This is a genomic window from Salinigranum rubrum (genome assembly GCF_002906575.1).
GTDB classification, from domain to species: Archaea; Halobacteriota; Halobacteria; order Halobacteriales; family Haloferacaceae; genus Salinigranum; species Salinigranum rubrum.
The window spans coordinates 3,955,569-4,008,579 of the sequence record NZ_CP026309.1 but is presented as its reverse complement, the minus strand read 5'-3'; the positions used below and the strand labels follow the sequence as shown (position 1 = coordinate 4,008,579).

At 66.4% G+C, this 53,011-nt stretch carries 64 protein-coding genes, 1 tRNA gene and 1 pseudogene (2 of these 66 only partly in view); 38 read left to right on the top strand and 28 right to left on the bottom strand.

All coding sequences use genetic code 11. From position 1 onward, the window contains the following. Positions 1 to 529 carry the 5' portion of a tetratricopeptide repeat protein gene (locus tag C2R22_RS19810; protein WP_103427298.1) on the bottom strand. It extends 221 nt beyond the left edge of the window, so only the first 529 of its 750 coding nucleotides appear in the window; its start codon is at positions 527 to 529; its stop codon lies off the left edge, out of view. Between the two features lie 72 nt (positions 530 to 601). Between C2R22_RS19810 and thpR the strand changes: the two genes are divergently transcribed. The 9 genes from thpR to C2R22_RS19765 all read left to right on the top strand — a co-directional run bounded on the left by thpR (position 602) and on the right by C2R22_RS19765 (position 6,988). Beyond that, positions 602 to 1,156, top strand: a complete 555-nt coding sequence (thpR, locus tag C2R22_RS19805; protein WP_103427297.1) for an RNA 2',3'-cyclic phosphodiesterase — start codon at positions 602 to 604, stop codon at positions 1,154 to 1,156. Between the two features lie 638 nt (positions 1,157 to 1,794). Further along, entirely contained in the window at positions 1,795 to 2,376 is a 582-nt protein-coding gene (locus C2R22_RS19800; protein ID WP_103427296.1) for an LOG family protein, read from the top strand. 770 nt (positions 2,377 to 3,146) lie between these two features. Then, positions 3,147 to 3,299, top strand: a complete 153-nt coding sequence (locus C2R22_RS19795) for a 50S ribosomal protein L39e (RefSeq protein WP_103427295.1) — start codon at positions 3,147 to 3,149, stop codon at positions 3,297 to 3,299. A gap of 3 nt (positions 3,300 to 3,302) precedes the next feature. Next, positions 3,303 to 3,581, top strand: coding sequence for a 50S ribosomal protein L31e (locus C2R22_RS19790; RefSeq protein WP_103427294.1), 279 nt, complete (start codon positions 3,303 to 3,305; stop codon positions 3,579 to 3,581). Between the two features lie 5 nt (positions 3,582 to 3,586). Continuing rightward, complete coding sequence (locus tag C2R22_RS19785; RefSeq protein ID WP_103427293.1) at positions 3,587 to 4,252, top strand: translation initiation factor IF-6; 666 nt, start codon at positions 3,587 to 3,589, stop codon at positions 4,250 to 4,252. A 73-nt stretch (positions 4,253 to 4,325) separates the two neighbouring features. Beyond that, on the top strand, positions 4,326 to 4,502 hold the full coding sequence (gene rpl18a / locus C2R22_RS19780) for a 50S ribosomal protein L18Ae (RefSeq protein ID WP_103427292.1): 177 nt from the start codon (positions 4,326 to 4,328) through the stop codon (positions 4,500 to 4,502). Then, complete coding sequence (gene pfdA / locus C2R22_RS19775) at positions 4,502 to 4,975, top strand: prefoldin subunit alpha (RefSeq protein ID WP_103427291.1); 474 nt, start codon at positions 4,502 to 4,504, stop codon at positions 4,973 to 4,975. Before rpl18a ends, pfdA begins: the two co-directional genes overlap by 1 nt. 6 nt (positions 4,976 to 4,981) lie before the next feature. Continuing rightward, on the top strand, positions 4,982 to 6,388 hold the full coding sequence (ftsY, locus tag C2R22_RS19770; protein WP_103427290.1) for a signal recognition particle-docking protein FtsY: 1,407 nt from the start codon (positions 4,982 to 4,984) through the stop codon (positions 6,386 to 6,388). A 57-nt stretch (positions 6,389 to 6,445) separates the two neighbouring features. Continuing rightward, positions 6,446 to 6,988: an Ntn hydrolase family protein gene (locus tag C2R22_RS19765; protein WP_103427289.1), complete on the top strand. Its 543-nt coding sequence runs from the start codon at positions 6,446 to 6,448 to the stop codon at positions 6,986 to 6,988. Here the strand turns inward: C2R22_RS19765 and C2R22_RS19760 are convergent. Beyond that, positions 6,985 to 7,605, bottom strand: a complete 621-nt coding sequence (locus C2R22_RS19760) for a LysE family translocator (protein ID WP_103427288.1) — start codon at positions 7,603 to 7,605, stop codon at positions 6,985 to 6,987. The genes C2R22_RS19765 and C2R22_RS19760 overlap by 4 nt on opposite strands. A gap of 350 nt (positions 7,606 to 7,955) precedes the next feature. Between C2R22_RS19760 and C2R22_RS19755 the strand changes: the two genes are divergently transcribed. The 7 genes from C2R22_RS19755 to C2R22_RS19725 all read left to right on the top strand — a co-directional run bounded on the left by C2R22_RS19755 (position 7,956) and on the right by C2R22_RS19725 (position 12,834). Next, positions 7,956 to 9,356, top strand: coding sequence for a signal recognition particle protein Srp54 (locus C2R22_RS19755; RefSeq protein WP_103427287.1), 1,401 nt, complete (start codon positions 7,956 to 7,958; stop codon positions 9,354 to 9,356). 188 nt (positions 9,357 to 9,544) lie between these two features. Continuing rightward, positions 9,545 to 9,910, top strand: coding sequence for an SDR family oxidoreductase (locus C2R22_RS19750; RefSeq protein WP_103427286.1), 366 nt, complete (start codon positions 9,545 to 9,547; stop codon positions 9,908 to 9,910). A gap of 122 nt (positions 9,911 to 10,032) precedes the next feature. After that, positions 10,033 to 10,236, top strand: a complete 204-nt coding sequence (locus C2R22_RS25300) for a hypothetical protein (RefSeq protein WP_162562575.1) — start codon at positions 10,033 to 10,035, stop codon at positions 10,234 to 10,236. Between the two features lie 53 nt (positions 10,237 to 10,289). After that, complete coding sequence (locus tag C2R22_RS19740; protein WP_103427285.1) at positions 10,290 to 10,775, top strand: hypothetical protein; 486 nt, start codon at positions 10,290 to 10,292, stop codon at positions 10,773 to 10,775. A 131-nt stretch (positions 10,776 to 10,906) separates the two neighbouring features. Next, a complete protein-coding gene (locus C2R22_RS19735; RefSeq protein WP_103427284.1) occupies positions 10,907 to 11,494 on the top strand; it encodes a magnesium transporter in 588 nt (195 codons plus the stop codon). After that, a complete protein-coding gene (locus C2R22_RS19730; protein WP_103427283.1) occupies positions 11,494 to 12,051 on the top strand; it encodes a magnesium transporter in 558 nt (185 codons plus the stop codon). The genes C2R22_RS19735 and C2R22_RS19730 overlap by 1 nt, the downstream gene beginning before the upstream one ends. A 513-nt stretch (positions 12,052 to 12,564) precedes the next feature. Then, positions 12,565 to 12,834: a hypothetical protein gene (locus C2R22_RS19725; RefSeq protein WP_103427282.1), complete on the top strand. Its 270-nt coding sequence runs from the start codon at positions 12,565 to 12,567 to the stop codon at positions 12,832 to 12,834. Position 12,835: 1 nt separating this feature from the next. Here the strand turns inward: C2R22_RS19725 and C2R22_RS19720 are convergent, their stop codons facing one another. Continuing rightward, entirely contained in the window at positions 12,836 to 13,075 is a 240-nt protein-coding gene (locus tag C2R22_RS19720; RefSeq protein ID WP_245902828.1) for a hypothetical protein, read from the bottom strand. Between the two features lie 118 nt (positions 13,076 to 13,193). Here C2R22_RS19720 and C2R22_RS19715 point away from each other — a divergent pair, with 118 nt between their 5' ends. Then, positions 13,194 to 14,177, top strand: coding sequence for a nucleoside recognition protein (locus C2R22_RS19715; RefSeq protein WP_103427762.1), 984 nt, complete (start codon positions 13,194 to 13,196; stop codon positions 14,175 to 14,177). Between the two features lie 142 nt (positions 14,178 to 14,319). Here C2R22_RS19715 and C2R22_RS19710 read toward each other — a convergent pair whose 3' ends face one another. Both C2R22_RS19710 and C2R22_RS19705 read right to left on the bottom strand, forming a co-directional pair. Beyond that, on the bottom strand, positions 14,320 to 15,063 hold the full coding sequence (locus C2R22_RS19710) for a type I 3-dehydroquinate dehydratase (RefSeq protein WP_103427280.1): 744 nt from the start codon (positions 15,061 to 15,063) through the stop codon (positions 14,320 to 14,322). A gap of 686 nt (positions 15,064 to 15,749) precedes the next feature. After that, a complete protein-coding gene (locus C2R22_RS19705) occupies positions 15,750 to 16,181 on the bottom strand; it encodes a universal stress protein (RefSeq protein WP_103427279.1) in 432 nt (143 codons plus the stop codon). 236 nt (positions 16,182 to 16,417) lie between these two features. On the opposite strand from C2R22_RS19705, the gene C2R22_RS19700 reads away from it, so the two are divergent. Next, on the top strand, positions 16,418 to 17,377 hold the full coding sequence (locus tag C2R22_RS19700; RefSeq protein ID WP_103427278.1) for an AEC family transporter: 960 nt from the start codon (positions 16,418 to 16,420) through the stop codon (positions 17,375 to 17,377). 63 nt (positions 17,378 to 17,440) lie between these two features. Here C2R22_RS19700 and C2R22_RS19695 read toward each other — a convergent pair whose 3' ends face one another. After that, positions 17,441 to 18,739 carry a TRAP transporter large permease gene (locus C2R22_RS19695; protein ID WP_103427277.1) on the bottom strand — a complete coding sequence of 433 codons (1,299 nt, stop codon included), beginning with the start codon at positions 18,737 to 18,739 and terminating at the stop codon, positions 17,441 to 17,443. Continuing rightward, positions 18,732 to 19,211, bottom strand: coding sequence for a TRAP transporter small permease subunit (locus C2R22_RS19690; RefSeq protein WP_103427276.1), 480 nt, complete (start codon positions 19,209 to 19,211; stop codon positions 18,732 to 18,734). The genes C2R22_RS19695 and C2R22_RS19690 overlap by 8 nt, the downstream gene beginning before the upstream one ends. 249 nt (positions 19,212 to 19,460) lie before the next feature. Between C2R22_RS19690 and C2R22_RS19685 the strand changes: the two genes are divergently transcribed. Together C2R22_RS19685 and C2R22_RS19680 are read left to right on the top strand one after the other, a co-directional pair. Beyond that, positions 19,461 to 19,976, top strand: coding sequence for a VOC family protein (locus C2R22_RS19685; RefSeq protein ID WP_103427275.1), 516 nt, complete (start codon positions 19,461 to 19,463; stop codon positions 19,974 to 19,976). Between the two features lie 179 nt (positions 19,977 to 20,155). Further along, positions 20,156 to 21,103, top strand: coding sequence for an MBL fold metallo-hydrolase (locus C2R22_RS19680; protein WP_103427274.1), 948 nt, complete (start codon positions 20,156 to 20,158; stop codon positions 21,101 to 21,103). A 184-nt stretch (positions 21,104 to 21,287) separates the two neighbouring features. Here C2R22_RS19680 and C2R22_RS19675 read toward each other — a convergent pair whose 3' ends face one another. After that, entirely contained in the window at positions 21,288 to 22,349 is a 1,062-nt protein-coding gene (locus C2R22_RS19675; RefSeq protein ID WP_216824760.1) for a TRAP transporter substrate-binding protein, read from the bottom strand. 363 nt (positions 22,350 to 22,712) lie between these two features. Here C2R22_RS19675 and C2R22_RS19670 point away from each other — a divergent pair, with 363 nt between their 5' ends. The 6 genes from C2R22_RS19670 to C2R22_RS19645 all read left to right on the top strand — a co-directional run bounded on the left by C2R22_RS19670 (position 22,713) and on the right by C2R22_RS19645 (position 28,878). Beyond that, the gene (locus C2R22_RS19670; RefSeq protein ID WP_103427760.1) at positions 22,713 to 23,384 is read left to right on the top strand and encodes an MBL fold metallo-hydrolase; all 672 of its coding nucleotides are present in this window, start codon (positions 22,713 to 22,715) and stop codon (positions 23,382 to 23,384) included. 134 nt (positions 23,385 to 23,518) lie between these two features. After that, a complete protein-coding gene (locus tag C2R22_RS19665; protein WP_103427273.1) occupies positions 23,519 to 24,298 on the top strand; it encodes an IclR family transcriptional regulator in 780 nt (259 codons plus the stop codon). A 620-nt stretch (positions 24,299 to 24,918) separates the two neighbouring features. Further along, positions 24,919 to 25,917 carry an NAD-dependent epimerase/dehydratase family protein gene (locus C2R22_RS19660; protein ID WP_162562574.1) on the top strand — a complete coding sequence of 333 codons (999 nt, stop codon included), beginning with the start codon at positions 24,919 to 24,921 and terminating at the stop codon, positions 25,915 to 25,917. Between the two features lie 152 nt (positions 25,918 to 26,069). Beyond that, complete coding sequence (locus C2R22_RS19655; RefSeq protein WP_103427271.1) at positions 26,070 to 26,984, top strand: NAD-dependent epimerase/dehydratase family protein; 915 nt, start codon at positions 26,070 to 26,072, stop codon at positions 26,982 to 26,984. Between the two features lie 22 nt (positions 26,985 to 27,006). Further along, a complete protein-coding gene (locus C2R22_RS19650; RefSeq protein WP_103427270.1) occupies positions 27,007 to 28,032 on the top strand; it encodes a zinc-dependent alcohol dehydrogenase in 1,026 nt (341 codons plus the stop codon). Between the two features lie 156 nt (positions 28,033 to 28,188). Next, positions 28,189 to 28,878, top strand: a complete 690-nt coding sequence (locus C2R22_RS19645; RefSeq protein WP_103427269.1) for a 4-carboxy-4-hydroxy-2-oxoadipate aldolase/oxaloacetate decarboxylase — start codon at positions 28,189 to 28,191, stop codon at positions 28,876 to 28,878. A 494-nt stretch (positions 28,879 to 29,372) separates the two neighbouring features. On the opposite strand, the gene C2R22_RS27050 is transcribed toward C2R22_RS19645, so the two are convergent. The 4 genes from C2R22_RS27050 to C2R22_RS19625 form a co-directional block, all read right to left on the bottom strand. Further along, the gene (locus C2R22_RS27050; protein ID WP_103427268.1) at positions 29,373 to 29,555 is read right to left on the bottom strand and encodes a hypothetical protein; all 183 of its coding nucleotides are present in this window, start codon (positions 29,553 to 29,555) and stop codon (positions 29,373 to 29,375) included. Positions 29,556 to 29,618: 63 nt separating this feature from the next. Further along, positions 29,619 to 29,921 (bottom strand): hypothetical protein, encoded by a 303-nt coding sequence (locus C2R22_RS19635; protein ID WP_103427267.1) that lies wholly within the window; start codon positions 29,919 to 29,921, stop codon positions 29,619 to 29,621. Positions 29,922 to 29,959: 38 nt separating this feature from the next. Next, entirely contained in the window at positions 29,960 to 30,496 is a 537-nt protein-coding gene (locus tag C2R22_RS19630; protein ID WP_103427266.1) for an amino acid-binding protein, read from the bottom strand. Between the two features lie 131 nt (positions 30,497 to 30,627). After that, positions 30,628 to 30,948, bottom strand: a complete 321-nt coding sequence (locus C2R22_RS19625; protein ID WP_103427265.1) for a tRNA-binding protein — start codon at positions 30,946 to 30,948, stop codon at positions 30,628 to 30,630. 72 nt (positions 30,949 to 31,020) lie between these two features. Between C2R22_RS19625 and C2R22_RS19620 the strand changes: the two genes are divergently transcribed. Next, the gene (locus C2R22_RS19620) at positions 31,021 to 31,536 is read left to right on the top strand and encodes a gamma carbonic anhydrase family protein (protein ID WP_103427264.1); all 516 of its coding nucleotides are present in this window, start codon (positions 31,021 to 31,023) and stop codon (positions 31,534 to 31,536) included. Between the two features lie 48 nt (positions 31,537 to 31,584). Here C2R22_RS19620 and C2R22_RS19615 read toward each other — a convergent pair whose 3' ends face one another. Both C2R22_RS19615 and C2R22_RS19610 read right to left on the bottom strand, forming a co-directional pair. Then, positions 31,585 to 32,004 carry an RNA-binding domain-containing protein gene (locus C2R22_RS19615; protein WP_103427263.1) on the bottom strand — a complete coding sequence of 140 codons (420 nt, stop codon included), beginning with the start codon at positions 32,002 to 32,004 and terminating at the stop codon, positions 31,585 to 31,587. Further along, positions 32,001 to 32,570 (bottom strand): AAA family ATPase, encoded by a 570-nt coding sequence (locus C2R22_RS19610; protein ID WP_103427262.1) that lies wholly within the window; start codon positions 32,568 to 32,570, stop codon positions 32,001 to 32,003. Before C2R22_RS19610 ends, C2R22_RS19615 begins: the two co-directional genes overlap by 4 nt. Positions 32,571 to 32,749: 179 nt before the next feature. On the opposite strand from C2R22_RS19610, the gene C2R22_RS19605 reads away from it, so the two are divergent. Beyond that, positions 32,750 to 33,130, top strand: coding sequence for a YccF domain-containing protein (locus C2R22_RS19605; RefSeq protein ID WP_103427261.1), 381 nt, complete (start codon positions 32,750 to 32,752; stop codon positions 33,128 to 33,130). A 325-nt stretch (positions 33,131 to 33,455) separates the two neighbouring features. Continuing rightward, a tRNA-Arg gene (locus C2R22_RS19600) sits at positions 33,456 to 33,560 on the top strand. 65 nt (positions 33,561 to 33,625) lie between these two features. On the opposite strand, the gene C2R22_RS19595 is transcribed toward C2R22_RS19600, so the two are convergent. From C2R22_RS19595 to rio1, 6 genes are all read right to left on the bottom strand, one after another. Then, the gene (locus C2R22_RS19595; protein WP_103427260.1) at positions 33,626 to 34,198 is read right to left on the bottom strand and encodes an FxLYD domain-containing protein; all 573 of its coding nucleotides are present in this window, start codon (positions 34,196 to 34,198) and stop codon (positions 33,626 to 33,628) included. A 321-nt stretch (positions 34,199 to 34,519) separates the two neighbouring features. Continuing rightward, entirely contained in the window at positions 34,520 to 36,175 is a 1,656-nt protein-coding gene (thsA, locus tag C2R22_RS19590) for a thermosome subunit alpha (RefSeq protein WP_103427259.1), read from the bottom strand. A 162-nt stretch (positions 36,176 to 36,337) separates the two neighbouring features. After that, complete coding sequence (locus C2R22_RS19585) at positions 36,338 to 37,084, bottom strand: NAD(P)H-hydrate epimerase (RefSeq protein WP_216824759.1); 747 nt, start codon at positions 37,082 to 37,084, stop codon at positions 36,338 to 36,340. Between the two features lie 97 nt (positions 37,085 to 37,181). Further along, positions 37,182 to 37,718: a KH domain-containing protein gene (locus tag C2R22_RS19580; RefSeq protein ID WP_103427258.1), complete on the bottom strand. Its 537-nt coding sequence runs from the start codon at positions 37,716 to 37,718 to the stop codon at positions 37,182 to 37,184. A 63-nt stretch (positions 37,719 to 37,781) separates the two neighbouring features. Beyond that, positions 37,782 to 39,719, bottom strand: coding sequence for an ester cyclase (locus tag C2R22_RS19575; RefSeq protein WP_103427257.1), 1,938 nt, complete (start codon positions 39,717 to 39,719; stop codon positions 37,782 to 37,784). Between the two features lie 82 nt (positions 39,720 to 39,801). After that, on the bottom strand, positions 39,802 to 40,659 hold the full coding sequence (rio1, locus tag C2R22_RS19570) for a serine/threonine-protein kinase Rio1 (RefSeq protein ID WP_103427256.1): 858 nt from the start codon (positions 40,657 to 40,659) through the stop codon (positions 39,802 to 39,804). Positions 40,660 to 40,817: 158 nt separating this feature from the next. Between rio1 and C2R22_RS25295 the strand changes: the two genes are divergently transcribed. Together C2R22_RS25295 and C2R22_RS19565 are read left to right on the top strand one after the other, a co-directional pair. After that, a complete protein-coding gene (locus C2R22_RS25295) occupies positions 40,818 to 40,961 on the top strand; it encodes a hypothetical protein (RefSeq protein WP_162562573.1) in 144 nt (47 codons plus the stop codon). Further along, entirely contained in the window at positions 40,958 to 41,185 is a 228-nt protein-coding gene (locus tag C2R22_RS19565; RefSeq protein WP_103427255.1) for a hypothetical protein, read from the top strand. The genes C2R22_RS25295 and C2R22_RS19565 overlap by 4 nt, the downstream gene beginning before the upstream one ends. Positions 41,186 to 41,273: 88 nt before the next feature. Here C2R22_RS19565 and eif1A read toward each other — a convergent pair whose 3' ends face one another. The 4 genes from eif1A to C2R22_RS27575 all read right to left on the bottom strand — a co-directional run bounded on the left by eif1A (position 41,274) and on the right by C2R22_RS27575 (position 43,433). Further along, the gene (gene eif1A, locus C2R22_RS19560; protein WP_103427254.1) at positions 41,274 to 41,564 is read right to left on the bottom strand and encodes a translation initiation factor eIF-1A; all 291 of its coding nucleotides are present in this window, start codon (positions 41,562 to 41,564) and stop codon (positions 41,274 to 41,276) included. Between the two features lie 161 nt (positions 41,565 to 41,725). Next, the gene (locus C2R22_RS19555) at positions 41,726 to 42,139 is read right to left on the bottom strand and encodes a hypothetical protein (RefSeq protein WP_103427253.1); all 414 of its coding nucleotides are present in this window, start codon (positions 42,137 to 42,139) and stop codon (positions 41,726 to 41,728) included. A 104-nt stretch (positions 42,140 to 42,243) separates the two neighbouring features. Beyond that, a complete protein-coding gene (locus tag C2R22_RS19550) occupies positions 42,244 to 43,224 on the bottom strand; it encodes a tyrosine--tRNA ligase (protein WP_103427252.1) in 981 nt (326 codons plus the stop codon). 65 nt (positions 43,225 to 43,289) lie between these two features. Further along, complete coding sequence (locus C2R22_RS27575; RefSeq protein ID WP_245903044.1) at positions 43,290 to 43,433, bottom strand: DUF1328 family protein; 144 nt, start codon at positions 43,431 to 43,433, stop codon at positions 43,290 to 43,292. A 326-nt stretch (positions 43,434 to 43,759) separates the two neighbouring features. Between C2R22_RS27575 and C2R22_RS19540 the strand changes: the two genes are divergently transcribed. Together C2R22_RS19540 and C2R22_RS19535 are read left to right on the top strand one after the other, a co-directional pair. After that, positions 43,760 to 44,062 (top strand): PLDc N-terminal domain-containing protein, encoded by a 303-nt coding sequence (locus tag C2R22_RS19540; RefSeq protein ID WP_103427250.1) that lies wholly within the window; start codon positions 43,760 to 43,762, stop codon positions 44,060 to 44,062. Between the two features lie 98 nt (positions 44,063 to 44,160). Beyond that, positions 44,161 to 44,628, top strand: coding sequence for a hypothetical protein (locus C2R22_RS19535; RefSeq protein ID WP_103427249.1), 468 nt, complete (start codon positions 44,161 to 44,163; stop codon positions 44,626 to 44,628). Between the two features lie 54 nt (positions 44,629 to 44,682). Here C2R22_RS19535 and C2R22_RS19530 read toward each other — a convergent pair whose 3' ends face one another. Further along, positions 44,683 to 46,662 carry a DUF460 domain-containing protein gene (locus C2R22_RS19530; protein WP_103427248.1) on the bottom strand — a complete coding sequence of 660 codons (1,980 nt, stop codon included), beginning with the start codon at positions 46,660 to 46,662 and terminating at the stop codon, positions 44,683 to 44,685. Between the two features lie 168 nt (positions 46,663 to 46,830). On the opposite strand from C2R22_RS19530, the gene C2R22_RS19525 reads away from it, so the two are divergent. Continuing rightward, positions 46,831 to 47,103, top strand: coding sequence for a winged helix-turn-helix transcriptional regulator (locus C2R22_RS19525; protein ID WP_103427758.1), 273 nt, complete (start codon positions 46,831 to 46,833; stop codon positions 47,101 to 47,103). Between the two features lie 21 nt (positions 47,104 to 47,124). Here C2R22_RS19525 and rnz read toward each other — a convergent pair. Next, positions 47,125 to 48,050: pseudogene (rnz, locus tag C2R22_RS19520) on the bottom strand (ribonuclease Z). 109 nt (positions 48,051 to 48,159) lie between these two features. Continuing rightward, a complete protein-coding gene (locus C2R22_RS19515; RefSeq protein ID WP_103427247.1) occupies positions 48,160 to 49,056 on the bottom strand; it encodes a DUF6920 family protein in 897 nt (298 codons plus the stop codon). An 89-nt stretch (positions 49,057 to 49,145) separates the two neighbouring features. On the opposite strand from C2R22_RS19515, the gene C2R22_RS19510 reads away from it, so the two are divergent. The 3 genes from C2R22_RS19510 to C2R22_RS19500 all read left to right on the top strand — a co-directional run bounded on the left by C2R22_RS19510 (position 49,146) and on the right by C2R22_RS19500 (position 51,308). Beyond that, entirely contained in the window at positions 49,146 to 49,580 is a 435-nt protein-coding gene (locus tag C2R22_RS19510) for an SHOCT domain-containing protein (RefSeq protein WP_103427246.1), read from the top strand. A 61-nt stretch (positions 49,581 to 49,641) separates the two neighbouring features. Next, positions 49,642 to 50,706, top strand: a complete 1,065-nt coding sequence (locus tag C2R22_RS19505) for an AAA family ATPase (protein ID WP_103427245.1) — start codon at positions 49,642 to 49,644, stop codon at positions 50,704 to 50,706. Continuing rightward, positions 50,703 to 51,308, top strand: a complete 606-nt coding sequence (locus tag C2R22_RS19500; protein WP_103427244.1) for a protein sorting system archaetidylserine decarboxylase — start codon at positions 50,703 to 50,705, stop codon at positions 51,306 to 51,308. Before C2R22_RS19505 ends, C2R22_RS19500 begins: the two co-directional genes overlap by 4 nt. A 571-nt stretch (positions 51,309 to 51,879) precedes the next feature. Here C2R22_RS19500 and C2R22_RS19490 read toward each other — a convergent pair. Further along, entirely contained in the window at positions 51,880 to 52,842 is a 963-nt protein-coding gene (locus C2R22_RS19490; protein WP_173862838.1) for a methyltransferase domain-containing protein, read from the bottom strand. A gap of 135 nt (positions 52,843 to 52,977) precedes the next feature. Between C2R22_RS19490 and C2R22_RS19485 the strand changes: the two genes are divergently transcribed. Further along, positions 52,978 to 53,011, top strand: partial view of a TATA-box-binding protein gene (locus C2R22_RS19485; protein ID WP_103427241.1) — the 5' portion only. It continues 530 nt past the right edge of the window; only the first 34 of its 564 coding nucleotides appear in the window; it begins with the start codon at positions 52,978 to 52,980; its stop codon lies off the right edge, out of view.

The window sequence follows — 53,011 nt, the reverse complement described above, 5'->3', positions numbered from 1 at the left end:
ACCACGCCTGCGGGAAGCGCGGGTCGATTTCGACCGCGCGCTCGGCGTGTTCGAGCGCCTGCTCCGTGTGGCCGTACTCCCAGAGCGCGTACGCCAGATTCGTCTCGGCGGAGGCGGCGTGCTCGGAGTCGTCGTCGATCCGCAGGGCTTCCTGGTAGGCGCCGATGGCCTCGTCGTACTCCTCTAATTCGGCGTGCGCGACGCCCTTGTTCACCCACGCTTCCTGGGCGTCGAGCGAGTCCTCCTCGGCGAAGCGGGCGGCCCGTTCGAACGTCTCGGTCGCCTCCTCGAAGCGGTTGATCCCCATGTAGGAGAGGCCGACCTCGATGAGGTCGCCGACCTCGACGTCGTCGCGGTCGATGTTTCGACGGTCGAGGATATCGGAGAGGACGCGGGAGTCGACCGGGTCGACCTTCGTCGGGTCGACCTTGAGTTCGGGAGGGTCGAGGGTGAACTGGTCGTAGTCGGCGTCGACCCCCTGTCCCTCCGAGAATCGGTGTCTCTTCGGTGGGTCGCCGTCGTCTGTCATACCTCGCGGTTGGCGGTCACGGTGGGTAAGGGTTACGTCACGGTTTTGGGTCTCGGACGTGTCGCGGGGGATATGCGCCTCTTCGTCGCCGTCGACCTCCCGGACGAACTCGCCTCCTCGGTCGTCGACGCCCAACGGCGGTTCGACGACGCGCCCGGTCTCCGACTCACCGACTCCACCCAGGCGCACGTCACGCTCGCGTTCCTCGGAGACGTCGAGGAGGACCGCCTCGCCGAGGTCGAAGGAGCCGTCGAAGCCGGCGTGCGCGACGCCGCCGTCGGCCCGTTCGAGGCGACCGTCGGGGGGTTCGGCGTCTTCCCCTCGCTCGACTACATCAGCGTCGTCTGGACCGGCGTCCGGCAGGGCACGGGCGAGATGAACCGCCTCCACGAGTCGATCCAGGCCGAACTCCTCCCCCTCGGGTTCGAGCCTGACGACCACGCGTTCACCCCGCACGTCACCCTCGCTCGAATGGACGACGCTCGGGGGAAGGAGACCGTCCAGCGGGTCGTCCGCGAGGAGGACCCGACCATCGGGAGCTTCCGGGTGGAAGAGGTCCGACTGAAACGGTCGGACCTGACGCCCGACGGGCCGTCGTACTCGACCGTCGAGCGGTTCCCGCTCTGAGATTCGGCCGTTCGTCCCGGTCGTCGCTGCTCACTTGTCTCTCGCTTCCGAGACGGAGTTCTGCGTTCCCTCGCGAGCGGGACGTCTGGTGGGAGGCGAGGCCCACGGTCGCCGTCTCGACCTGATTCTGTATCGCACTATCCGGTTTACCTCCCGCTCCGCCGCCGACCGACTTGTCCGTCTGGAACGGGCTGTTCAGGTCTCTGAACGGCCGGATTCGTCATCTCTCGCCTGGGTGCTTCGCACTCGTTCCGTGGTCGTTGCGTTCCGTCCACCACCGTCGGCTCTCACGCCTCGGTCGCGCCGTCGGCAGCGACAGACTGGTCGGTGTGTCGCGGCGAACGTCGGTGTGGCACCGAGGTGCCTCGCCTCGTACACGAACAGACGCGTCGGGGTCCCTCCGTCACCGCTGTCCTCTGGCACCGCGTATCGCCCTGTCACTGCCGCATCGGGGTGTCGCGCGAGCGGCGACTCCGCATCTCCCGGCTGATACCGTCGATTCGGGTCACGAGGGACGCGAAACGCTGTTTTCCGGACGTTCGCCGAGCCTGCCGCTCCGAGAAAATACACCACATGTTGCGATATCGAATCGCTCCGACACGGTGACGACTTATATCCGACCGCCGAGACCCGGGCGTATGGAGCGTATCTGTGTCTACTGTGGCTCACGTCCGGGAACCGACCCCGCCTTCGTGGACGCCGCCAGGGCGTTCGGTCGACTGCTCGCCGAGCGCGACCTGGGTCTCGTCTACGGCGGCGGCGACGTCGGACTCATGGGGGCCGTCGCCGACAGCGCGCTCGCCGCCGGCGGCGAGGTGATCGGCGTCATCCCCGAGGCGCTGTTCGAGCGCGAAGTCGCCCACGAGGGGGTGACCGACCTCCACGTCGTCGACTCGATGCACACCCGGAAGCGCCGAATGGCGGACCTCGCCGACGGCTTCGTCGCCCTCCCCGGGGGGTTCGGCACCCTGGAAGAACTCGTCGAGATGCTCACCTGGGCCCAGTTGGGTTTTCACACCGACCCCTGCGGGTTGTTGAACGTCTCGGGCTACTACGACGGCCTCGTCTCCTTCTTCGACGCGCAGGTCGACGCCGGCTTCGTCGAACCGCGACACCGAGAACTGCTCGTCGTCACCGACGACCCGACCGGTCTGCTCGACCGCTTCGCGGCGTACGAGTCGCCCGTGCGCGAGCAGGTCGTCGACGACACGGAACTCTGAGGCGTTCCGGCGGAGGATTTTGGCGCTGCACCGTCGGAGACGTGTACACGACGCTCGTCGAAGGTGATTCGGGCCCACGAGCGCCTTCTCGTCCACAACTCGCGGTGTTCGTCCGCCACGAAACGAGAGGGCGCCCGTCGCGGTTCCGGCGACAGGGGGTTTCGTATCGTGGTACCGGGTTTATATTTCGGGAGTTCCCGTTCGGCGTTCGGAGACGAAATCGGCATCCAGAAGCCGTATTCACGGGTTTCTCACCGAGAAGAGACTGCCGTCGCTTCGGCTGTGCGCTCGTGAACAGGAATCTGCGGGTCGCGTCGATGGGGTCAGGTGTTCGGTCGACGCCGACGAGTCGAGCCACGACGGCCGACCGTCGTCGCCGAGACGGACGTCGCGCAGCGTCGACGTCCGCTCACCCCCCTTCGCTCCCGCGTGGTCTCGTCCCGCAGTCCGGTGCTGTGGCCCGCCCTCGGTCGGTCCGCGAGCCGCACATTTCAGACGGGAGCGGTCTCCCGCTGCGTCCCGTACCGGCATCCGCTCCCGTCCCGTTGGGGTCCACACAGCCGAATTCGGACGCTTTAGTCCGGTTCCGCTGGCTTACTCGATATCGCTGTCTTCCCGTCGTACACCGTATGCGACGATACGAAACTCCCTGGTAGCCCGGAGCGAAGACGGCACCGACGGTCGCTCGCCTGTCGCGTGCGACCAGCCCGCTCGCGCCGGAGACGCGAAAGAACAAGATTTTATGCGGCGCTCAAGAAGTACCCGTCACTATGGGTAAGAAATCGAAGGCCAAGAAGAAGCGGCTGGCCAAGCTCGAGCGGCAGAACAGCCGGGTGCCCGCGTGGGTCATGATGAAGACGGACATGGAGGTCCAGCGCAACCCCAAGCGACGCAACTGGCGCCGCAGCGACACGGACGAGTAACCGATGAGCTCCAGTGACTTCGAAGAGCGTGTCGTCACCGTCCCGCTCCGCAAAGTGAAGGCCGTCCCGGACCACGAACAGGCCGGGCGAGCCATGACGCTCGTCCGCGAGCACCTCGCGAAGCACTTCAACGTCGACGAGAGCGACGTCCGTCTGGACCCGTCGCTCAACGAGACCGTCTGGGCTCGCGGCCAACAGAACCCGCCGAGCAAACTCCGGGTCCGCGCCGCACGGTTCGTCGAGGACGGCGAACCGATCGTCGAGGCCGAGCCCGCACGATAACACACGTGCTCCGCGTCTCCTTCGCCGGCTCGTCGTATATCGGTGTCTTCGCGTGCGCGACGGACGACTGTCTGCTCGTCCGACCGGACGCCGACGCCGACCTCGTCAGCGCGCTCGGCGAGGAACTCGACGTTCCCACGCTGGGGACGACCGTCGGCGGCTCCGCGACCGTCGGCGCGCTCGCGACCGGCAACGAGAACGGAGTCCTCGTCACGAGCCGGTCGACGGAGCGCGAGCGCGAAGCCATCGTCGAGGCCGCCGACCTCCCGGTGTACGAACTGCCCGGTCGCATCAACGCCGCCGGCAACGTCGTGCTCGCGAACGACTACGGCGCGTACGTTCACCCGGAGCTCTCCGACGACGCCGTCGCCGTCGTCCGAGAGGCGCTCGACGTGCCGGTCGAACGCGGCGACCTCGCGGACGTCCGCACCGTGGGAACGGCCGCCGTCGCGAACAACCGCGGCGTGCTCTGTCACCCCAAGTCGCGAGAGCCGGAACTCGAAGCGCTCGAGGAACTGCTCGACGTCCGCGCCGACATCGGCACGGTAAACTACGGCGCGCCGCTGGTGGGGTCGGGTCTCGTCGCCAACGAGACGGGCTACGTCGTCGGCGAGGACACCACCGGCCCCGAACTCGGTCGAATCGAGGACGCCCTCGACTACATCGACTGATTCCGCTCTCGGTCGCCGAACCCGACAACTCCGAGTAGGAAGACTCTTCCCGCTCCTTCTCCCAGGCGTAGACATGAGCCAGTTTACGGTGAGCGGCCGCTTCCGGACCCGGCACGGGCTCCAAGAGTTCACGAAGAGTATCGATGCACCGAACGAGTCGGTCGCTCGCGAGCACGTCCTGTCGCAGCTCGGCAGCGAGCACAACCTCAAGCGCACCCGGATCGAACTCGGGGAGGTGACCGCCGCATGATGGGTGGCGGCGGCAACCAGCAGCTCCAGCAGCTCTCCCAGGAACTGCAGGCCATCCAGGGCGAGATCGACGAGCTCGAAGCCGAAATCGACGACTACCAGAACGAGCAGGACGAGATCGAAGAGGCCGTCGACGCAATCGAGACGCTCGAAACCGGCTCGACCGTGCAGGTCCCGCTCGGCGGCGGCGCGTACGTCCGCGCGGAGATCCAGGACATCGACGAGATCATCGTCGACCTCGGCGCCAACTACGCCGCGGAGCAGGAACAGGAAGCCGCCGCGGAGGCGCTGAACCACAAGAAGGAGGCCCTCGACGACCGCATCGACGAGGTCCGCGAGGAGATCGACGAGCTCGAAGACGAGAGCTCCGAGCTCGAACAGCAGGCCCAGCAGATGCAACAGCAGATGCAGCAACAGCAGATGCAGCAGATGCAGCAGATGCAGCAGGCCGAAGACGACGGCGACGCCGAGTAACCGCAGATGTTCGACGGGCTGAAGGAGAAGCTCAACAGCTTCCGCAAGGACGTCGAGGAGACGGCCGAGGAGAAAGCCGACGCCGAAGTCGAGGCCGACGCTGAGGCCGAGACCGCACCCGACGACGCGGTCGCGGCCGACGCCGAAGCCACGGCCGCCGTCGACACCGACGACACGGTCGACACCGAGGACGAGGACGAGACGACGTCCGCCGACGCCTCCTCGACTGACGCCGCGTCCACCGACGGGACGGTCGAGTCGGAAGCCGCGCGCGACGTGTCCGCCGACGCCGACGCGGCCACGTCTCCCGACCAGGCCGACGCGGCCGACACCGAGCGGACCACGACCGAGGCAGCGACGGACGCCGTCGACGACGCCGACGCCGAGGTCGCTCCCGAGAGCGAGGCCGAGGACGTCCCGGAGGACGTCGACCTCTCGGACTCTGCCACGGACGAGACGCTCGCGGCCGAGGGTGTCGAATCGGCCGTCGAGGACGCCGCCGGCGGCAGGGAGGCCAAGAGCGCCAGCACCTTCCAGCGCGCCAAGGCGTTCGCTACGGGCCGTATCATCATCGAGGAGGAGGACCTCGAAGAGCCGCTCTGGCAACTGGAGATGGCGCTCCTCGAGTCCGACGTCGAGATGAACGTCGCGGAGGCCATCCTCGACACCATCCGCGAGAAGATGATCGGCGAGTCGCGCAAGCAGGTCGACACCACGGCCGAACTCGTCTCCGAGGCGCTCTCCGAGGCGCTGCTGGAGGTCATCTCGGTCGGCCAGTTCGACTTCGACTCTCGAATCCAGGAGGCGGACAAGCCCGTCACCATCATCTTCACCGGCGTCAACGGCGTCGGCAAGACCACCTCGATAGCCAAATTAGCCCGATACTTCGAAGATCGAGGCATCTCGACCGTCATGGCGAACGGCGACACCTACCGCGCGGGCGCCAACGAGCAGATACAGCGCCACGCCGACAACCTCGGGAAGAAGATCATCACCCACGAACAGGGCGGTGACCCGGCGGCGGTCATCTACGACGCCGTCGAGTACGCCGAGGCGCACGACATCGACGTCGTCCTCGGGGACACGGCCGGGCGGCTCCACACCTCGAACGACCTGATGTCCCAACTGGAGAAGATCGACCGCGTCGTCGACCCCGACATGACGCTGTTCGTCGACGAGGCCGTCGCCGGGCAGGACGCCGTCCAGCGGGCGAAGAAGTTCAACGAGGCGGCCGAAATCGACGGCGCCATCCTCACGAAAGCCGACGCCGATTCACAGGGCGGGGCGGCCATCTCCATCGCCTACGTCACCGGGAAGCCCATCCTCTTCTTGGGGGTGGGCCAGGGGTACGACGACCTCACCCGGTTCGAGCCAGAGGAACTCGTCGAGAGCCTCCTGGCCGCCGACGAGTGAGACCCGGCGCGCACGGGCAGGCCGGCCCCTTTTGACGGTCGGCCCCCCTCTTCCGGTATGAGCACCATCGTAGGGCTTCGGTGCCGGGACGGCGTCGTCGTCGCCGGCGACCGACTCCAGGTTCGAGACGGACACGTCAAGAGCCGCGACTACGAGCACGTCTTCGACCTCTCTGCCGACGAGGGCGACGTTGGCGCCGCCGCCAGCGGCAGGAACGTCGGCGAGTTCGCCGACGAACTCGAACACGCCCTCCGCTCGTATCGCCTCGACCGCGGAGCGGTCGGGTCCGAGGCGTTAGAGCGCCTCGCGAGCGACGTCGCCGCGGAGACGGGGACCGAGGCCATCGTCGCGACCCGTGACGACGACGGACGTGCGGCGCTTGCGACCGTCTCCGCGGACGGGGCGGCGCGCGCGGACTCCCCGGCCGTGTTCGGGACCGGCACCTCGCTCGCGCTGGGTGTACTCGAAGACCGGGACGTCGCCGAGCAGTCGGTCTCCGAGGCCGAGACGGCCGTCCGAGAGGTGTTCGAGGCCGTGTCGACCCGCGACCCCGAGACCGGCGAGGCGGTCGACGTCTGGACGCTCGTCGACGAGGATTAGACGACGAGCGTCCCCGCGAGCACGACCATCACGGCGCTGGCGACGTACTGCAGGCCTCGTGAGAGCCGACTCCGGGCGAGCAACTGCCCGGCCCGGTTCGACGCGAGCGCCACGCTCGACAGGTAGACTGCGGTGACACCGGCGTAGAGCGCCCCGAGGAACGCCATTCGTGTGGGGGCGCCGGGACCGGACCCGGCGAACCCCGGCAGGAACGCGAGGAAGAACAGCGCCACCTTCGGGTTGAGCGCGTTCACGAGCACGCCGCGCCGGAAGCTCCCGCCCTCGTGACTCTCGGTCGTCGGGTCGAACTCGTCGGTGCGGAGTGCCTGCGCCGCGAGGTAGATCAGGTACACGGCACCCGCGTACTTCAGGAGGGTGAACGCGGTCGGCGCGGTCTTCAGGAGCGCCGAGACACCGAGTGCGGCCGCGAGCGTGTGTCCGAGGACGCCGGTCGCGACGCCGAGCGCCGAGCGAACGCCGGCGTCGGGTCCCTGGAGGCCGCGGGCGAGGACGTACATGGTGTCCGGGCCGGGTGCGAGAATGAGCGCCACCGCCGCCGCGAGGTACGCGACGAGGAGGGTGGACTCGAAACCGAGGAGGGACCCGACCGGGAGCATCGTGTACGTCTGCTTGACGAGGGGTAGGTAAGTATCGTGTGGATGCGGCCGGGGTCGCGTACAGTTCGACCCGGCCCGTTCGCGAGGTGACCCACGCGCCGACCGGCCCCTGCGGTGGCGCGACAGTCGCGGCTCCGGCCGCGACGACACGCGAGGGATGACCGAGTGACCGAGCGAAGCGACGGAACGAAGGAATCGGCTGGGGAGGCGTGTGGCGTCAGCGCCCCGGCAGCCGTGCGGTCTTTCCCTCCTCGCCGCTCGACGTCTACGGTTCTCGTCTCGTCGAATCCGCACCCTGAGCCGACGAACAAAGCCTTTACCGCCTCCGTCTCGTACCCCGAGCCAATACGATGGTACTCGACAACCTCGGGAGTTCGCTCAGGGGCTCGCTCGACAAGCTCCAGGGGAAGTCCCGACTCGACAAGGACGACGTTCAGGAGATCGTCAAGGAGATCCAGCGCTCCCTGCTCTCCGCCGACGTCGACGTGAGCCTCGTGATGGACCTCTCCGACTCCATCAAGACGCGCGCGCTGGAGGAGGACCCCCCGGCGGGAACGAGCGCCCGCGACCACGTCCTGAAAATCGTCTACGAGGAACTCGTGGGTCTGATCGGCGACTCCACCGAGATTCCTCTCGAACCGCAGACCATCATGCTCGCCGGCCTCCAGGGGTCGGGCAAGACCACCACCGCCGCGAAGATGGCGTGGTGGTTCTCGAAGAAAGGGCTCCGTCCCGCCGTCATCCAGACGGACACGTTCCGGCCCGGCGCGTACGACCAGGCCAAGCAGATGTGCGAGCGCGCGGAGGTCGATTTTTACGGAGACCCCGACGCCGACGACCCCGTACAGATCGCCGAGGAGGGCCTCGAAGCCACGGAGGACGCCGACGTCCACATCGTCGACACCGCCGGCCGCCACGCGCTGGAGGCCGACCTCATCGACGAAATCGAAGAAATCGAGTCGGTAGTTCAGCCTGACCTGAACCTCCTCGTCCTCGACGCCGCCATCGGACAGGGCGCGAAGGAACAGGCCCAGGAGTTCGACGGCTCCATCGGCATCGGCGGCGTCGTCATCACGAAACTCGACGGGACGGCGAAGGGCGGCGGTGCCCTGACGGCTGTCAACGAGACCGACTCCTCCATCGCCTTCTTGGGCACGGGCGAGACGGTCCAGGACATCGAGCGGTTCGAGCCGAACGGCTTCATCTCCCGCCTCCTGGGGATGGGCGACCTCAAACAGCTCTCCGAGCGCGTCGAGCGCGCGATGGCCGAGACACAGGCCGAGGACGACGACTGGGACCCCGAGGACATCATGAAGGGGTCGTTCACCCTCAAGGACATGAAAAAGCAGATGGAGGCGATGAACAAGATGGGGCCGCTCGACCAGGTGCTCGACATGATTCCGGGCCTCGGCGGCGGGCTGAAGGACCAGCTCCCGGAGGACGCGATGGACGTCACCCAGGACCGCATGCGAAAGTTCGAGGTCATCATGGACTCGATGACCGACGCCGAGATGGAGAACCCCCGGTCGGTCGGCGCTCAGCAGGTCCGCCGCATCGCCCGCGGCTCCGGCACCGACGAGGAGACGGTGCGCGAACTGCTCCAGCAGCACAAGATGATGGAACGAACCCTCAAGCAGTTCCAGGGCATGGGCGACGGCGATATGCAGCGGATGATGAAGAAGCTCCAGAACCAGGGCGGCGGCGGCATGGGTGGCATGGGCGGCATGGGTGGGGGCCCGTTCGGCGACTGATTCTCCCGTTCGACCTCGGTACCACGTCGAGTACTCGCGTTCTTCCCGCGAGAAGCCGGCACCGTCTCAGTCGTCGCTTTTCGGCCCCCGCGTCGCCTCGGGGACGCTCGGATGACGTCTCGTCGCTGTGAGCCTCCCTCTTCTGTCTGGTTGCTGTAGTTATCTCTTGACGCGACGTACCTTCGGGGATGTCACACACCGTCTTCGTCACCGGTGTGGCCGGCACGACCGGCCGCGAACTCGTCCGCCTGCTCGCGGCGGCGGACGTCGATGTCCGCGCGGGCGTCCACACCCCCTCGAAGGCCGACTTCCCCGAGAGCGTGGACGTCCGCGGCATCGACTTCGAGGACTCGGAGTCGCTCCGCGACGCGTTCGACGGCGTCTCGAAGCTCTACCTCCTCACGCCGTTCGTCCCGCACGACACCGAACTCGTTCGGGCGGCGGTCGACGCCGCCGTCGAGAGCGGGTCGACCACGTCGTCCGTCACTCGGCGCTCGGTGCCGCCGAGGCCGAGTTCCTCCCGGCGAAGTGGCATCGCGCGAGCGCGGTCCTGACGAGTGAGGGGCACGAACACCACGGGGAGGCGTATCGCCTCACCGGACCGGCGGCGCTGACGTACGAGGAGGCCGCCGCGGTCCTCTCGGAGGCGCTCGGTCACGACGTCCGGTACGTCGAGGTGTCGGAGGCCGACATGCGCGGGTCGCTCGCCGAGCGGGGGATGCCTCCCGCGCTGGTCGACGCGTTCACCGAACTGCAGGCGTGGTTCGACGCGGGCCACGGCCGCGAGGTGTTCCCCGACGTCGAGACGGTTACTGGGACACCCGCGACGCCGTTCGAGACGTTCGCCGCCGACTACGCCGACGCGTTCGGACGCGAGTAGTTCCCGTCGAACCCGCCGAGAAAGCTTATACTCGCTGCTCGAATAACTCTCGCATGCGATTCCCCGAACTCCACGGCCGTGACCTCGACGGCCGTTCGGTAACGCTTCCGGCTGACGTCGGTTCGGGTCCGACGCTGCTTCTCGTCCGCTTCGCGCCGCAACTCAGTCGCGAGGCCGAGACGTGGCTCCCGCTCGTCGACGACCTCGCCGCTGCCGCCCCCGATTTCTGGTGTTACGACCTCCTCGTCCTCCCCGAGTTCCCCGACGGCGTCGAGGACTCCCTCACCGACGACCTCCACCCGACCCTCACGGACGGCGGCGACCGCTCCGGCGTCCGGTCGCTCACCGCCCACACCGACGTCGACGCGTTCCGCCGCGCGCTCGTCCTCGACCGTCCGGCGCAGACATACGCGCTCTTGCTTCGGGGCGGTCGTGTCCGGTGGCGGGCGTTCGGCCCGCTCACGGTGCCGCTCGAACGCAGCCTCCGCGCGGCCGTCGCCTCCCCGTCGGGGGACGCGAACGACCTCGTCGTCTCCTGACACTGTCGCCTGTCAGTCCGTACCGCGTTTCCGCACCCGGAGTGTCGGCTGTAGCGAGACAGGCACGACCGACAGTGTGACCGTCCGGCCGTCTCGCCCGATTTTTACCCTTCCGCCGTGAAGCGCCTCCGATGACCGTCCGTGAGGTGGCGCTGGACGCCTACCGGGAAGCGCTGCCCGCGCTCGTCGCCAGTCTGCTCGGTGGGCTCCTCGCGGGCGTCGTCCTCAGCGGGATGCGTCCGGAACTCCGGGAAGTCCCCGGCCTTCTCGTCCTCATTCCCGCGCTGTTGGCGACCCGGGGGAACGTCTACGGGTCGTTCGGCGCGCGCGTCGCGACCGCGCTCCACCAGGGGTTCGTCGAACCGCGCCTCTCGGCGGCCGACCGACGACTCGGTGCGGCCGCGACGGCGGCTATCGCGAACGGTCTCCTCGCCTCGACGTTCGCGTCCGTCGTCGTTTTCGCCCTTCTCACCGCCCTCGGCACGCCGGTTGCCCCGCTCCCGACGCTCGTCGGCATCGCGCTCGTCGCCGGCGTCCTGTCGGGTGCGGTCCTGACCGTCGTCGTCGTGAGCGTCGTCTTCGCCGGCTACCGACGCGGCCGCGACCCGGACACGCTCGTCGGCCCCATCGTCACCACCACCGGTGACGTCTTCGGCGTGCTCTTCCTCCTCCTGGCCGTTCGGCTCGTCCTCGGACTCGCTGCCGGAGGCGGTGGGTGATGCCCACCGAGTGGTCGGTCCGGGCCATCACCCGCGCGATGCTCCCCGTCCTCCTGGCGCTCACGCTGGTCGAAATCGGGTCGGGGCTCGTCCTCGGGAGCTTCGAGTCGTCGCTCCTCCGCTTTCCGACGCTTCTCGTGTTGGTGCCGGTCACCATCGGCACCGCCGGGAACCTCGGGAGCATCCTCGCGGCGCGCCTCTCGACCGCCTTCCACCTCGGGACGCTCTCGTTCGACCCGCGCGACGAGGCGCTGGCCGGGAACGCCGTCGCCACCGTCGCGCTCTCGGTCACCGTCTTCCCCGTCATCGGGGCGGGCGCGTGGCTCCTCTCGACGCTCCTCGGCATGGCGCGCCTCCCGCTGTCGACAGTGCTCGCCGTCGCCGTCACGAGCGGTGTCGCGCTCGCCGTCCTCGCCATCGTCGTCACGCTGGTCGCGACGTACGCGGCCTACCGGTTCAGCCTCGACCCCGACGACGTCGTCATCCCGCTCGTGACGAACGCCTCGGACGTTCTGGGGGTGGTGGTGCTGTTCGGAACCGTGCAGGTGTACGTGTGAGTCGCCGGGCTGTGGGCGAGGGGTTTCGTCTGAGCCGGTAACTCAGTGAACGTACCGATGGGTGAACGATGGTTCGTCGGTGAAAGTCGCTGAGAACGGAGTGACCGCACGGTACACGGACTCGGTGGACCGCAGCCTCACCCTCCCCAGCCGGTGGCTCGCGCACAGAGGCGCGAGCCGGCCCTCGCGCGTTCACTCGCTTCACTTCGCTCGCTCGCTCATCGCCGCCGGCCGCACCAGTGCGGAGCGGTGGCGCGTGCTGGCGCGGCCTCGTGCCGCGCCGGCATCGTGCGAGGGATGAGCACCGCAGCGAGCGGAGCGAGCGAGGAGCGCAGTCGGCTGGGGAGGTCTGTGGCCTCATCGCGCCCGTGTACCGCGCGGTTGCCGTCTCGTTGCCCACTCTGTTGACGCGTTTTCCGGACACGTCTCCACCGATCAACACGTCTACCCACCGACCACCGCTCACCAGTATCGTCCGGACTCCTTTTCACACCGGTCACCCTCCTACGCGTCATGACCGCGCGCTCGCTCCCGGGTCGCGACCGCCCCTACGTCGTCGCCCCGTTCCTCGGTATCCTCGTGACGATTCCGGTCCAACTGTTGAGCGGCGCGCTGGGGCTGGTCCCCGCACAGACGGTCCTCGTCGCGCTCATCGCCGCCGGACTGGTCGGTGCCGCATTCGGCACGCGGTACGCGGGCGAGACCGTCTCCGCCGCCTCGCTGACCGCGTCGCTCGCCGCCGGGGGCGCGGTCATCGTCCTCATCGTCGCCGGATCGCTGTAGGCTAGCGCTGGCTCTGGTACAGCAGCACCACGACGGCGACGGCCGCGAACAGGTTCGGGAGGAACGTGAACGGGCCGAACGGCGTGGGTCGGAAGCCGAGGACGGCCGGGGCGAGGGGGTTCGACGTCAGCGCGTACAGCAACAGCGCGACGCAGAACACGACCAGGCTGAGGGTGAAGGGGTTCGGAAGCCGGCGGTAGAGGCTCAGGTACGTCCCCGCCAGCGCTACGAGCGTCACCACGGTGAAACTCGTCACGAACCAGACCGCGTGACGTCGACGTTCTCACGCTCCGACATCGACCGACGCGCATTTGACCGCCCGTCACCGAGTTCCGACCGTGCCCTCGGCGTCGCTCGTCGTGCTCCAGTCCGACCTTCTCGTCGTCCTCGGCGACGTCCTCCCCAGAGTCGCGCGCATCGCCGCCTTCATCGCCGTCGGGGTGTTTCTCGCGAATCTCGCGGTCGGCTTCGGCCTCGTCGAGCACGTCGCCGGCCTCTCGCGGTACCTCACGCGCCCCGCGCGTCTCCCGGACGAGGTCGGCACCGCCATCCTCACTACCGCCGCCTCGACGACGGCGGGCTACGGCATGCTCGCGGAGTTCCGCGAGTCCGGCCGCCTCTCCGACCGCGCGACGCTCGTCGCCGTCACCATCAACACGTTCTTCGGGTTCGTCCAGCACATCTTCACCTTTTACGTCCCGGTCCTCATCCCCATTCTCGGGTTCGAGGTCGGCGTCATGTACGTGGGCGCGCGGGCGCTCGTCGCGCTCGGCATCACGCTCGCGGGCGTCGCCGCCGGCGCGCTCCTCCTGAGAGGAGACGACGTCGACCGCTCGGCGACGGTGACCACCTCGACCGACGGCGGCGCGCCACCCGCCGACGACGCGCCAGAGACGCGTCGTGAGGTCGTCGAGCACGCGTGGAACCGGACGCTGCCGAAACTGCGCCGTATCGTCCCTCGCCTCGCCGTCGTCTACACGCTCGTCGTCGTCCTCACCCGCACCTACGACCTCACCGCGCTCACGAGCGTCGCGGACCCGCTCGCCACCGTCGTCGGCCTCCCCGGCGCCGCCGTCCCGGTCATCGCCGTCTTCGCGCTCGACACGACGGCGGGCGCGGCCACCATCGCTCCACTCGTCGGCGTCGAGTTCACCCCGCGACAGGCCGTGGCGACGATGCTCCTCGGGGGCATCGTCTCCTTCGCCGTGTCGACGTTCAAGCGGTCCATCCCGTTCCAGTACGGCATCTGGGGCCCCGCCTTCGGGTCGAAGGTCATCGCGGTCAACACCGCGTTCAAGGTCGTGTTCATCGGCCTCGCCGTGACGGTGTTGCTGGCCGCGTGACCCTCTGAGGTCGTTCTCCGAGCGACAGACCGACTCGGCGCTCTCCGTCTCCCCGTTCCGTCGCCGAGCGGAACGGCTGCGTGGCTCTCCGGTCGGGTCGAATCGGTCGTAGGGGCCGCAGAACCGTCGACCGTGCCGAACGTCACTCCGTCCCGACGACCCCGGACTTCTTCGCGACGGCACCGTCCGGATTGGGGAGTTGCGCCTCGTACTGTTCGGGCGAACTGAACGTTTCGATCATCGAGGCCAGCGTGTGGATCGATATCTGCCCTGGGGCGTACTCGCTGGTGTCCGACGGCAGCGGCGCGTAGCCGAGTTTCGAGCCGTAAAGCGGCGCGACCGCGCGTGTGTGGCTGCCGACGCCGCCCATCGCGATTCCGGCCACCTGCTTTCCTTCGTCGGTCGCCCTGTGGACCGCGTTGAGCATCCGGAGCGCATCGCCGTACGACTCTGCGAACGTCGCCACCTTCGCGACCTCGCCGTACTGCGAACACTGCTCGAAGATGGCGTCGAGCGTCTCTTGGTCCGGCGTGTCCTCGAAGGCGTGATACGAGATGATGACGTCGACGTCGTTGTCGCGGAACTCCGGAATCACCCAGCCGCTCCCGCGGGCCGTCTCCAGTTCGATGTCGACCATCTCGACGCAGTCGAACTCGGACGCGGTGAACAGGAGGTCCAACCGGCCGGTGTCTCGCGCCTGCCCACCGAACCACTGACCGCGATTGGTCGCGATGAGAGAGAGTTCGCCGTCGTACTCGGACAACTGTTCGATCGGGTCCTCCGCCTTGTCCATCCGAAACTCGATTACGTCGGCTACGTCTCTGACTTTTGGCTCCCGTGTCAGGTCATTTGTCGTGGCAGCAAGCGCGAACCCGTCCGGTTTCATTGCGCCTCGTTACTCCATCCACGCATTAAAAACGTTCGAAGCGAACAGTATAATTTCTACTCATTCAAAATAGAAATATACGGTCTGGGGCACACGCAGTCGGAATTTGTGAGCAGTCGTCCACTCTCCGCAAAAAGGACTGCTGCTCACGACCCGGGTGGCTCGACCGGTTCTGTCCGTTCCACGCGAGCAGTGGCTTCCGTCCACGCTGGTGTTGCTAATAAGTAACTTATGCGATATATTAGAAAAGTACTCAGATACTTGTAACTACTATACGTTGGAACTCACGACATATCTACGAACGTTCAACGTGAGCTGACCTCCAGAAAGCGACTTTTTGTGGGCCATAACACGGAGATCCTGTCGTCGCTTGGTTCGTCGAGATCAGCGGTACGTCGTTTCGTCGGATACCAACATAATATCATATAAGTGTCTCATATATGGACAAAAAGAAAATTTACCGTCTATAAAGCCATTTATTTTTATATACATTCATGAAATATAGTTTTTGTGATTCTCCTATCTTCTCATCATTTGTAAACATATCAGAAAATTTTCTTAGTGTTCAAATTGTTATTTCATCTCTATCTCTTTCCGGGTCACCTCCAAGCGAAGACGCCGGGTACTGCCATTGCCGGCCGAACAGAATCCGTCGAGGTCCTTCGGCTACGCCCGCGCCGCACTCTTCACTCGACGAGCAGGGACACGACGGGACACGGAGCGTCGAGGAGAACCGACTGTGCCACGCTTCCGAACAGCATCTTCCCGGTCCGCGACCGGCGCCGCGGACTGACGACGATGTACCGTGCCTCGTGTTCGGATGCGTACTCGACGATCTCCGAGGCAGGGTCACCGATCAGCCCGACGGCTTCCGTTTCGGCGGCGACCGTACACCGATCGAGTACGTCCGAAGAGACCGTCGCAGCGGTCGAGCGCAACTCGTCGACAGTCATCGGTTCGTCGCTGCTGACGCCGTCCTGCTCGGCCTGGACGACCTCGGAACGCTTCATGACGTGCACCACGTGAACCGGGTCACCGAACGCCTCCGCTAGGTCGTTGGCGTGTTCGACGACGGCACTCGCTCTGTCCGAGTCATCAACGGCTGCTACGACTACCATGCCCGATGATTGCTCCAACCGGTGTTAAATTTTTTTCGGCCCCCTCACACGATGGGCGTCGCTCGTCGTTCCGCGAGCGTGGCCGGCCGCGACACCTCCACGACTGACGGTCCCAGTTACGGGCACGAAACCGCCACTGGTGGTTCGAAGGGGCGTTCCTCTCCTCGCGGACCAGCGGTCGAACGACGGTGTCTGGACGAAAGGATTTATGCAGGTACTGTCTGAACCATCGTCCGATGGCCTCCATCACAGAGGTGTTCCTCTCGTCAATCCTCCCTATCGTCGTGATCATCTCGCTGGGGTTCGGCCTGAGTCAGCGACAGGAGATCAGGACGGACTCGCTCAACACCCTGACCCTATACATCCTGACGCCTTCGCTCATCTTTCACAGTATCGCGCTCACGGAACTGGAAGCGACCGCCCTCCTCAAAATCACGGTCGGGGTCGTCGCGTTCCTCTCTGTCGTCGTTCTGGTCAGCTTCGCGTTCGGGAGGGGGACCGGGAAGGAAGGGGCTCACCTCAGCGCGTTCATGCTGATCGCCGTCTTCGGCAACACCGGCGGCTTGGGGATTCCGTTGGCGGATTTCGCCTTCGGGAGCCTCGGACGCCAGACGGCGGTCCTGTTCGCGGCGATACACGGTGCGGTCGTCTTCACCGTCGGGCTCTTCATCGCGTCCCGTTCGGGCGGTGGGTCCGCGCGGGGAAGCCTCAGACGGGTCTTCCGCTATCCGCTCGTTTACGCCGTCATCGCCGCCGTTGGTATCCGTTTTCTCGGTGTGGCCCCCGCGGCGGATTCCGTGGCGATGCGGACTATCGGTCTCCTCGGCGATTCAGCCATCCCGGTGATGCTCATCATCCTCGGCGTGCAACTGTCCCGGACCGAGTACCGGAGCGCGTTGCCGATGACGACGACACCGATCGCGTTCCGCTTCGGCGTGTCGCCCCTCGCTGGACTTCTCGTCGCGTCCCTCCTGGGCTTTCAGAATTCGACCGTCGCACAGGTGTTCGTCCTGCTGACGGCGATGCCCGTCGCGATCGGTCCGATCATCTTCGTCGTCGAGTTCGCACAGGAGGCGCGAGTGGACGGCGTTTCGCTGCCCGAACTAGTCTCTGCGAGCATCTTCGTCACGACGCTCCTGTCGATCCCGCTCGTCACGGCGATCGTCGTCCTGTTGAAATCCGGTCTGATCATCTAACGGCGCGAAGCGCGTGATGTCCGAATCGAACGGACGAGTGTTCGATGAGAACCTGCCGGCCGCTCAGAGCAACCCGACGAGCCTGGGAAGCGCCAGGGAGATGGACGGGACCATGATGACCAAGAGCAGCACGACAGCCAAGGGGAGATAGTACGGGAGCATCGCGCGCATGACTTCGTCCAGCGACTCTTCGGTGATCCGTTCGAGCACGAAGAGGATCAGCCCGAACGGCGGCGTGACGAGGCCGTACATGAGCGTCAGCACCATGACGATCCCGAAGTGAATCGGATCGATCCCCAACTGGGGATACAGCGGCGCTAACATCGGGACCATGATCAGGAGGACCGCCGTCCCCTCCATGAACGTTCCCAGCACCAGGAGGATGAGGGCCAGGGCCAACATCGTGACGACCGGGCTCGGGGAGAAGCCCACGACGGCGTCGCCGATGAGTGACGGAATCCCGGCCAGCGTCAGCCAGTACGCGTACAGGTTCGCGAAGCCGAAGATGACGACGATGCTGGCCGTATCCTCGAACGTGTCCTTCCCGACCCGATAGAGGTCACTCAACGTGATGGACTTGAAGTAGAAGAACCCGAGGAGGAGCGCGTAGACGACTGCGACGAGGGCCGCCTCGGTGGCCGTGAACAGACCACCGAGAATGCCGCCGATGATGATCGCCGGAGCGAGGAGCCCCGGCGCCGCCCTGACGAACGTCTCGAACAGCCGCGTCAGTCGGAACTCGCTCCCGCCGGGCCAGTCGTTCTTCCAGGCCAGATAGTAGACCGTCGCCATCATGCTCCCCGCGAGGAGGAACCCCGGAACGACACCGGCGATGAACAGCGTGCCGATCGACTCCTGGGCCAACACGGCGTAGATGATGATGGGGATGCTCGGCGGGATGATCGGACCGATTATCGCCGATGCCCCGGTGACACCGACCGCCGACTGTCCGTCGTAGTCGTTCGAGGTCATCGCCTCGTACTCGACGGTGCCGATGCCTGCGGCGTCGGCGACTGCGGAGCCACTCATCCCGGAGAAGATCAGGCTGACGATGACGTTCACTTGCGCGAGTCCGCCACGGAGCGGCCCCACGAGTTCGGTGGCGAAGTCGAACATGTCGTCCGTGATACCCGTCTCGTTCATTATCCTGCCCGCCAAGAGGAAGAACGGCACTGCGAGGAGGATCCAGGAGGTCATCCCCGCCCAGACTCGCTGGGTGAGCACTGTCAGATTGAGCGGCGGGCCGATCGGTAAGAGCATGATCGTGATGACCGTCGCTCCCAGCGAGTAGGCCGCGGGGACCCCGATGGCGTAGAACAGCATCAGGAATCCGACGAAGGCAGCCAGTAACAGCTCAGACATTCGTCCCACTCCTGATCGCTTCGAGTCTGTTCCGGGTGTCGATCAGGACGTACATGAAGAGGCCCAGGAAGCTCAGTCCGAGGAACATGAAGCCCCAGCCGACTTTGAACCATCCGATCATGGGAAGTCCCACGTCCCCAGTCGTGATGTTCGCGAGGTAGGCCGACCAGACCAGCACGAGCGAGAACACCAGCAGGATGGCGTTTCTCACCAGCAAGAACGCGTCCGTCCGGGTCGTGATCCGCCTGAGGACGGGGAGGAACGAGATGTCGGAGTCGTGTTTGAACAGGTAGGGGACGCCCGCGAGCGTCATGAACGCGAGGAGGGTCCTCGCCACCTCGAACGTCCACAGGAGGTTGACCGGGAGGCCAATGTACCGATTGAGCACCTGCAGTATCCCGACGACGAGTATCACTCCGAGCAGTAGTACCCCTATCGAGACTGATAGCTTGTCGAACCAGTCCTGAGCCATAGATAGCCAAACCAGGTCATACGGTATTAAATCTTTGTTCCTACATTTCTCGACCGGACTCGCTCCGCTCCGTCGCAAACGGGTCGGTGACGCGCTCTTTTCCCGAACTGCCGTCGTAGCGTCGCTCTCTGACCGGTTCGTCGGAGGGTTCCTCGTCCGACTCGCCGGGTCTGTGACCCCGCTCGGAGGACGTTGGAGTCGAACGGAGCGACCCGAAAGCATTTGTCCGAGTCCGTCGACCGCACGTCCATGGGAGACACGGACACGCCGTATCCACGGAGTCTCGCCCACGTCGCCGTCACGGTTCCCGACGTCGAGGAGGCGCTCGACTGGTACCGGGACGTCTTCGGATGGACGCTTCTCACAGAGCCCCGTGCCGTAACGGGAAACGACGGGTACGGCGGCAGACGGGCCGTCGACGTGCTCGGCGAGTTCTCCGAGATGACGGTCGCTCACCTGGTGACCGGGAACGGAATCGGGGTGGAACTCTTCGAGTTCGCCAGTACTGGGGAGTCGAATCGGAGCGACATCACACAGCCCGGATTCTTCCACATCTGCGTCGTCGACCCGGACGTCGAGGGACTCGCCGAACGAATCGACGAACGCGGCGGTGAGCACTACTCACGGATCTGGCGGCTGTTCGAGGAGGACGAAGAACACCTCCTGACGTACTGTACGGACCCGTACGGCAACTTGGTCGAAATCTACTCACACAGCCACGAAGGGATGTTACTGGCCGAGCCCTGCCCCACGGACGACTCGTGAGCGTCGCCCGGTTCGGGGCGAGTGATACACCTCCTCGTGGGCGATGCGTCTTCGAAGATGTGACGATTTGAAGATGTGACGAACGGGCTACGAGCCACGTTCGACGGCTGACCGCCCTCCGGGGGCGGGTGCATCCACATGCTATAATACGCACCTGGTACAAGAGATAGTCGATTCAGATGTTCTCGTCCGATCCGGTGCACGTCGACCATCCGCTCGCCGACCCCGTTCACCTCACTTGGTGGGGTGCGGGGACGTGGGAGATCGAGATCGGCGACGTCACCCTCGCGGTGGACCCGTACCTGAACCCGACGTCGGGCGTCGACCACGCGCTCGTCACCCACGAACACAACGACCACTGTCACGTCCCGACGCTCCGCGCCCTGCTCGACGACGGCCTGGAGGAACTGATCGTCTCACGCCCCTGCCTGTTCGACTCCCAACACTGGTTCGCGTCGCCCGAGTTGCCGCTGTTGGACGAGTTCGACCCGACCGTGCTCTTCCCGAAGTACTACCAGAAGACGGTGATCGGCGGGGAGCGGAACGACAAGCCGAAGTGGCAGGAACCGGCGCACGCCACGAACCAGGTCCCGTCCGAACTCGACCTCGGTCCCGTTCGGATCACTGCGGTCGAAGCACCCGGCGAGGAGCCGAACATCTCGGCACCGCACGAGATCATCGGCCCCGTCGCCAATCTCGCGTACCTCATCGAGGACACCCGCAGCGACTTCTCGATTCTGGCCCTCGGGGACATCCGCACTCCCTACCCCGAGATGCTCGAGTTCGCCGACGAGGTGGACATGGTCCTGTATCCGCTGGGCAAACCGCTGAGCACCCACGACGACCCGCTCGACTATCAGATAAAGACCGACATGCTGTTTCTCGACCTCCTCCAGCCCGACTACCTCGTTCCGGGCCATTACCGCCACGAGGGCGACTACCCGATTCCGAAAGCGTACGACGAGAGCGATCCGGACGAGTATCGGTTCCTGATCGGCCACGGCTTTCCCAGCGTCGACGACCCCGACCGGTACGTCGACGCGCTTCGTGACGCTATCGACGCCGCTCCCGAAGTCGAGACGGACGTGCTCCCGCTCCGTGCCGGGAAGCGGTACACGCTAGAGTGAGAGAGAACACGAGTTCGAGAGAGTCCGCTCTCGCTTCGATGTCGCGGTCGGACCGGATTTCCGGGGTTCGTACCCACGAAAGAGCCAGCAAACGGGGTGAGTCACACGCAATCGTCGCTCGAACCCGCTCTCTCGTCGGACGCCCGCTGTCGAGCGCACCTCGTCGTTCGGTACGGGTCGTGCTTCAGGCGAGATCCAAGACGGCGTCGATGTCGGCTGCCCACTTCGACTCGGAGAGTTCCTGCAGGGCCGGCATGCCCGCGTCGACGAACGCCTGGCGGTCGATCTCGTCCCGCTGGACGATCGTGGTCCCTTCGTCCCGCGCCTGGTCGTAGAGGGTCTGTTCGTTCTCCCTGATCGTCTCGGTGATCTGGCCCGTGGCCTCCTGCATTGTCGAGCGCAGCAGGTCCTGATCGTCGCTACTGAGCCCTTGGTAGAACTCGTCGTTCATGATGAAGTGGTTCACCCCCAGCAGGTGGTTCGTGACCGAGAAGTGCGACTGGACCTCGTAGAGGCTCGTCGACATGAACTGCGAGATCGGTCCCTCGGAGGCGTCGGCAACGCCGGTCTGGAGCGCGGAGTACAGTTCGTCGAAGGGCACCGGCGTCGGTTGCGCACCGATCTCGCCCCAGACGCTCGTCCACGTCTCGAACTGCGGGAGTCGGAGCTTCACACCCTGGACGTCCTCGGGGGTCGTCACGGCGAAGTTGCTCGTGAAGCCGCGGTTCCCCCAGCGGAACGAATCGCCCAGTCGGAGCCCGTTCTCCAGCAGGATTCCGTTCAGCCCGTCCTCGGGCATCAGGTACTCCTCCTGGACGGCCTTGTAGTGTTCCATGTTCCTGATGACGAACGGGTCGCCGGCGAAGGAGTACTCCGGCGCGAACCGCTGCGCCATCGTCGGGGGGCTCTCGCTGACGATGTCGACCGTCCCGGACTCCAGCGCGCTCATGTTGTCCTCCGACCCGCCCAGCGTGGCGGCCTGGAGGTTGACCGTGATGCGGCCGTCGGTTTCGGACTCGATGGCGTCGATGAAGTGCTCCGAGATGGCCTGGACCATGATGTTCTCCGGTGGCTGCGTGGTCGCCAGGTCGATGGTGAGTTCCTGGCCCCCCCGGACGAACCACCGGATTCGGTCTGACTGCCACCGCTCTCGGTCCCGCTGCTCTCGCCCCCGCTTCCACCGCTGCTCCCGCCGCTGCTTCCACCGCTGTTGTTCTCGCCGTTGCCGCCACCGCTCCCGGCACACCCCGCCAGACCGACGGTGCCGACGGTCAGTGCGAGACCACCCTTCTTCAAAACGCTCCGTCGCGTTGCTGGCTGCTTGTCTCGAGCCATGACTGTTCCGCTGTGCTAATAATTATTAAATGTTATGATGTGGGTGGTTGCGGTGGAGACACGATCGACGACCGAGGCGGATGGCGGACACGGCGGTCGCGGTGGTCTCCACCTCACGGTCGGGGGTGGTCACGACTCGCCGCCGCATCGGGTTCCGTCGACATGGCTCCCGTCGTCTGAGGTGGCTGAGACGACCACACGGGACGAAACGACGGTCGACCCCTCCTTCCTACCGACACTTTTACAACTCTGATCAGGGAACCGCTAGATGGACATGAGCCTGAGTGAAGTAACCGAGGGTATCGACCAGATTCAGTTCGAGAACGTGCGCGTGCTCGTCCTCCGGGACGTCCCCGACGGGCGGACGACGCTGGTGGACACGGCGTTCAGGGAGAACGGGGACGAACTGGTTCGCATCCTCGAAGACGAGTACGGCACCGTCGACCGCGTCGTCATCACGCACGGGGACCACGGCCACCACGGCGGTCTCAAACACGTGATGGACGCGTTCTCGCCCGAACTCCTCATGCCGGCCGACGAGACGAAGCTCTACACGCACCTCGAAGAGGAGGGGTACGACATCGAACCGGACGTCGCCTACGAGGACGGCGACCTGCTGGAGGGGAACATCCGCGTGATCCAGGTTCCGGGACACACCGAGGCGACCTCCGCGCTCCTGCTCGAAGACCGCGGCATCCTGATCTCGGGCGACACGCTCGACGGGTCCGACCGCGGGGGCCTCCCGGCCGGATATCTCCTCCCTCCGCCGGCGTTGTTCAACGACGACCACCGGGCGGCCGAACTGAACCTCTACAACCTCCTCGAACACGACTTCGAGACGCTTCTGGTCTTCCACGGCTCGCACGTCTTCGACGACCCCAAGGGGAAACTCGACGACTTCCTCGTCGAGCGCGAGTGGAACGAGTGGGACCCGCGAACCGAATAGGCGACGTCGCTCCCGTCCCGCGTCTGCCGCGCTCGTTCGTCGGCCGGCACGACCCCTGAGTCGGGTCGGTCGCGTTTCAACACTCTTGAAACCAGACGACATTCTTATTGAGCGGCGCCTCGGTGTATTCTCCTATGGACGACGTGACGGGTGATGAAACGGCCGGACGGCGGTTGAAGAGCGTGAGTAGAGCGTTTCGGATAATCGAGCACCTCCGGACCGAAGACGAGGCCACGCTCTCGGAGATCGCGGCGGCGTTCGACGTCCCGGTCAGCACGGCCCACATCTACATGGCGACGCTCGTCGCGAGCGGGTACGTGATAAAGGAGGACGGAAACTACCGCTGTAGCCTCCGGTTCCTCCGCACCGGCGGCGAACTGCGGGACCGGATGGCGCTGTTCAAAGCCGCGAAGAACGAGGTGGACAACCTCCAGCAGGAGCACGGAGAGATCGCGAACGTCGGCACCATGGAGAACGGGTACATGGTACAGCTTTACAAGTCGGAGAACCCGGACTCGATCGACGACAACGCCCCGCTCGGGACTCACCTCTACCTCCACCGGACGGCGACCGGGAAGTCGATGCTGGCACAGCTTCCGGAGGCCGACGTGGACCGGATCGTCGACCTGCGCGGCCTGCCACAGTCGACGGCGGCGACGATCAAAACGCGCGAGGAACTCAACAGGGAACTCGACCGAATCAGGGAACGGAAGTACGCGATAAACAACGGAGAGCACTTCCCGGGCGTCAGGGCCGTCGCCGTTCCGATCATGCTCGACACCGACTCGGTGGTGGGTGCGATCAGCATCAGCGGACCGCTGAGTCGGATGAGCGAGGAGCGAATCAACGAGGAACTCGCCCCGGCGCTCTTCGACAAGCGCAACATCATCGAACTGAAACTCGTTCAGCGGTGAACCGTCGAGCGCCTCCCTTTTCGAGCAAGTTGAACTGCCTCCAGCGCGCCCGATAGCCGTCGCCACGGAGGCCCGTCTCTCACGAACGACGCGTCGGAAAAGCGGTCTCCTGCGAAGGGCGACCGCTCCACAGGGAGCGCTGCTCCGTGGTTTCAAAATAGTCGAAATCGCGTGAGGCGAACGCCGAACACACGGCCCTGGCCTCGAATTCGCACGAACGACCAGTATAAAACAGGATCGCGAGCGAGCGCCTCGGAAAAATATTACACGCGTACTGGTGTAACGGAAGCGGTCCAAAAGTTCGAGTATTTTGAAACTAGCGCGGTCGACGGGAGGATTCGGCCGAACTGCCCGGAGACGGCCGTTCGAGCGTCGACGACTGGCGTGTCTGCCCCTCTTTATATAACAAAAAATCGTGTGATAAGGGCAGAGAAGGCGGGTGCGTGGAGCGTTCTTACAGCTATAACTCTGTCATGGAACTCCGGTACCGACTTTGAATATGTTGAAACGCGTGTGGACCGCCGAAATCGGGCTCCACGGAGGGCCTCGAACCTCAGTCGTCACCTCCGAGGCACAGGTATATGTCTCGTCGGCTCACATGCTCCCGTCAGGTTCTGAGCATGGACTCTTACCTCATCACAGGCGGTACGGGACTGGCGGGCAACTACGTCGTTCGCGAGCTGGTCGACCGGGGGTACGACGCCGATCAGATCGTCGTGTACGACCTGTACCCGAACGAAGCGGTGATCGAGGACGTTCGCGACGACCTCACGCTGATCCGGGGAGACGTCACCGACACGGAGCAGTTGACGGAGACGTTCGAGCGGTACGAACCCACCCGAGTCGTCCATCTCGCGGCCTACGTGGCCCACCGGGCCTGGGAGAACCCGACGGAGGCGATCAGGGTCAACTGCGTGGGCACCAACAACGTCTTCGACGCGGTTCGCGACTTCGACGTCTCCACCTGTGTGTTCGCGAGCACCGCGTCGGTGTACGGGACCGTCGACGACTACTACTGGATGGACGACCCGACCGTCCGCGAGAGCGACCCCGTCAAGGTCCGTAACCCGTACGCGGCCACCAAGTACGTCAACGAGGTCATGGGCCGGACGTACGACCGGAAGTTCGAGCCGAACTACGTCGGGGTCCGACTCGGCGGCGTCTGGGGACGCGGCCGGCGCGTCGGTGCGACCGGGGAACTGAACGAGTTCGTCAGGCAGGCCGGTCTCGGCCGCGACGTGACGGTGCCGGCGTACTGGACGCAGTGGGACGGCATCAACCTCTCCTACGGGAAGGACCTCGGACGGTGGTTCGTCGAACTCGCGGGCATGGGCCCCTTCGACCACCTCGTGTACAACCAGGGGAACCGGGAGGCGTACGAGTTCGACCGGATCGTGGAGACGCTCCGGGCGCTCTCGCCGGAGGTCACCATCGACTACCCGTCGCCGGAGGAGATGGACGACTGGGGCGACGCGCTGGCGAACCCGACACTCGACTGCGGACGGTGGTACGACGAACTGGGACTGACACAGGAGTGGAGCGTCGAGGAGGCGGTCCTCGACTTCGTGAACTACCACCGTCGGGCGGAGGGACTACCTGAAAGGCGTCTCCCGGGCTGAGCCGACGCTCGTATCGAGTCCCCGTCGCAACCGCCGCCGCCGGGTCGCTGACGGCCGTCTTTCGCCCGACGCGGCGGCCCCGTGGACGCGAGCGTTCGACGTTCGAGTAGTGAATAAAGTTAAATAGACGTAGCGTCTCGGTTCTGACGACGATGAGTAAGCAACGCGTATTGGTCACGGGACCGTACGGTGAGGCGGGGGAGGCGATCCTGAATCACCTCTACGGCAAGGACGAGTACGAGTTCACGTTCCTGAACCTGGAGGACCACCCGGAGTACGAGACTCACGTCGCCGACATCGCCGACTACGACGCGATCCGACCGGCGTTCGACGGCCAGGACGCGGTTATCCATCTGGCTGCGCAGTCCGACGCGGGTGCGGGGTTTCAGGAGGTGATCGAACCGAACGTCGTCGGGACGTACAACGTGCTCAGGGCGATGAGAGAGGCCGGCGTGGAAACGCTTGTCTTCGCGTCCTCCCAGCGTGTGATGGGTCTCTACGAGGAGGACCACGCCCCGGACCTCTACGAGGAGGACTATCCGAGCGAGTTCGACCCGTTCCGACTCTCCCACGAGACTCTCCCGAAACCCGACAGCTACTACGGCGCCTCGAAGATGTTCGGCGAACACATGTGCCGTGCTCACGCGCGCAGGGACGGCGCACCGGAGCACATCTACTCTCTCCGCATCTCCAGCGTCCGTACCCAACGATACGACCACCCGTACGGTGACGCGGAGCGCGGTGTCGACCGGAGCGACGAACACAAAGTCAAAGAGGGCGAGGTCTGGGACCAGTCACAGACCGGGTCGTGGGAACGCGGTAGCGAGGAGTACGAACGGATGGTAAAGCGCATGAAGGCGACGTGGACTTCCCAGCGTGATTTCGCTCATCTGCTCGAGTGCTGTCTGGCGGACGACTCCGTGACCTACGACACGTTCTACGCCGTCAGCGACAACGCCGCTCGGTGGTTCGACCTCGAACACGCGAAGGCGGTCCTCGGCTACGAACCGAGAGACGACGCCTCGGAGTGGGACAGCCCGCCGAACGTCACCAGTCCAGCAGAGTGACCGCCAACGACAGACACACAGTATGAGAGCAATCGTTCAGACAGGACGGAAATCCGTCGAAGTGCGCGAGGTCGAACGGCCCTCTCTGGGTCCGAACGACGTTCTAATCGATGTCGAACACGCGGGCGTCTGTGGCAGCGACGTTCACGCGTACCTGCAGATGGACGGCTTCGAGTGGATCCAGATTCCCCGGATCATGGGTCACGAGTACGCCGGTCACGTCGTCGAAACCGGCGAAAACGTCACCCGATTCCAACCCGGCGACGCCGCGGTTGAAGCCCCCATTCATCCGTGCGGCGAGTGCCACCAGTGTGAGGTCGGAGAGGTGAACGTGTGTCAGAACACCACTATCTCCGGGATGCACACCGACGGTGCGTACGCCGAGTACACGAGCGTTCACGAGGACCACCTGGTCAAGGTCCCCGAGGGGATTCCCACGAAGCACGCGGCACTGACAGAGCCGCTGAGCATCGCGGCCCGGTCGGTGTACGAGCGTTCGACGGTCACGCCAGGCGACTCGGTCGTCGTTCAGGGACCGGGGCCCATCGGCGTGTTGACGGCGGCGTTGCTCGACTCGATGGGGACCGACGTCGTCCTCTCGGGTATCGGGAAGGACACCGAGTACCGACTTCCGCTCGTCGAACGCCTCGGCATCGACACGGTCAACGCTCAGGACGACTCCCTTTCGGAACACGTCGACGCGCGAACCGACGGTATCGGCGTGGAGGCCGTCTTCGACACCACGGGACACAAAACGGGTATCGAAAGCTCCGTCGACCTGGTCAAGAAAGGCGGCGAGATCGTCGTCATCGGCTTGCCCGGTGACCCGAGCGAACTGTTCTTCTCGCCTATCGTCCGCGCGGAACTCGACATCCGGGCCGCGTACGGCGCGACGAAGGCGAACTTCAAACAGGCGCTCCGTATGCTCGAAATGGAGAACATCGACGCGGACACCATCATCGACACCCGGTACACGTCCGACGAACCCGCAGCGGTGTTCGAGGACTTCCTCGCGGGACGGACGTGTAAACCGATGTTCTCGTTCTGACTCCTCCGCCTCGTCGTCCTCACCCGTGGCACCGCTCGTCTCTCCATCCGTCGCTGTGACCCCCCGCATACGACCTCCCCGAATGCGTGGTCGCTCCTTCTCCCCGCGTCTGTCGATATCGGTAAGTTAACGTAGCACAGGCGTGTCCGCCGGTGTATGCACACCGTAAACCCGGATATCGAACGACCGGACCGTGAGGTAGTCGCCGCGTTCGAGGGCGTTCCGAGTTCCATCGCCTCGGACGTCACTGGAAACGTGCGTTTCGCGATGGACTCCGGCATCAAACCGGTCTACGAGGGCGCCGACCTCGCCGGGACGGCGGTGACGGTCAAGGCCGAACCGGGGGACAACCTCGTCATCCACAAGGCCATCACGATGGCCGAACCCGGCGACGTCCTCGTCATCGACGCGAACGGCTACGTCGAGACGGGCCACCTCGGCGAACTCATGTGCGCCTCCTGTAAGGCGAACGACCTCGCGGGCATCGTCATCGACGGCGCGATTCGGGACCGTCTCGACATCGCCGAGATGGAGTTTCCGGTGTACGCACGCGGCGTTCACCCGCAGGGCCCGCTGAAGCAGAACGCCGGGTCGATCAACGTCACCGTCACGTGTGGCAACGTCGCTGTCGACCCCGGAGACGTTCTGGTCGGCGACGACGAGGGCGTCACGGTCGTTCCGAGGGCGGAGGCCGAACGCGTCCTCGAAGCCGCGAAAGAGAAGATGACCGCCGAAAAGAACACGCGAGAACGGGTCGAAGACGGCGAGTACCTGTTCGAGATGAAGGGCTACGACAAACTCTACGAGGAACTCGACGTCGTCGGCCCCGAAGACTCCGTACAGTAGCGTCTCGCGGGACTGTCCTTCACTCTAGAGTACGACACCCCGTCGAGAGTGGAGACGGGCGAGAAGTACAGTGGGCGGCCCGTCGTCGAGATAGCCGACTGTCCAGACGCCTCGAAATCGGATCTCTCGCGGTAAGCGCAATGGCGATACGATTACATATCAGAAAAAATTTTATGTCGAAAGTAATACTGCTATCCAGTATAAATTCTCAAATAATTCACTAATCAACCACCATTTGGGATATTATTCTCATAAATAGGAAAAATATATGGATAATAGAATAGAATATGGGAAAATAAGTGGATTATTTAACAGAAATATTGTTGGACACAGCGTCTTCGATGGATAACGTATGCACACTGCATATTTCAGGGTCTATGGGCGAATTAAGAACGCTATCAGACGAACTGGACGACGTCCAGTCGATATCATGAAATACATCGAAACAAACCTTTTCGAGATATAGTAATATTATTTATATCATAGATTCGGTGTTACGTTCGACCGACGACACCGTCACTGTTCGGGACGACCTCGGCGATTCTGAGGTCCTGTGCGTCCGCGAGGACGACTCCCTCGGCGCTCATCCGCGAGAGGACGACGTTGGCCAGTCCGTTGAACACGCCTCGGACTCCGTCGCTCCGTTCCGGACCGGCGTCACGGATCGTGGACCGCACCGGTCGGGCCGCCGATGGTGGCCTCGAACCGTCCCTCGCCGTCGCTCTCCTCGTCGAGCGCGTCTAGTTCCCGACACCGCTGTGCGACGGCCCCTCGTTGCCGAGAACCACGTGACGGCCCCCATCGAGTGCCGTCACGACGTGGCTGAACGACGGCTCCGCATCGTCCAGCGTCGTCGGGGTCGTCTCGACGAGGCAGTCGTCCCCCGCGTACAGCGCAGCCTCCGTGTCGTCGCCGAGGTCCCCCGACTCTCGTTTCCGCGCGAGTGCACCCGAAACGTCCACTCCTCTCTCGTCCACGACCGCACTGTTCGAGTCGGCGGGCGCCGTGACGGTGCGACCGTACGACTCGGCGAACGCTGCCACCGTCGAACCGACCGCTCCGGCTCAGACGACTGCGAGTTTCATCCGTCCGCACCGGCGACGTCGTGCGGTTCGATCAGTCGCAGGTCCTTGTCGTCGGCGATGTCGCGGATGACCTCCATCGTCCTCTCGACCTCGCCCATGGCGGTCGACACCTTCAGCCGGGCGCTGGAGACGTCCCGTGTCCCCTCCGGAGCGGACAGCGACAGTTCCGTTATCGAGGTGTTGGACTCCTCGCGGATTCGTGTCAGCGTGTCAGAGAGCCCCGTATCCACCAGATGTCCGGAGACGATGACCGTGATGGATTCGCTGTACCGTTCCGCGCCCGCCTGCACGACGTTGATGCCGGCCTCACGGAGGCCAGTCACGATGTCGTCGAACCGTTCCGGTGTCGCTTCCACGTCGATCTCGACGGGAATGTGACCGCGCGGCGTGACGCTTCCCCGCTCGTGGAAGATCGACAGCAGGTTCCCCCCGTTGTCCGCGACGGGTTCGAGTGCGCGCAGCAGTTCACCCGGTTCGTCGACCAGCTCCAGCCGGATCGTGTGTGCGTGTGCTCGTTCGGTGTTTTGACTCATTGTCCGGTGATTTCGTCCTACGCTTGAGTAGGTACTGGTTTGGTCACTCACCGCTCAGTTCGGCCGGTTTCGGCCCCAGCGAGCGACCCAGCGCGACGAGCGCCGGACGGTCGGACGACCCTTTCGGTCGGTCAGTACAGTTCCCCGCCGAGCGGAACCGACTCGTCGGGCGTCACCAGCACGGGCTTGCCGTCGTCGCCGGGGACCCCGACGGTCAGCGCCTCCGACTCGAAGCCGGCGATGTTGACGACGCCGAGGTCGACCGCACAGAGCACCTGCCGGCCCACGACCTCCTCGACCGTGTGGTGGTAGCCGAGCTGGGCGGCCGACTGGACCGTTCGCGCCCCCAAGTCGACTTCGAGTTTGAACAGTTCGGGCTTGCGCGCCTCGGGGAACGGCTCCGCCGACAGGACTTCGCCGACGACGATGGTGGCGTCGAACGGACTGGTCATGTCCTCTCCTCCCACCCCCGCCGCATAAATCCGGAGTAAGATACTCAACCGTGCCCCACGCACACACTCACCATGACAGACAGCCGACGCTACGAGTTCGAGGGGAAGACGCCGACCATCGCCGACTCGGCGAACGTCGCTCAGGACGCGACGCTCGTCGGCGACGTCCGCATCGGGCCCGATTCGAGCATCTGGCCCGGGGTCGTTCTTCGCGGGGACATCGGACCGGTCATCGTCGGCGGCCAGTCGCACGTCGGCGATAACGCCGTCCTCCACGCCGCCCGACTCGGTGACCGCGTGATGGTCGGCCACGGCGCCGTGTTGAACGAGACGACCGTCGGCGACGGGTCGATGGTCGGCTTCAACTCCACCGTCTCGGACACCCGCATCGGCGAGGGGAGCATCGTCGCCGTCGGGACCGTCATCCCCGAAGGACTCGACGTCCCCGCGGAGTCGTTCGCGCGCGGCGCGCCCGCGACGGTGACGCCGCTCTCGGAGACGACGTTCGACGTCGAAGAAGCGTTCGAGGCGTACTCCTCGGGCGACTACTCCGACCTCGCGAACCGACACACGGACCTGTTCGAGTGAGCGACCGAGACGCGGGACGACGGGCGGCCGCTTCTGCTCTCGGGTAGTTCAGCGGTCGGGACGGACCGGTTTGCCGTCCTCCGTCGGCGGGGCGATGGAGTCGATGTACGCCTCCACGGAGGGCGACCGCACCGTCACCTGCACCTCGATGTCGCCGAGTTCGTCGGGGTTCCCCACCGAGAAGTTGACGACGCCCTTGAACGCGGCCTGCTTCTTCAGCGCGAACGAAAAGCCCTCGTCGTCGGCGCGTCGGAAGAACTCCCGCCGCGCCGAGTCGAGAATCTCCTGTTCGTGGAGGCGCTCGGAGAACCGTTCCAGCGAGTGCGTCTCGGCGACGACCTGGCCGGGTTCGTGCGTGACGTCGGCGTTCGGGAAGAGGTTCGCGACGGCGTCGGCGACGCGGTCTTTGATCTCCGTGTCCCGGACCGGGGCGACGATTCGGGCGTCGATGCTGTACACGTCGGTCATCGGCTCCCCTCCGTCTCGGTCTCGGGGGCCGGCACGTCGAGGACGCGTCGGACTCTCTCCCGAAAGGCCTCCAGCGAGTCGGTGTTGTTGATGACGACGTCGGCGCGCTCCATCGCCTCGTCCATCCCGAACTCGAGTTCGCGCTGCTCGCGTTCGAGCAGCGCGTCGCGGTCCTGGTCGGTCAGGTCGCGGCCGCGTTCTGCCAGTCGCTCGGCGCGCACCTCGAACGGCGCTTCGACGCTCACGAGCGTGAAGTCGTCGCCGAACGCCTCCTCGAACGCGTCCACCTCGATTCCGGATCGGAGGCCGTCGACGACGACCGCCTCGTTCGTTTCGAGGTACTCTCGGACCATCGGGAGCGACCGCTCGGCGATGGCCGCGGGGCCGTTCTCCTCGCGGAGCGCGCGGGCGACGGTCCCGTGTTCCTCGGGCGGCAGCCCCCGCGTTTCGGTCTCGGCGCGGACGACGTCACCCATGGTCACCACGGGGATGCCCGCCCGCTCCGCGACGGCCGCAGCCTCGCCTTTCCCACTGCCGGGGAGGCCGACGGTCCCGATGACTCTCATGTGGCCCCGTATTCACCCACGTCATTTCACTCCGTCGGGTCGTCGCCGCCGCTCCGGTGGGTCGCTTTCGCCCCGGAGTCTCCGTCTTTCTCCTCTGAACCACCCGCCTCTCACGCCCGGGCGGCACGCACCGGTCGCGTCGAGCGTTGTTTTTATCGACTGGCCGCGTACCTCCGGGTATGTCCCAACGGTCCCTCCTCGTCCGCGCGCTGTGGTTCGTCTTCGTCGGATGGTGGGCGACGCCCGCCGTCGTGAACATCGCGTGGCTGCTCAACGCGACTGTCGTTTTGCTCCCGCTCGGCATCAAACTCATCAACCTCGTCCCCACGGTGCTCACACTCCGCGAACCGCGGTCGGTCACCGACCCCGATACTTCCGGCAGCGGGCAGCGCTCGCTCCTCGTCCGGGCGGTGTACTTCATCGTGGTGGGCTGGTGGCTCTCGTGGCTCTGGGCCAACGTCGCTGCGTTCCTCGCGGTGACCATCGTCGGACTGCCGGTGGCGGTGTGGATGTTCAATCGGCTCCCGTACGTGACGTCGCTCTATCGGTTCGACGGGTAATCGATGTCGGTGTGACCGGACTTCATCCAACTCGTCTAACGAGTGAGTTCGTGTGTGGTTCCGAGGGGGAGCGACACATCGGCGAGAGACGACTCGGAGTCGCCAGGGCGGTGAAGCCACGGGTCTCCCCAGCCGATTCGCTTCCTCACTCGCTCTGCTCGTTCGTCGCTCATCCACTGAAGCGACTCCGTCGCTTCAAGCCTCCACTCGTTTCACTCGCGGAGACCTCGCGTACGGGTCGCGGCCGGAACCGCGACCGTCGCGCCACCGCAAACCGAGCCAAATCAGTATCCCTTTTGTATCGCCGTCGTTTTCTATCGGACGAGGGCACGTAGCTCAGCCTGGATTAGAGCGTCGGACTTCTATCCCCGTCGGTGTTCCGTCGGGGGAAGACATCCGATGGTCGTGGGTTCAAATCCCATCGTGCTCGCTTCTGCGGGAGTCCCCCCGTGTTCGCTACGGACCGTGAACTCCGTCTCGCTCGCTTCGACTCGCCTACTCGCTCGTCCTGCCGGTCACCCAGATGTCGTACCGGGTGAACTCGAACTCGCTGTCGATTTCGACGTCGAACTCCCACGTCTCGTCCGGTCCGAGACTGTCGATGGCTTCCTGGCTGTCGACCTGGAAGCGGTCGAGCGTCTCCTCTCTCTCGTTCTTCGGGGCCAGGTGGACCTCGACGTACGTGAACGCGCGTTCGCTGACGTTCTCGACCGTCCCCCTGACGCCTTCGACGTCGCCTTCCTGGTAGTACTCGTGTTCGACGATCTGCAGGGCGTCCTCGGACTCGTCGGTGACCGTCCCCTCGACGCCGGCGCTCGTCCCGGTTGCGGTCCCCGCGTCCGTCGCCGTGTCGGTCCCGGTCGGTTCGGCGGTCTCGGGGGCTTCGCTCTCCGTAATCGCGTCGTTCGCCGTCGCCGTCCCCGTCGTGTCAATCGCGTCCGTCCCCGAGTCACCTCCCGCCGACCCGGCCGACCCGGTGTCGTTCGACTCTCCGGTACAGCCTGCGACACCCAGTCCGAGCGCCGTCGCGCCGGTCAGCTTCAACAGCCGTCGTCTGCTCGATTCCATGGTTCGTACCTACGGCTTGGTGGCCGGTCGTGTTCTCCCCTGTGCATGCATTTGCAACGCGCTCGGTCCTCGGTCCGACGACCCGGTTGGTTCGCATGGCCGTCGCTCAGCGTCGAAAAAACGGAGAAGGTCGGTGTCGGTCGGGAGGCGGTGCAGTGCAGTCGGTCTGGCGGTGGAGCGGTGTGAATTCCTAGACTGGACTTCACACCTCGCGGGTCGCGTACGCTCACGGGGAGTGGGACTCCCCGTTCGCTTCGAGGCTTCCCTTCGGTCAGCCTCGCTCGCTCCCCGCTCGGAAACGAGGTTTCTACGGAACCTCGCTTACATCGCGCCGCCCATACCGCCCATGCCGCCCATGCCGCCGCCCATACCGCCCATGCCGCCGCCCGGCGGCATGTCCTCGTCGTCGCCGTCGTCGCTGCCGCCGCCCTTGAGGTCGCCCGCAGCGATGACGTCGTCGATGCGGAGGATCATGACCGCGGCCTCGGTGGCGCTCTCGATGGCCTGCGTCTTCACGCGGAGCGGCTCGACGACGCCCTCTTCCTCCATGTCGATGACCTCGCCGGAGTAGGCGTCGAGGCCGGCCGCGAACTGGCCCGAATCGTGCTTCTGGCGCAGGTCCACGAGCGAGTCGATGGGGTCGAGCCCGGCGTTCTCGGCGAGCGTGCGCGGGACGACGTCGAGCGCGTCGGCGAACGCCTCGATGGCGAGCTGCTCGCGCCCACCGACGGAGCCGGCGAAGTCACGAAGCTGCAGGGAGAGCTCCGTCTCGGGGGCGCCGCCGCCGGGCAGCACCTTCCCGTCTTCGAGCGTGGTGCGGACGACGCCGAGCGCGTCCTCGACGGCGCGCTCGACTTCGTCGACGACGTGCTCGGTGCCGCCGCGGAGGACCAGCGTGACGCTCTTGGCGTCCTCGACGTCCTCGACGAAGAGGCGCTCGTCGCCGCCGATGTCCTTCTGGGCGACGGAGCCGGCGAAGCCGATGTCGCCCTCGTCGAGGTCGTCGACGCTGCCGACGACCTTGCCGCCCGTCGAACGGGCGATGCGCTTGAGGTCGGAATCTTTCACGCGGCGGGCGGCGATGATGCCGGCCTTCGCGAGGTAGTGCTGGGCCATGTCGTCGATGCCGTCACCGACGAACACGACGTCGACGTCCTTGTCGACGAGTTTGTCGACCATCTCCTTCAGCTCCTTCTCCTCGCGGTCGAGGAACTGCTGAAGCTGGTCGGGGTCCGTGACGTTGACCTCGGCGTCGATCTCCGTCTCGCGGACTTCGAGGGCACCGTCGATGACCGCGACGTTGGCGTCCTCGACCATGTAGGGCATGTTCTCGTCGACGCGCTCCTTGTCGACGACGACGCCCTCGATGAGCTCCGAGTTGTCGATGGAGCCACCGACGACCTTCTCGACGCTGACGTTGTCCGTGTCGATGCTGTCCTCGTCCTGGACGGCGAGCACGGCGTCGACGACGAGTTCGGCGAGGAGGTCCTTCGCCGACTCGGCGCCCTTGCCCGTCATCGCCGTCGAGGCGATCTTCACGAGCGTCTCGCGGTCCTCGGCGGAGACGTCGATGGCGTTGTCTTCGAGGACCTCTTTGGCCTTCTCGGCGGCCTGTCGGAAGCCCTGCGCGATGGTGGTGGCGTGGACGTCCTGGTCGATGAGCTCCTCGGCCTGGTCGAGGAGTTCACCCGCGATGACCACTGCGGTGGTCGTGCCGTCGCCGACCTCGTCCTCCTGCGTTTCGGAGACCTCGACGATCATGTTCGCCGCGGGGTGGTCGATGTCCATCTCTTTGAGGATGGTGACGCCGTCGTTCGTGACGACGACCCCGCCCGAGGAGTCGACGAGCATCTTGTCCATCCCTTTCGGACCGAGCGTCGTGCGTACGGACTCGGCCACGGCCTTCCCGGCCGTGATGTTCATCGACTGCGCGTCCTTCCCCTGTGTGCGCTGGGAGTCTTCGCCGAGAATGATCATCGGCTGTCCCTGCTGCATACGCTGACTCATAGTACACCAGCGGATTGTTTGTGATTCTATATAAAAGCTTCGCTAGCGCTGCGGTCAAACCGCCACACGGGGACGGGGTGTATCACGTGAACTGCTAGCACGATTCGCTCCTTTTTATACATATTTCACGTCTCATCCGGGTGGATTCGCGTGCAGGCGGACCCGTGTCTCGCCCGAGAAGGGCTGGTCGTACTCGACGCCGGCACGACGGTACACTTCGCGGGGGATGCCGATGTCGGCGAGCCACAGGTCGCCCCTCGCCCCGACGAGCCCCGTCTTCGGGAGCGCGAGCGTCAGCACGACGTCGGCCGCGACCGCAACCCCCGGCGTCTCGCCCGTCGTCGCGTCGACGCCAGAGGGGACGTCGAGCGAGAGCACGGACGACGGCGCGCGGTTCGCCGTCTCGACGAGGTCCCGTCCCCGTCCCCGCGGCGCCCCACTGAGCCCGTAGCCGATGACGGCGTCGACGACGAGGCCGGCCTCGCTGAGACCCGTGCTCTCGACGCCCGTCGCTCCGAGGGTCGCGTCCGTCCCCTTCAGAACGTGATACTGCGTCGCCGCCGCGCCCGTCAGTTCGTCGCTCGGCCGGTCGAGCACCACCCGGACGTCCCACCCGTGGTTCGAGAGATGCCGCGCCGCGCAGAGTCCGCCGCCGCCGTTGCCCCCATCGCCCGCGAGGACGACCACCGTCTCGTCGGTGAGCGACCGGGCGAGTCCGGCGAGTGTCCGGCCGGCGTTCTCCATCATCTGCAGGAGTTCGGGACCCACGTCCCCGACGGCGATTCGGTCGATCTCCCGCATCTCGTCGGCGGTCACGGCCGGCACCGGCTGTCCGTCGTCCGTGGAAAACCGTGGCTGTCGGTCCGTCTCGTCTGTCATCGTGATTCCTCACCGTTCGGTGTCGCGTCCGGTGCAGGCAGAGACGGGCTCACCGCGCGCGGCGAGTCGAACATGGAGCGCCGTGTCGCGCTGTGCCTCAGGACTTGACGTCGAACCCGCGCGTGAGTTCGTTGTGTTTCCGTTCGAGGAACGAGTAGACGGCGCCGTGGGGCGCGCCGTCGAGGATCATCTTCGTCGCCCGGCGGACGGCCTCGACCTCCTCGGGCTGACCGATGACGCCGAGGGTGGAGCCGTAGATGACCACCTCGGCGCCGGTGAGTTCCTCCATCAGCTCTCTCGTCCGCCCGTTCTCGCCGATGAGCCGGCCCTTCTGGCGTTGGAGGTCGTTCTTGTTCCTGGTGTACTCCGCGAGGTCGATGAGTTCGAACATCCGCAGGTCGTCGTCGAGGAGCGACAGCGCCGCGTCGGGCTTGAACCCTCTGCCGACGGCGCGGACGATGTCGGGTGCCACCATCCCCGAGACGGGGTCGCCGACGGAGTCGACGGCGACGCTGCCGCTCTCGGAGTCGATGTCGAGGCGGACCTCCGCGCGACGCTCGATCTCGCGCATTGTCTCGCCTCCCTCACCGATGAGAACTCCGATGCGGTCCTGCGGCACCTTCACGTGCTGCATGTGCCGAAATATCCGACGGAGCGGTTTAAGCGTTCCTTCGTGGACTGCCCGCGTCATTCGACCTCACCCGTCGGAGCGCTCGACCGCTTCCGTCCCGTCTCGCTCCCACACGGAGAGCGGCCGGACCGACAACTGGTCGCGGAGCCACCGGTGGTCGTCTACCATCCCCGTCGCCGTGATGCGTCCCTCGGCAACCTCGTGGACGAACGTCCAGCGGGCCTCGACCCGTCGGCCGCTCGGTTCGACGCCCGCGAACGGGTTCCGGTGCGTCCCCGTCATCGCCGCGCGGACGACGACGCGGTCCCCCTCCGCGACCACGTCCCGGACGCTCACCCGGAGGTCGGGGAAGGCGTCCCGATAGGACTGGACGAACGCGGCGTACGCGTCACGCCCCTCGACGTCGTCGAGCGCCCTGCGGAAGACGTGCGAGCGGTCGACGAGTTCCCGTGCGACCTCGGACGGGCGACGGTGGTCGCCCCAGAGCCGCTCCGCGTGGGCGACGGCGAGTTCCCGCGCCTCCGCCGTTCCTCCCATGTCCGCGACGACCGGCGTCGCCATCGTCTCCGGCACCGGGGGGTCGTCGGTCACATCGCGCACCGACACCAGCCCGGTGTCGTCGACGGAGAGCCACGCCTCGGCGACGACCGGTCCTCCCTCGCTCTCGACGACCCGGGCGGTCTCGACGCCACGGAGCGAGACGACCTCGTTCGAAGGGTCGACGCCGAAGAGCCGGCCGACGTGCCGGCCGCGTGCGACCCACATCAGCGCCACCCGGTCGCCCTCGGCCACGTCGGCCTCGACGTGGAGTTCGAACCCCTCGAAGGCGTCCCTGATTCGCCCGACGTACGCCTCGTAGGCTGCCGGCCCCGTCCCTTCCCCGGAGTCGGGCGCGTGGAGTTCGAAGTCGTCGGCGAGATAGACGCTCGCGGCGGGACTCTCGGTGTTCCACAGCGCGTCGACGGTGCCACGAACGAGCCGTCGGTTCCGCTCCGCGTCGAGGAAGTCGGTCGCCGCCCGCCGCCCCTCGCGTTGCAGGTCGTCGATGAACGACGGCCGGCAGTCGAGCTTCGAGGCCGGCGTCAGCGTGGTGTCGAGACGGTCCTCGTCGAGTCCGACGCACCGGACGGCGACCTGCCGGTAGGGCTCCGAGAGCGCGCCCGACGCGACCCACTCGTTGACCCGTCTGATGAACGCCAACTCCTGGTTGACCGAGAGGTTCCCGCCGAGTTCGTTCCGACGGTCGCTGATGGCGTCGAGCGTGGTCGGGACGTCCTCGCGGCGCTGGGGGTTGATGCGGACCAGCCAGATCTCCTCGGGCTTTCGGTCCGTCGGGACGCCGGCCAGGAGGTCCCGGACGGGCGGGTTCTGCGAGAACAGCCCGTCCCAGTACTGTCGCTCCCGTCCGTCGTCCGCGACGGTCACCGCCCTGAACAGCGTCGGAATCGCCGTCGACGCCAGCACCGCGTCGACCGTCACGTCCCGCTCGGTGAACGTCCGGAACGTTCCCCGCCTGACGTCGACCGCACCGAGGTGGAGCGTCGGCGCCCCCTCGGGCAGCGTCGCGACGACGCGCGCCAACTCCTCGGGCGGGACCGCCCGTTCGAGCGCCCGTCGGAGGTACCACTCGGTCCACGTCGACACCCCCGAGTCGTAGGGTCCCGCGGTCGGCAGCGCGACGCCGCTGTCGCGTGCGTGCGTCCACCACACCCCCAGTCGGTTGGTCGCGGCGACCACCGGGTTCGTCGCCGCGATGTCGTCCCACACCTGCGCGAGCAGGGTCCGCGCCCGCTCCCGACCCGCCGCCTCGTCCGGTTCGCTCACCAGGCCGTACCACGCGAGAAACGCACAGATCCCCCCACCGGACGTCCCCGTCAGCGCGACAATCTCGTACGCCGGGTTCGGTTCGGCCAGTAGCCGGTCGAGCACACCTGCGGTGAACGCGGTGTGGCCCCCTCCCCCCTGGCAGGCGACGGCGACCCGCCTCCGACGCTCTTCACTCATCCCTGAATGAATCCGTTCGCGGGCGCATAGCCCTATCTACGCCCCGTCGGACAGTCTCGCCGGCTGGAAGAAGGCGTCGACGTTACGCGGACTCTCCGCCTGTCACGTACTCGTAGAGGTCGTCGGGGCTCGTCTCCAGCCCCTGTCGGGTGAAGAAGTTCGCCACGTTTCGACAGTCGCGTCTGAGGAACTCGTCGGCGTTGCGGTGGTGGACCGTCACGGCCTGGCCGAGGTCGATGACCACTAGCTCTCCGTCGTGGATGATGAGGTTGTACTCCGAGAGGTCGCCGTGGACCAGCCCCGCGTTGTAGAGTCGTCGCATGTACTCTCTCACCACTTCGTACGCGGTCTGGGGGTTCTCCACGTTCACCTCCGCGAGGCGGCGCGCGCGCTCTTCGACGAGTCCGACGAGTTCCATCACGAGGACGTTCCGCTCGACGGCGATGGGCTTCGGGACCCGTACGCCCGCGCTTCGGGCGCGTTCGAGGTTGGCGAACTCCTTGCGCGTCCACGCGAGGACGATCTTCGACTTGTCGTTCCCGATGCCCTCGAAGCGCGGGTCGCCGTCGAGGTAGTCGCGCATGTGCTGGAAGTCGGAGGCGTTGATGCGGTAGATCTTCACCGCGATGTCGCCGTCTTCCCCGAGCGCCTCGTAGACGTTCGCCTCCTTGCCGGTGGAGATCGGCCCGCCGAACGCCTCGACGTGGCCGTCCTGGACGAGTTTGTAGATGGCGGCGAAGGTGGCGTCGTCGAACACCGACTGCTCGACCTTGAACTGGTCGGCGTCCTTCAACCGTTTTCGAAACTCGTTGAACTCGCGATCCCGTTTGCGGGCGATACGGTCGGCCTCGGTGTCGGAGACGTCGATCTCCTCCCACTCGTCGCCGAAACCCTCCCCCTCGCCCTCCTCGGGTTCGATCAGGCCGAACTCCTCTGTCATCTGTCAGGGGGTACGAGGAGGAGCGTGAAAAGGGTGGGTATCGGTTGGCAGCCGTTCCGCGCGCGTCTGTTACGCCGCTGACCGTTCGGTTTCACTCGTGGACGGGTCTCAACCGGCCGAGGCGTACGCTTTTCGTTTCGTACAGAGAACGAAGTGATATGTTCGACCGACGCACGCGGGCACGCCTCGTCTTCCTCGCCGAGTTCCTCGCCTTCCCGTTCAAACTGTCCCAGTTGCGTCGTGCGACCGACGAGGACGCCCGATTCCGTTCGAGACGCGGTGGTTCCTCACGGGCGCCGTGATTCAGACCGTCTACATCTACCTGTACGACCGAGACTGGTGTGCGATCCGAACAAACCGGCGGCGAGGCGCCCTCCTCGTGGCCTGCTGGCTCTGGATCGATCACACCAGGCTCCCGCACGGGCGAGCCGTCTGGCTGAACCGCTCGCTCGGGAGCAGTCTCGCACGGATGGTCTGTCGGCTCTGGTACGGCGTGCTCCGTCCGTTGCCCGGCATCGGCGAGTGACGGTTCGCGACGTTCGTTCTCCGGACCGCTTCCTGTCGCGTTTCGCGCCGCTCACGGCGGTCGAACAGCCTCCGAAAAACAGCCGCCGTTACTGGATGTGGCCTTCTTCGCGCAACTGGTCGGCTTCCGACTTCTCGTAGCGCCAGGAGATGTCGGCCTTCTCGTCCTGCCAGTCCCACGGCTCGACGAGCACGACGTCGTCCTCGCGGATCCAGATACGCTTCTGCATCCGGCCCGGGATGCGAGCGGTGCGCTCGACGCCGTCGGCGCAACGGACCTTCACGCGGTTGGCCCCGAGCATCTCCGTCACGACGGCGAACACCTCGTCGTCGTCGGGCATCCGGAGGTCGCGTCGCGTCTCGTCTCCGTCTTTCGCCATATTTCGGGGTTGGTGAGCATCCGGTTTAAACCCGCCGTTCGTCCGCCAGTGGCGCCCTCTGCCGCGCTGTCGGGACTTCCGTGTTTTCGCTCCCTCGACGGCGAACGTCGCCGGGACCGCCAGCACGCTCCGCCGCTTCGGGCGGCGACCGATTCGACGGGCTACCGTCGCACGCAGTCGCCCACCTGGAGGCGATTGAACTCGGTCCGCGACACCTCGACGGCGTCGCCGCCCTCGTCGCCCGGGAGGCCGTTGCAGTCGTCCGCCTCGTACCGCACGACGTAGTAGGGCTCGTCGGCGCCGAACTCGCGCCGGAGTGAGCGGTGGAGTTCCGGCGGGACGCGCGTTCCACCGTCGAAGGCGTCCCGGTAGTCGGGGTGAACCGTCCGCGTCACCGACCCGTCGGCCGCACGCGAGACGGTCAGGACGACCAGCGACCCAGGCTCTCCGCGGGCGTCGACGGCCATCTGCTTCCAGAAGACGCGACCCTCTCCGGCGGCGCGGAACCGCGTGTATCCGAGTGCCCCACCGACACCCACGACGCCGAGGAGGGCGAGGGCCGAGCGTCGGTTCATTCGGTCGGTGTCAGTGGCAGACGCGCACGCGCAATAAAGATTCGACCGCCGTCCTCCACCAGTCGTCTCCCTCACCGTCTCGGTGACCGGGTCGCCCCCACCGGTCAGAGCAACTCGCGGCCGGGCGCGACGAGTTCGTCGAGATACGTCGCCAGCGCCCCCTTCGCGTCCGCGGGGTGGAGTTCGCCCGATTCGAGGTCCGCCTCCAGCGCCGCGTAGCCCGCGTACTCGAGGTCGCCGCCGTACTTCTCGGGGCGTTCGACCCGTACCTCCTCGAACCGCGGGAAGACGTGGTACTGGAAAATCTGCAGGACGGGGTTCTCCCGCTCGTTGCCGGCGTCGTCCGGTTCTGGGTCGGCCGTCGGCGGGCAGTACGCGCTGTTGACCTTCTCTTCGAGGTCCTCGGTGGAGTCCTCCATCGAGATGGTCACGCCCTCCGAGGAGGACATCTTGCCGACCCCGGTCGTGAGGTCCGCGAGGATGGGCGTGTGCAGCGCCGGCCGCGACCCGTACCCCACCGAGGGGAGTTCCTCGCGGGCGAGCATGTGGACCTTCCGCTGGTCCAGTCCCCCGACCGCGAGGTCGAGGTCGAGGTACTCGATGTCGAGCGCCTGCATCAGCGGGTAGACCATCTGCGACACCTTCGCGTGCTCGCCCCGCTGAATCTCGGCCATCGCCCGCTGGGCCCGCGCGACCGTCGTCTCCAGTTCCAGCGCGTGGAGGTCGAGGACGTACTCCTCGTCGAGTTGGTACTCGGAGCCGAGGACGAACTGGGTCTTCGAGTCGTCGAGCCCGTACGCGATGAACTGCTGTTTCATCTTCTCCGCCGTGGCGCGAATCTCCTCGAACGTCCCCTTGTCGTTGAGGTACGCGTGGACGTCGGCCAGGAGGATGACGACCTCGAAGCCCGTCTCCTGGAGGTCGATGAGCTTGTTCGCCGTCAGCATGTGGCCGATGTGGAGGACGCCGGAGGGCTCGTAGCCGACGTACGCCCGCTTTCCCTCGGGTGACTCGCTCAGCGCACGTACCTCCTCGGCGGTGACCACCTCGGACGTGTTCCGGGTGATCCGTTCGTAGGCGTCCATGAACGGTCCGAGTCGTGGCGTCGGGTTATGACTTCTGGAACGCGCTGATGGGTGCGTTCACGCCGTCACAGCACCAGCGAGATGACGGCCAGGACGAGGAAGACGAGCACCAGGATGCGCGCGATCTCTATCGATATCCCGGCGACGCCACGGAGGCCGACGAGCGCGGCCACGACCGCCAGGACGAAGAAGAGTATCGCGTACTGCAAGAACCCGCCGCTGAACTGGAGGGGGACGAGTACGGGGAGCGAGAGGGGGACGACCCCGGACCACGCGCGAGTCGGTTCCGGCCGGTCGCTTCTCGCGGTCGGTCGCGATACGAGCGTGACAGTGGTGTCGGAGGGCATGTGATTCCCCCGACACTACACCGCCAGGAATCATAGCGGTTCCTGCTAGCCCCTCCCAATCGGCTAGTACAGGCGTTGAATATCGTTTCGTGACGACTGTCTGCCGACCCTCCCGTTCCGGCGTCCCGCTGACCACACGGGATACTAAAGGCTGATTTGCGTCGCGTCCTTCCGTCCCACACGAGACGATGGCTTCGCTCCGCTCCCCCCTCGCCCTGTTCGTCGGCTTCTTCGTCTTCGTCAGCGTCCCGCTCGTCGCGATGTGGGTTTCCGTCGGCGACGTGTCGCTCCTCGCACCCCTCCTCGGCTTCATGCTCTACTTCCTCGTCGCTCACGTCGCGCTCCCGGGATGGGTGTACCTCGACGCGCGAAGCGCCGGGAACGGGAACGCGGTGGCGTGGACCGCCGTCACCTTCCTCGTCCCGGTCGTCGGCGCACTGGTGTACGTGCTCCTCGTCCGTGCCCGCCGCGAATCGGCGTCGGAAGGGTAGCGTGTCACCCCGTCCGACTGTCCGCGAGGCCGCATCTTCTGCGCCGGAGGCAGCATATTTCATTATTGTTCGTGACGTTATTCGTGTGGTGACCCGTGATGGCTACCAGAACTCAGGAGAGTGGTGACGCGCTCGGACGGTACTTCGGCGTTCGAGGGAAGTACCTCGCACAGCTCGGAGAGCGCGGATTCCTCGACCGGAGCGGGAGACTGACCGCCGCGGTCGTCGAGGGCGTCTTCCAGCCGGCACCCGGCGGGGAGGCCGAGTGGGAGAAACACTGCCGCGAACACCCGGACGACCCCATCTGCCTCCTCGGCGCACGCGCCGACGTCCGCATCGGCGAACTGTTCGAAATCCGTGACGACTACCTCGACAGCATCGCGGAAGCGGGCCTCGCAGACGTCCAGCGCGGCGTCTCGGACATGGTCGCGAGCGGCGTCTCCATCGGCACCGCCGCCGGAAACGCGGGGCTCGTCTCCCCGGACGACCCCAACGCCGACGACATCATCAACAACCCGCTCATCGGTCCGAAGGCGCGCGAGTTCGCCCTTCGGATGCTGTTCTGAGCGGCTCCGACCGACAGAGCGGTTCCGACCGACGGTTTTTGACGACTTCCCTCGCTACTCCCGGCTCTCCGCGCGCGACTCGGCTCTGTGCTCGGAGATGATCTGGTCGACCATGCTCTCCTTCCGCTCCTTGCGTCGTTCTTCGGCGCGCTCCTCCCACGCTCCGATGGCCGCTTCGACCTCCGACTCGCGGGCGACGGCGAGTTCGTCGACCTCCTGAACGGTCACGTCATCGGCGGGCGCGACCGGAACCTCGTGGTCGAACAGCACCTGATCGGCGATCTCCGAGAGCCCGCCGCGGCGGATGACGACCCTCGGTTCGAGGTCGGCGAGTTGCTCCGCGGTCGACCGCCCCGCGCCGGAGGCGTCCCGGAGGTAGACCACGTCGCCCGCAGCGATGCCGTACGCCTCGACCGTCCGGTCGATGGCGTCGCGGGTGAACTGCTCGACGACCTTCACGGGGACCAGGTTCTTCTCGGTGTTGACGTCCGCGAAGTTCGAGTGGTCGAGCTTCCACAGCGCCTTCAGCCGTTCGAGCTTCCGGTCGAGTTCCTCCGATCGTTCGCGCTCCGTGGAGAGTTCGCGTTCGAGCCGGCCCTTCTCGCGTTCGAGTCGGGAGACCTCCTGGCGTTCGCGCGCCTTCCGTCTCTCTTCCCGTCTCGCCTCCGACAGCTCCTCGCGGTACTCCTCGATGGTCTCCTCTTTCTCCTCGACCGTCGCCTCCAGGTCGTCGACCTGCGACTCCAGCCTCGCGGCCCGGTCGCGAAGCCGCCGCAGTTCCTTCTCCTCCTCGGTGAGTTCGCGCTCCTCGTGCTCGTGGGTCTCTTCGTCCTCGGACTCCTCCTCCGTGAGGTCCCGGAGGACGCTCTCGACGCTCTCCTCGTTGCCGAGCACCCGCGAGATGACGACGCCGCGCTCGACGTCGGGCGGGACCTTCCGCGAGATGCGCTCGAACTGGTCGGTGTGGTCGTCGAACGCGAACAGCGCCGCCGCCATCGCGTCCCGCTCGTGGTCGTTGTCGTACTCGACGTCCCGGGTTCGGTGGAGCTTCTCGTCGACCGGGAGGTCCTTCGGGGGCGTCCACCCGGCGGCGTCGAAGCTCCGGCGGAACTTCTCGACCGTCTCGGGCATCGGCGTCACGTCCGCCGCCACCAGTAGCGGTCGTCCGCGCTCGATGAGCCACTCGATGACGCCCGCGGTGTCTTCGGTTCGAGTCGAAAAGACGTCGAGGACGCTTCCATCCAGCCCCACGACGGCGGCGGCCGTCGTCGTCCCCGGGTCGATGCCGACGATGACGTGGTCGCGTCGCTTCACGAGCGGCTCGAACTCGATGCCGTCGCGCCGCTGTCGTTCGACTTCGACCCGGGTGTCGCCCGACCGTCTAGAGGAGACGGGGATGTCCGCCGGCGGGGCCTCCACGGTGAAGACGGCGCGGGAGTAGCCGCCGTACTTCTCGGTGATGTCGCGCTCGTAGGTCAGCCCGGCCTCCTTCAGCTTCGACTCGACCTGTCGCGCCGTCCGCCTGACCGACCCGTGGATGCGCCGCGTGTAGCGGTCGGCGCTCCACCCGCCCTTTCCGGTGGAGCGCCCCCGCGAGACTTTTACTGTCGTGGTGTTCTCGAATGCCGACACCTCGTAGCCGACGTTCGCGGCCGCGAGTCTGGCGGCGGCCTCGGCCTCCTTCATCGGCTTCTTCCCGTAGGGGACGCCGTGTCTCGACGCCACCCGCGAGAGGGGTTCGGGCCGCTCCGCGCCGGTCACCTGCACGAGCTTCGTCTCGGCGGGGAGCGCTCGCAGGAACCGCACCAGGTCGTCCTTGTCGGCCGCGAGCTCGTACATGTTGTCGGTGGCGACGAGCGAGGGGGTTTCGCGCTCGATGAGCCGCCGGAGCTTGCGGTGCGACACGACATCGCGGTCGACTCGCTCGCCGTCGAAGGCGACGACGGCGTACGACGGCGAGTCGCCGCGCACGTCGCCGCTCTGGACGTCGACGCCGAACACGAGCGAGTCGAGCGCGCTCGTCCGGTCGTTCACACTCGCGGTAGGGACGGTGCGAATATATACTCCACGCCGAAGCGAGTCCCGTCCGTCCGGATGCTGACTTCCCCAACCGAAGTTTCTATAGTGTCTAATTCGAAGTCGAAGACGAATCAGATGACGACGTGTTCACGAAGCCGCTGTGTCTGCCCGGACACCGACCTGATGGACGTCCTCTCGAGCCGGTACACGATGCAACTGGTCTGTGTCGTCGACGCCCACGGCACCGTCCGCTTCTCGGAACTCGAATCGCACTTGCCCGACGCGAGCACCTCGACGCTGTCGACCCGCCTGAGCGACCTCGTCGAGGTCGGCGTCCTCTCCCGCGAGAAGTACGACGAGGTGCCGCCGCGCGTCGAGTACGAACTCACTCGCGACGGCCGCAGTCTCGCGCGGCGGACCCGCTCGCTGCTCTCGTGGGTCGACCGCAACAGCTGAGACCCGTCGTCGGCCCGACCCTCACCCGTCGGGGTAGGGAATCTCGATTTCGAGGCCGTCGTGGGCGACCACCGACTCGCCGTCGAACGCGCGTGCGGCCTCGGTCGCGATTTCGGAGGCGTCGCCCGCGTAGCGCGAGGAGATGTGCGTCAGCGCGAGTCGCTTCACCCCCGCGCGCTGCGCGAGTTCGCCGGCCTCCCGGGCCGTCGTGTGTCCAGTCGAGCGCGCGCGGTCGGCCTCGTCGCTCGCGAACGTCGCCTCGTGGACGAGGAGGTCGGCCTCTGTGGCGACCGCTTCCGTCGCCTGCACGGGTCGCGTGTCGCCCGTGTACACCAGTTTCCGGCCGGGACGCGGGTCGCCGACGACCTGGTCCGGTTCGACGACGCGGCCGTCGTCGAGTTCGACCGATTCCCCCGGTGGAGTTCGCCGAACTTCGGGCCGACGGGTACCCCCAGTTCCTCGGCGCGCTCGCGGTCGAACCGCCCCCGGCGGTCGTCTTCGACCAGCGCCCAGCCCACCGAGCGCGTCCGGTGTTCGGTTCTGAAGGCGCGAACCTCGAACTCCTCGCCGTCGAGCGCGACCGCTCCCGGAGCGACCTCGTTCACCCGGACCGGGAAGCCGGGCTGGTGGCCGCCCGCGTGGAGCAGCGACTCGATGTGTTCGCGTGACCCCGGCGGCGTGTGGATGGCCAGCGGCTCCTCCCGGTCGTTGAAGTCCCACGTCTGCACCAGCCCCGGAATCCCGAGGACGTGGTCGCCGTGGAGGTGCGTGACGAACAGGTGCGAAACCGAAAAGCCGGTGCCGAAACGCATCATCTGCCGCTGGGTTCCCTCGCCGCAGTCGAAGAGGTAGCGCTCGCCCTCTCGGTTGCACAGGATCGCGGAGGGGGCCCGCTCGGTCGTCGGTACGGCCCCGCTGGTCCCGAGGAAGGTCACGCGCATCGACATTCGTCCTCCGTTCGTCGCGGCCGCGGTAAACGGCTGTCGAATCGGACTCGTCGCCCCCTCGTCCGGGGAGCGTCGCTCGTGGCCGCGCGTCCCTCGCTCGGTGTCGGGTCTACCGCTCGAAGTCGACGCTCGTCACCCGCCCGCGCCACGCGTGGAGGTCGCCCTCGGGGAGGTGCCACACCACCTCGCCGGTCGTGGGAACCAGAACGCCGTCTCGGTTCTCGTAGTCGCGCCACAGCCCCGTCCACGGCGTCGGCTCGAACCCGCCTTCGACGGCCCGGTACCGCCGGTCCGCGTGGACGCGTTCGACCACCGTCTCCCCTCCCTCTTCCCCTTGCGCCGGGTCCGCCTCTTCGGAGAAGTGAAACGTCAACGACGCCGTCGTCTCCTCGTACACGAGCGTCGCCCGGGCGGTCCGGTCGTCGACTCCCTCCCACGACACGCCGTGCTCCGGGAGGAGCGCCGCCGGATACCAGACGGCCTCCGCGAGGTATCGCTGGAGCGCGGCCTCGTCGAGTTCGCGGCTCCCCGTCGCACCGCCGAGGGGGAGTGCGCCGAACAGCGTGACGCGCGAGGACCCCTCGCCGCCGACGAACGCGTCGCGGACCCGGACCGGGGTCAGCGGGAGGACCGAGACCGTCGCGTCCCAGACGAACCCCGGTCGGCGGACGGTCGCCCGGTGGGTCGCGGTGAACGGCTTCCACGAACTGTCGGGGCCGCCGACACGGAGCCGTCCCGCCTGTTCGACGCACACACCGTCCATCGTTCGGGACCCCTCGGGCAGCGCCGTGTCGAAGTACCGACGAACCGGGTCGGGGAGGGCGGTACGGTCCTCCCTGTCCCGGCCTCGCTCTGCCGCCTCCGCACTCCCCGCGAGCAGTCGGTCGACGAGCCCTTCCGTCGCTCGCGCCTCCCGCCGCCTTCCCAGTGCGACGAGCGCCAGCGCCGTGGCGAGCGTCACGAGCACCAGCGAGACGCGAGCGGACACGCGGTCGGCTGTCTTCATGTCGTGGACGCTCTCTCCCGGGGGACATCAACCCCACCGACCGCCATCTCCCCCTCAATACTTTTGCCGGTTCCCGTCGGTCTCTCCGTATGCGCCCGTTTCGCCCTCCGCACCCTCGCCACGGCGGCCGTGCCACGGGCGTCGCCTCCCTGCTCGTCCTCGGCGTCGGCCTCACCGCGCTGTTCCTCGGGTACGGCTGGTTCTGGGTGGTGTTCGTCGTCGGCTTCGCGGTCGTCGTCCCCATCGTGAGCATCCTCGCGGGCGAGGGCGAGTCGGAGACGGACGAGTCCCCGGTGGCTCCGTCCGAGTCGACCGGCGACGACCCGCTCGAAACCCTCCGCGAGCGATACGCCCGCGGGGACCTCACCGAGGAGCAGTTCGAGCGGAAACTGGAGGCGCTGCTGGAGACCGAGACGCTCGAAGCCGCCGAGGACCGTGCCCGGCGTCGGGGTCGCGAGCGTGTGGGCGCGGACGACCGACCGTCGACCGCCGCCGACACCGAGACGGAACACGATACCGCCTGACGACGACCCGCTTCTCCCGGCTGACCGACCGATTCTTAGCCCCTGCCCGACACCTACGGATATGGACGCGCCGCTCTGGACGGAGACACACGCGCCGGCGCTCGCGGACCTCCCCCAGCCGGAGGTCCGCGACCGACTCCGGCGGACGGTCGACGAACCGATGAACCTCGTGGTGCAGGGTCCTCCCGGCGTCGGCAAGACCGCCGCGGTCCGCGCGCTCGCGGGGGAGACCCACGACGACCCCGACACGGACCTCGTCGAACTCAACGTCGCGGACTTCTTCGACCGGACGAAAAAACAGATCCGCGAGGACCCGCGGTTCGAACACTTCCTCCAGGGACAGACGGAGTTCTCGAAGCAGTACCGGCGGGGGAGCGGGACGAACAAGTACAAACGCGACTGGTCGAAGCGCGACATGCTCCGCCACGTCGTCGGGGAGTACGCGGGCTACTCGCCGGCCAGCGGGGAGTTCAAGACTATCCTGCTCGACAACGCGGAGGCCATCCGGGAGGACTTCCAGCACGCGCTCCGCCGGGTGATGGAACGGCACCACCGGACCACGCAGTTCGTCATCGCCACCCGCCAGCCCTCCCGGCTCATTCCCCCTATTCGGTCGCGGTGCTTCGTCGTCCCCGTCCGGAAGCCGACGACGGACGAACTCCGGGACGTGTTGGAGGCCATCGTCGAGGCCGAGGGCGTCGACTACGACCCCGCCGGCTTGGAGTTCATCGCCGGCTACGCCAACGGGAACGTTCGACGTGCCGTGTTGAGCGCGCAGACGACGGCCATCGAGGCGGGCGAAATCACGATGGACACCGCCCACCGCGCCATCAAGGAGGCCGGCCGCGACGACGAACTCAAGTCCGTGCTGACGGACGCCCGTGCCGGCGACTACCGCGACGCCCGCAAGACCATCGGTACCCTCCTCGACGACGAGGGGTACGAGGGCGGCGACCTCCTGCAGGCGCTCCTTCGAGTGGCGCGCCGCAGCGACATCGGTGGCGACGACCTCGCCCGCCTCCACCGCATCGCCGGCGAGGTCGACCACGACCTCGTCACGGGGACCGACGACCGCCTCCACCTGACGCATCTCCTCACCGCCTGGGGAGAGGAGGCCCACGCGTGAACTTCGCTCCGGGCGTCCACAAGTGGGCGCTCCCGCCGCTCGTCGGCGCAGTCCTCTTCACCTTCGTCTTCCCGCCGCTGGCCGCCCTTCTCCTCGCGTTCGGCCTGTTCGCCCTCTGGAACTTCCGCGACCCAGAGCGCCACCCGCCGACGGTGGGCATCGTCGCGCCCGCCGACGGGAAGGTCTCGGTCGTGAGAGAGGAGGGCGACCAGTTCCGCGTCGGCGTCTACATGAACGCCCTCGACGTCCACGTGATCCGCGCGCCGAAGAAGGGCTACGTCGACGGCGTCTCCCACTCGCCGGGCGCGAACAAACCGGCGTTCTCGAAGGAGTCGGAGAACAACGAGCGCGTCGACGTCGACTTCGGCCTCTTCGAGGTGTCGCTCATCGCCGGCTGGTTCGCCCGCCGCATCGTCCCGTACGTCCACGACGGGGACTCGGTCGCCAAGGGCGACCGACTCGGCCACATCGCGTTCGGCTCCCGTGCCGACGTTCTCCTCCCTCCCTCCATCGACCGCGACCACCTGCTCGTCGAGGAGGGTGACTCCGTGAGAGCCGGCGAGACGGTCATCGCAGAGGTGCCGGACGACGACGACGTCTGACGCGCTGGACAGTTCTCGTGACACGCGTTCTGTCGCACCCTCAGGGGTGCACGGGCTCGTGTGCTGTGTAGCGTGGATAGACTACTCGGTTGGGCGCCGCTCGCGCCGTCTCGAACTCAGCCAACAGCACAGAGACCGCACGGTGCACGGGCGCGATGAAGCCACACCCTCCCCAGCCGATTCCTTCGTGGCCTCACTCCGTTCGGCCACTCAGTCACCCCTCGCGCGATGCCGGCGCGACACGGAGTCGCGCCAGCACGCGCCACCGCACCGCGGTAGTGGTCGGCGCGTGAGAGCGAGTGAGTGACACGAACGAGCGAACGCACGAGATCTTCGTGAGGGAACCGAACGAAGGCTCGAAGTGGCGAAGCCGCATTCGGTGGGCCGCGAGCGCCTCCGCGCGCGAGCCACCGGCGGACGAGTCCGCCAGGCTCTCCGTTCGTTCCCTCCAGTCTCTCACGGAGACGCCCGATTGGGGTGGAACGAGGGTGCGGCTCACCGCGCCCGTGTGCCGCATCTGGGTACCCTCGACTAGCTCTCACGGACTGCACGACGCACGCGACTCCGAAGCTCACGACCGATACAATACGTGGACGTGCCGCGTCAGCGACCCGTGAACGCGCCGCTCGAACCGTTCCTCCACCTGCCACCCCGCCACCTCGGCTGCTTCGGCCCACGACCGGTCGGCCACCACGACCGCCCGCGGGGCGATGCGCGCCGCCTCGTCGAGCGCGCCCGAGACGAGGTCCGAAAGCGAGTGCGTCGCCACCTTCGACTGCCGTCCGTAAGGAACGTCGACGACGACGCCGTCGGCACAGTCGTCTCTGAGGGGTAGCGCGGTCGCGTCGCCTCTGAGTATCTCGTACTCTCCTCCCAGATACGCCGCGAGGTTCTCTCTCGCCCCGCGCGTCATCTTCCACTGGGCGTCGACGCCGACCACCTCGCTCCCGACGAGACCGGCCTCGATGAGGAAGCCGCCGGTCCCGCACATCGGGTCGACGATTCTCCGCTCGTTCCCGCCTCCGGCGACGTTGGCGGCCCAGCGGGCGTCGAGGGGGTCCATGCTCCCCGGCTGGAAGAACGGCCGGTCGGTGGGCTGTCGGGTCGAGAAGTCGCGGACGCTCTCGGCCACCTGCCACCCGAGCAGGCACGTCTCACCCGAGAACCACGCACAGAGGACGTGGTCGGGGTCGTCGAGGTCGACCGAGAACCCCCGGTCTGTGAGGACGCTCCCGAGTTCGATTTCGGCCTCTCGGGTCGAGACGCCGGTCGCAGAGCGGACGTCGCGCGCGCGGACCGCGACGCTCCCCGTCCGGTCGATGCTGGCCGCCGAGAGGAGCGCACGCGCGCTCTCGACGCTGGCATCCCCGTGCCCGACGAGTTCGGCCGCGCGGTGGGTGTACGCCAGGCCCCGTATCCGCTCGCGGTCGACGCCGCGGGCGACGGCCAGTCCGGGCGCGTCGACCGTCACGCCCGTCGCAGCCACGCGCGCTTCGTGGGCCGCGTAGGCGTCGTCGGTTCCGGCGAGTTCCAGCCCGTACACGTCACGGAGTCGACGCCCCCGGCGAAAGAGCGTGTCGGTCCGCCTCCTCCGTTCCGTCTTTCGTTTCGTCATCTCTGCGGCTGCACCAACCTTTTTAAATCGTACAGACGAGGTTCAACCCGATATATGAGGGACCCAAAGGAGACCATCAACATCGAGA

Coding starts and splice junctions, on each gene's coding strand:
- thpR (WP_103427297.1), top strand. CDS start 602: ATGCGCCTCTTCGTCGCCGTCGACCTCCCGGACGAACTCGCCTCCTCG.
- C2R22_RS19800 (WP_103427296.1), top strand. CDS start 1,795: ATGGAGCGTATCTGTGTCTACTGTGGCTCACGTCCGGGAACCGACCCC.
- C2R22_RS19795 (WP_103427295.1), top strand. CDS start 3,147: ATGGGTAAGAAATCGAAGGCCAAGAAGAAGCGGCTGGCCAAGCTCGAG.
- C2R22_RS19790 (WP_103427294.1), top strand. CDS start 3,303: ATGAGCTCCAGTGACTTCGAAGAGCGTGTCGTCACCGTCCCGCTCCGC.
- rpl18a (WP_103427292.1), top strand. CDS start 4,326: ATGAGCCAGTTTACGGTGAGCGGCCGCTTCCGGACCCGGCACGGGCTC.
- pfdA (WP_103427291.1), top strand. CDS start 4,502: ATGGGTGGCGGCGGCAACCAGCAGCTCCAGCAGCTCTCCCAGGAACTG.
- ftsY (WP_103427290.1), top strand. CDS start 4,982: ATGTTCGACGGGCTGAAGGAGAAGCTCAACAGCTTCCGCAAGGACGTC.
- C2R22_RS19765 (WP_103427289.1), top strand. CDS start 6,446: ATGAGCACCATCGTAGGGCTTCGGTGCCGGGACGGCGTCGTCGTCGCC.
- C2R22_RS19760 (WP_103427288.1), bottom strand. CDS start 7,605: ATGCTCCCGGTCGGGTCCCTCCTCGGTTTCGAGTCCACCCTCCTCGTC.
- C2R22_RS19755 (WP_103427287.1), top strand. CDS start 7,956: ATGGTACTCGACAACCTCGGGAGTTCGCTCAGGGGCTCGCTCGACAAG.
- C2R22_RS19750 (WP_103427286.1), top strand. CDS start 9,545: ATGTCACACACCGTCTTCGTCACCGGTGTGGCCGGCACGACCGGCCGC.
- C2R22_RS19740 (WP_103427285.1), top strand. CDS start 10,290: ATGCGATTCCCCGAACTCCACGGCCGTGACCTCGACGGCCGTTCGGTA.
- C2R22_RS19735 (WP_103427284.1), top strand. CDS start 10,907: ATGACCGTCCGTGAGGTGGCGCTGGACGCCTACCGGGAAGCGCTGCCC.
- C2R22_RS19730 (WP_103427283.1), top strand. CDS start 11,494: ATGCCCACCGAGTGGTCGGTCCGGGCCATCACCCGCGCGATGCTCCCC.
- C2R22_RS19725 (WP_103427282.1), top strand. CDS start 12,565: ATGACCGCGCGCTCGCTCCCGGGTCGCGACCGCCCCTACGTCGTCGCC.
- C2R22_RS19710 (WP_103427280.1), bottom strand. CDS start 15,063: ATGAAACCGGACGGGTTCGCGCTTGCTGCCACGACAAATGACCTGACA.
- C2R22_RS19705 (WP_103427279.1), bottom strand. CDS start 16,181: ATGGTAGTCGTAGCAGCCGTTGATGACTCGGACAGAGCGAGTGCCGTC.
- C2R22_RS19700 (WP_103427278.1), top strand. CDS start 16,418: ATGGCCTCCATCACAGAGGTGTTCCTCTCGTCAATCCTCCCTATCGTC.
- C2R22_RS19695 (WP_103427277.1), bottom strand. CDS start 18,739: ATGTCTGAGCTGTTACTGGCTGCCTTCGTCGGATTCCTGATGCTGTTC.
- C2R22_RS19690 (WP_103427276.1), bottom strand. CDS start 19,211: ATGGCTCAGGACTGGTTCGACAAGCTATCAGTCTCGATAGGGGTACTA.
- C2R22_RS19685 (WP_103427275.1), top strand. CDS start 19,461: ATGGGAGACACGGACACGCCGTATCCACGGAGTCTCGCCCACGTCGCC.
- C2R22_RS19680 (WP_103427274.1), top strand. CDS start 20,156: ATGTTCTCGTCCGATCCGGTGCACGTCGACCATCCGCTCGCCGACCCC.
- C2R22_RS19670 (WP_103427760.1), top strand. CDS start 22,713: ATGAGCCTGAGTGAAGTAACCGAGGGTATCGACCAGATTCAGTTCGAG.
- C2R22_RS19665 (WP_103427273.1), top strand. CDS start 23,519: ATGGACGACGTGACGGGTGATGAAACGGCCGGACGGCGGTTGAAGAGC.
- C2R22_RS19660 (WP_162562574.1), top strand. CDS start 24,919: ATGGACTCTTACCTCATCACAGGCGGTACGGGACTGGCGGGCAACTAC.
- C2R22_RS19655 (WP_103427271.1), top strand. CDS start 26,070: ATGAGTAAGCAACGCGTATTGGTCACGGGACCGTACGGTGAGGCGGGG.
- C2R22_RS19650 (WP_103427270.1), top strand. CDS start 27,007: ATGAGAGCAATCGTTCAGACAGGACGGAAATCCGTCGAAGTGCGCGAG.
- C2R22_RS19645 (WP_103427269.1), top strand. CDS start 28,189: ATGCACACCGTAAACCCGGATATCGAACGACCGGACCGTGAGGTAGTC.
- C2R22_RS19630 (WP_103427266.1), bottom strand. CDS start 30,496: ATGAGTCAAAACACCGAACGAGCACACGCACACACGATCCGGCTGGAG.
- C2R22_RS19625 (WP_103427265.1), bottom strand. CDS start 30,948: ATGACCAGTCCGTTCGACGCCACCATCGTCGTCGGCGAAGTCCTGTCG.
- C2R22_RS19620 (WP_103427264.1), top strand. CDS start 31,021: ATGACAGACAGCCGACGCTACGAGTTCGAGGGGAAGACGCCGACCATC.
- C2R22_RS19615 (WP_103427263.1), bottom strand. CDS start 32,004: ATGACCGACGTGTACAGCATCGACGCCCGAATCGTCGCCCCGGTCCGG.
- C2R22_RS19610 (WP_103427262.1), bottom strand. CDS start 32,570: ATGAGAGTCATCGGGACCGTCGGCCTCCCCGGCAGTGGGAAAGGCGAG.
- C2R22_RS19605 (WP_103427261.1), top strand. CDS start 32,750: ATGTCCCAACGGTCCCTCCTCGTCCGCGCGCTGTGGTTCGTCTTCGTC.
- C2R22_RS19595 (WP_103427260.1), bottom strand. CDS start 34,198: ATGGAATCGAGCAGACGACGGCTGTTGAAGCTGACCGGCGCGACGGCG.
- thsA (WP_103427259.1), bottom strand. CDS start 36,175: ATGATCATTCTCGGCGAAGACTCCCAGCGCACACAGGGGAAGGACGCG.
- C2R22_RS19585 (WP_216824759.1), bottom strand. CDS start 37,084: ATGACAGACGAGACGGACCGACAGCCACGGTTTTCCACGGACGACGGA.
- C2R22_RS19580 (WP_103427258.1), bottom strand. CDS start 37,718: ATGCAGCACGTGAAGGTGCCGCAGGACCGCATCGGAGTTCTCATCGGT.
- C2R22_RS19575 (WP_103427257.1), bottom strand. CDS start 39,719: ATGAGTGAAGAGCGTCGGAGGCGGGTCGCCGTCGCCTGCCAGGGGGGA.
- rio1 (WP_103427256.1), bottom strand. CDS start 40,659: ATGACAGAGGAGTTCGGCCTGATCGAACCCGAGGAGGGCGAGGGGGAG.
- C2R22_RS25295 (WP_162562573.1), top strand. CDS start 40,818: ATGTTCGACCGACGCACGCGGGCACGCCTCGTCTTCCTCGCCGAGTTC.
- eif1A (WP_103427254.1), bottom strand. CDS start 41,564: ATGGCGAAAGACGGAGACGAGACGCGACGCGACCTCCGGATGCCCGAC.
- C2R22_RS19555 (WP_103427253.1), bottom strand. CDS start 42,139: ATGAACCGACGCTCGGCCCTCGCCCTCCTCGGCGTCGTGGGTGTCGGT.
- C2R22_RS19550 (WP_103427252.1), bottom strand. CDS start 43,224: ATGGACGCCTACGAACGGATCACCCGGAACACGTCCGAGGTGGTCACC.
- C2R22_RS19540 (WP_103427250.1), top strand. CDS start 43,760: ATGGCTTCGCTCCGCTCCCCCCTCGCCCTGTTCGTCGGCTTCTTCGTC.
- C2R22_RS19535 (WP_103427249.1), top strand. CDS start 44,161: ATGGCTACCAGAACTCAGGAGAGTGGTGACGCGCTCGGACGGTACTTC.
- C2R22_RS19525 (WP_103427758.1), top strand. CDS start 46,831: ATGGACGTCCTCTCGAGCCGGTACACGATGCAACTGGTCTGTGTCGTC.
- C2R22_RS19515 (WP_103427247.1), bottom strand. CDS start 49,056: ATGAAGACAGCCGACCGCGTGTCCGCTCGCGTCTCGCTGGTGCTCGTG.
- C2R22_RS19510 (WP_103427246.1), top strand. CDS start 49,146: ATGCGCCCGTTTCGCCCTCCGCACCCTCGCCACGGCGGCCGTGCCACG.
- C2R22_RS19505 (WP_103427245.1), top strand. CDS start 49,642: ATGGACGCGCCGCTCTGGACGGAGACACACGCGCCGGCGCTCGCGGAC.